Source organism: Paracoccus gahaiensis, from assembly GCF_005048225.1.
In the GTDB taxonomy this organism is placed as follows: Bacteria; Pseudomonadota; Alphaproteobacteria; order Rhodobacterales; family Rhodobacteraceae; genus Paracoccus; species Paracoccus gahaiensis.
Window position 1 is genome coordinate 57,672 of sequence record NZ_SUNI01000013.1, and the last position, 56,104, is coordinate 113,775.

Annotated in this window: 52 protein-coding genes (2 of these 52 only partly in view); 24 read left to right on the forward strand and 28 right to left on the reverse strand. The window is 68.7% G+C overall.

From position 1 onward, the window contains the following. The 5 genes in view from pglA to FA743_RS13330 are tightly spaced (at most 54 nt apart) and all read right to left on the reverse strand, a layout consistent with a single transcriptional unit that may run on beyond the window. A protein-coding gene (gene pglA / locus FA743_RS13310) for a polygalacturonase PglA (RefSeq protein WP_136886594.1) crosses the window boundary here: on the reverse strand, positions 1–233 show its start. The gene continues 1,237 nt to the left of window position 1, outside the view; 233 of the gene's 1,470 nt are visible here — the first part of the coding sequence; the start codon lies at positions 231–233; its stop codon lies beyond the left edge, outside the window. A gap of 54 nt (positions 234–287) precedes the next feature. Further along, complete coding sequence (locus FA743_RS13315) at positions 288–1,526, reverse strand: ABC transporter substrate-binding protein (RefSeq protein ID WP_136886595.1); 1,239 nt, start codon at positions 1,524–1,526, stop codon at positions 288–290. Positions 1,527–1,540: 14 nt separating this feature from the next. Next, positions 1,541–2,641, reverse strand: a complete 1,101-nt coding sequence (locus FA743_RS13320) for an ABC transporter ATP-binding protein (protein ID WP_136886596.1) — start codon at positions 2,639–2,641, stop codon at positions 1,541–1,543. A 4-nt stretch (positions 2,642–2,645) separates the two neighbouring features. Further along, complete coding sequence (locus FA743_RS13325; RefSeq protein ID WP_136886597.1) at positions 2,646–3,533, reverse strand: carbohydrate ABC transporter permease; 888 nt, start codon at positions 3,531–3,533, stop codon at positions 2,646–2,648. 1 nt (position 3,534) lies between these two features. Continuing rightward, positions 3,535–4,410, reverse strand: coding sequence for a carbohydrate ABC transporter permease (locus FA743_RS13330; RefSeq protein ID WP_136886598.1), 876 nt, complete (start codon positions 4,408–4,410; stop codon positions 3,535–3,537). Between the two features lie 159 nt (positions 4,411–4,569). Here FA743_RS13330 and FA743_RS13335 point away from each other — a divergent pair, with 159 nt between their 5' ends. Then, positions 4,570–5,508 carry an AraC family transcriptional regulator gene (locus FA743_RS13335; protein WP_136886599.1) on the forward strand — a complete coding sequence of 313 codons (939 nt, stop codon included), beginning with the start codon at positions 4,570–4,572 and terminating at the stop codon, positions 5,506–5,508. A 39-nt stretch (positions 5,509–5,547) separates the two neighbouring features. Here FA743_RS13335 and FA743_RS13340 read toward each other — a convergent pair whose 3' ends face one another. The 3 genes from FA743_RS13340 to FA743_RS13350 all read right to left on the reverse strand — a co-directional run bounded on the left by FA743_RS13340 (position 5,548) and on the right by FA743_RS13350 (position 10,745). After that, positions 5,548–7,347, reverse strand: a complete 1,800-nt coding sequence (locus tag FA743_RS13340; protein WP_136886600.1) for an NAD(P)/FAD-dependent oxidoreductase — start codon at positions 7,345–7,347, stop codon at positions 5,548–5,550. A 154-nt stretch (positions 7,348–7,501) separates the two neighbouring features. Then, the gene (locus FA743_RS13345; RefSeq protein ID WP_136886601.1) at positions 7,502–9,238 is read right to left on the reverse strand and encodes a sigma-54-dependent Fis family transcriptional regulator; all 1,737 of its coding nucleotides are present in this window, start codon (positions 9,236–9,238) and stop codon (positions 7,502–7,504) included. Between the two features lie 193 nt (positions 9,239–9,431). Then, a complete protein-coding gene (locus FA743_RS13350) occupies positions 9,432–10,745 on the reverse strand; it encodes an esterase-like activity of phytase family protein (RefSeq protein WP_136886602.1) in 1,314 nt (437 codons plus the stop codon). 244 nt (positions 10,746–10,989) lie between these two features. On the opposite strand from FA743_RS13350, the gene FA743_RS13355 reads away from it, so the two are divergent. From FA743_RS13355 to FA743_RS20800, 5 genes are all read left to right on the forward strand, one after another. Next, on the forward strand, positions 10,990–12,969 hold the full coding sequence (locus tag FA743_RS13355) for a PhoX family protein (RefSeq protein WP_136886603.1): 1,980 nt from the start codon (positions 10,990–10,992) through the stop codon (positions 12,967–12,969). A 254-nt stretch (positions 12,970–13,223) separates the two neighbouring features. Beyond that, entirely contained in the window at positions 13,224–14,054 is an 831-nt protein-coding gene (locus FA743_RS13360) for a GNAT family N-acetyltransferase (protein ID WP_136886604.1), read from the forward strand. A 334-nt stretch (positions 14,055–14,388) separates the two neighbouring features. After that, on the forward strand, positions 14,389–15,960 hold the full coding sequence (locus tag FA743_RS13365) for a hypothetical protein (protein ID WP_136886605.1): 1,572 nt from the start codon (positions 14,389–14,391) through the stop codon (positions 15,958–15,960). A 128-nt stretch (positions 15,961–16,088) separates the two neighbouring features. After that, positions 16,089–16,757 carry a hypothetical protein gene (locus FA743_RS13370; protein ID WP_136886606.1) on the forward strand — a complete coding sequence of 223 codons (669 nt, stop codon included), beginning with the start codon at positions 16,089–16,091 and terminating at the stop codon, positions 16,755–16,757. 3 nt (positions 16,758–16,760) lie between these two features. After that, positions 16,761–18,905, forward strand: coding sequence for a sulfatase-like hydrolase/transferase (locus FA743_RS20800; protein WP_136886607.1), 2,145 nt, complete (start codon positions 16,761–16,763; stop codon positions 18,903–18,905). Between the two features lie 172 nt (positions 18,906–19,077). On the opposite strand, the gene FA743_RS13380 is transcribed toward FA743_RS20800, so the two are convergent. Further along, complete coding sequence (locus FA743_RS13380) at positions 19,078–19,647, reverse strand: type 1 glutamine amidotransferase domain-containing protein (protein ID WP_136886608.1); 570 nt, start codon at positions 19,645–19,647, stop codon at positions 19,078–19,080. 566 nt (positions 19,648–20,213) lie between these two features. On the opposite strand from FA743_RS13380, the gene FA743_RS13385 reads away from it, so the two are divergent. Beyond that, positions 20,214–21,518 carry a CitMHS family transporter gene (locus FA743_RS13385; protein ID WP_136886609.1) on the forward strand — a complete coding sequence of 435 codons (1,305 nt, stop codon included), beginning with the start codon at positions 20,214–20,216 and terminating at the stop codon, positions 21,516–21,518. Position 21,519: 1 nt separating this feature from the next. Beyond that, complete coding sequence (gene tam / locus FA743_RS13390) at positions 21,520–22,299, forward strand: trans-aconitate 2-methyltransferase (RefSeq protein ID WP_136886610.1); 780 nt, start codon at positions 21,520–21,522, stop codon at positions 22,297–22,299. 192 nt (positions 22,300–22,491) lie between these two features. Here tam and FA743_RS13395 read toward each other — a convergent pair whose 3' ends face one another. The 4 genes from FA743_RS13395 to FA743_RS13410 all read right to left on the reverse strand — a co-directional run bounded on the left by FA743_RS13395 (position 22,492) and on the right by FA743_RS13410 (position 24,592). After that, positions 22,492–22,695: a hypothetical protein gene (locus FA743_RS13395; RefSeq protein WP_246054959.1), complete on the reverse strand. Its 204-nt coding sequence runs from the start codon at positions 22,693–22,695 to the stop codon at positions 22,492–22,494. Positions 22,696–22,705: 10 nt separating this feature from the next. Next, complete coding sequence (locus FA743_RS13400) at positions 22,706–23,563, reverse strand: SDR family oxidoreductase (RefSeq protein ID WP_136886611.1); 858 nt, start codon at positions 23,561–23,563, stop codon at positions 22,706–22,708. 206 nt (positions 23,564–23,769) lie between these two features. Further along, positions 23,770–24,270: a YciE/YciF ferroxidase family protein gene (locus FA743_RS13405; RefSeq protein WP_136886612.1), complete on the reverse strand. Its 501-nt coding sequence runs from the start codon at positions 24,268–24,270 to the stop codon at positions 23,770–23,772. Positions 24,271–24,343: 73 nt separating this feature from the next. Continuing rightward, the gene (locus tag FA743_RS13410) at positions 24,344–24,592 is read right to left on the reverse strand and encodes a hypothetical protein (RefSeq protein ID WP_136886613.1); all 249 of its coding nucleotides are present in this window, start codon (positions 24,590–24,592) and stop codon (positions 24,344–24,346) included. Positions 24,593–24,863: 271 nt separating this feature from the next. Here FA743_RS13410 and FA743_RS13415 point away from each other — a divergent pair, with 271 nt between their 5' ends. Both FA743_RS13415 and FA743_RS13420 read left to right on the forward strand, forming a co-directional pair. Further along, positions 24,864–25,175, forward strand: a complete 312-nt coding sequence (locus tag FA743_RS13415) for a DUF2934 domain-containing protein (protein WP_136886614.1) — start codon at positions 24,864–24,866, stop codon at positions 25,173–25,175. A 165-nt stretch (positions 25,176–25,340) separates the two neighbouring features. After that, positions 25,341–25,526 (forward strand): hypothetical protein, encoded by a 186-nt coding sequence (locus FA743_RS13420; protein WP_136886615.1) that lies wholly within the window; start codon positions 25,341–25,343, stop codon positions 25,524–25,526. Between the two features lie 198 nt (positions 25,527–25,724). On the opposite strand, the gene FA743_RS13425 is transcribed toward FA743_RS13420, so the two are convergent. Next, positions 25,725–27,095 (reverse strand): aminotransferase-like domain-containing protein, encoded by a 1,371-nt coding sequence (locus FA743_RS13425; protein WP_136886616.1) that lies wholly within the window; start codon positions 27,093–27,095, stop codon positions 25,725–25,727. Between the two features lie 243 nt (positions 27,096–27,338). On the opposite strand from FA743_RS13425, the gene FA743_RS13430 reads away from it, so the two are divergent. From FA743_RS13430 to gcvA, 9 genes are all read left to right on the forward strand, one after another. Next, entirely contained in the window at positions 27,339–27,821 is a 483-nt protein-coding gene (locus FA743_RS13430) for an MSMEG_0572/Sll0783 family nitrogen starvation response protein (protein WP_136886617.1), read from the forward strand. 34 nt (positions 27,822–27,855) lie between these two features. Next, the gene (locus FA743_RS13435) at positions 27,856–28,848 is read left to right on the forward strand and encodes a Nit6803 family nitrilase (protein WP_136886618.1); all 993 of its coding nucleotides are present in this window, start codon (positions 27,856–27,858) and stop codon (positions 28,846–28,848) included. Beyond that, complete coding sequence (locus FA743_RS13440) at positions 28,841–29,965, forward strand: MSMEG_0568 family radical SAM protein (RefSeq protein ID WP_136886619.1); 1,125 nt, start codon at positions 28,841–28,843, stop codon at positions 29,963–29,965. Before FA743_RS13435 ends, FA743_RS13440 begins: the two co-directional genes overlap by 8 nt. Next, complete coding sequence (locus FA743_RS13445; protein WP_136886620.1) at positions 29,962–30,501, forward strand: MSMEG_0567/Sll0786 family nitrogen starvation N-acetyltransferase; 540 nt, start codon at positions 29,962–29,964, stop codon at positions 30,499–30,501. The genes FA743_RS13440 and FA743_RS13445 overlap by 4 nt, the downstream gene beginning before the upstream one ends. Further along, positions 30,501–31,472: a sll0787 family AIR synthase-like protein gene (locus FA743_RS13450; protein WP_136886621.1), complete on the forward strand. Its 972-nt coding sequence runs from the start codon at positions 30,501–30,503 to the stop codon at positions 31,470–31,472. The genes FA743_RS13445 and FA743_RS13450 overlap by 1 nt, the downstream gene beginning before the upstream one ends. Next, the gene (locus tag FA743_RS13455; RefSeq protein ID WP_136886622.1) at positions 31,465–31,743 is read left to right on the forward strand and encodes an MSMEG_0570 family nitrogen starvation response protein; all 279 of its coding nucleotides are present in this window, start codon (positions 31,465–31,467) and stop codon (positions 31,741–31,743) included. The genes FA743_RS13450 and FA743_RS13455 overlap by 8 nt, the downstream gene beginning before the upstream one ends. Positions 31,744–31,754: 11 nt before the next feature. Continuing rightward, entirely contained in the window at positions 31,755–32,999 is a 1,245-nt protein-coding gene (locus tag FA743_RS13460) for an MSMEG_0569 family flavin-dependent oxidoreductase (protein ID WP_136886623.1), read from the forward strand. Continuing rightward, entirely contained in the window at positions 32,996–33,832 is an 837-nt protein-coding gene (locus tag FA743_RS13465; RefSeq protein WP_211242275.1) for a Pnap_2097 family protein, read from the forward strand. The genes FA743_RS13460 and FA743_RS13465 overlap by 4 nt, the downstream gene beginning before the upstream one ends. A gap of 102 nt (positions 33,833–33,934) precedes the next feature. Further along, entirely contained in the window at positions 33,935–34,828 is an 894-nt protein-coding gene (gcvA, locus tag FA743_RS13470; protein ID WP_136886624.1) for a transcriptional regulator GcvA, read from the forward strand. 4 nt (positions 34,829–34,832) lie between these two features. On the opposite strand, the gene FA743_RS13475 is transcribed toward gcvA, so the two are convergent. The 9 genes from FA743_RS13475 to FA743_RS13515 form a co-directional block, all read right to left on the reverse strand. Then, positions 34,833–36,896 carry an acetate--CoA ligase family protein gene (locus FA743_RS13475; RefSeq protein WP_136886625.1) on the reverse strand — a complete coding sequence of 688 codons (2,064 nt, stop codon included), beginning with the start codon at positions 36,894–36,896 and terminating at the stop codon, positions 34,833–34,835. Positions 36,897–36,904: 8 nt separating this feature from the next. Further along, entirely contained in the window at positions 36,905–37,705 is an 801-nt protein-coding gene (locus FA743_RS13480) for an enoyl-CoA hydratase/isomerase family protein (RefSeq protein ID WP_136886626.1), read from the reverse strand. Between the two features lie 126 nt (positions 37,706–37,831). Continuing rightward, entirely contained in the window at positions 37,832–39,196 is a 1,365-nt protein-coding gene (locus FA743_RS13485; RefSeq protein WP_136886627.1) for an MmgE/PrpD family protein, read from the reverse strand. A gap of 61 nt (positions 39,197–39,257) precedes the next feature. Next, positions 39,258–40,451 (reverse strand): CaiB/BaiF CoA transferase family protein, encoded by a 1,194-nt coding sequence (locus tag FA743_RS13490; protein ID WP_136886628.1) that lies wholly within the window; start codon positions 40,449–40,451, stop codon positions 39,258–39,260. A gap of 54 nt (positions 40,452–40,505) precedes the next feature. Beyond that, positions 40,506–41,495, reverse strand: coding sequence for a Bug family tripartite tricarboxylate transporter substrate binding protein (locus FA743_RS13495; RefSeq protein WP_136886629.1), 990 nt, complete (start codon positions 41,493–41,495; stop codon positions 40,506–40,508). Between the two features lie 178 nt (positions 41,496–41,673). Then, a complete protein-coding gene (locus tag FA743_RS13500; RefSeq protein WP_136886630.1) occupies positions 41,674–43,155 on the reverse strand; it encodes a tripartite tricarboxylate transporter permease in 1,482 nt (493 codons plus the stop codon). A gap of 9 nt (positions 43,156–43,164) precedes the next feature. Beyond that, positions 43,165–43,668 carry a tripartite tricarboxylate transporter TctB family protein gene (locus FA743_RS13505; protein ID WP_136886631.1) on the reverse strand — a complete coding sequence of 168 codons (504 nt, stop codon included), beginning with the start codon at positions 43,666–43,668 and terminating at the stop codon, positions 43,165–43,167. Positions 43,669–43,714: 46 nt separating this feature from the next. After that, positions 43,715–44,698 (reverse strand): Bug family tripartite tricarboxylate transporter substrate binding protein, encoded by a 984-nt coding sequence (locus FA743_RS13510; RefSeq protein WP_136886632.1) that lies wholly within the window; start codon positions 44,696–44,698, stop codon positions 43,715–43,717. Between the two features lie 132 nt (positions 44,699–44,830). Further along, complete coding sequence (locus FA743_RS13515; RefSeq protein ID WP_169308885.1) at positions 44,831–45,787, reverse strand: Bug family tripartite tricarboxylate transporter substrate binding protein; 957 nt, start codon at positions 45,785–45,787, stop codon at positions 44,831–44,833. A gap of 233 nt (positions 45,788–46,020) precedes the next feature. Between FA743_RS13515 and pcaF the strand changes: the two genes are divergently transcribed. Together pcaF and FA743_RS13525 are read left to right on the forward strand one after the other, a co-directional pair. Further along, complete coding sequence (pcaF, locus tag FA743_RS13520) at positions 46,021–47,214, forward strand: 3-oxoadipyl-CoA thiolase (protein WP_136886634.1); 1,194 nt, start codon at positions 46,021–46,023, stop codon at positions 47,212–47,214. An 86-nt stretch (positions 47,215–47,300) separates the two neighbouring features. Next, the gene (locus FA743_RS13525; protein ID WP_136886635.1) at positions 47,301–48,662 is read left to right on the forward strand and encodes an MmgE/PrpD family protein; all 1,362 of its coding nucleotides are present in this window, start codon (positions 47,301–47,303) and stop codon (positions 48,660–48,662) included. On the opposite strand, the gene FA743_RS13530 is transcribed toward FA743_RS13525, so the two are convergent. Then, positions 48,637–49,560, reverse strand: a complete 924-nt coding sequence (locus FA743_RS13530) for a LysR substrate-binding domain-containing protein (RefSeq protein ID WP_211242276.1) — start codon at positions 49,558–49,560, stop codon at positions 48,637–48,639. The two genes, FA743_RS13525 and FA743_RS13530, sit on opposite strands and share 26 nt — an antisense overlap. 93 nt (positions 49,561–49,653) lie before the next feature. On the opposite strand from FA743_RS13530, the gene FA743_RS13535 reads away from it, so the two are divergent. Further along, positions 49,654–50,811, forward strand: coding sequence for an acyl-CoA dehydrogenase family protein (locus FA743_RS13535; protein WP_136886636.1), 1,158 nt, complete (start codon positions 49,654–49,656; stop codon positions 50,809–50,811). 4 nt (positions 50,812–50,815) lie between these two features. Here FA743_RS13535 and FA743_RS13540 read toward each other — a convergent pair whose 3' ends face one another. Then, the gene (locus FA743_RS13540) at positions 50,816–52,732 is read right to left on the reverse strand and encodes a 3-hydroxyacyl-CoA dehydrogenase NAD-binding domain-containing protein (protein ID WP_136886637.1); all 1,917 of its coding nucleotides are present in this window, start codon (positions 52,730–52,732) and stop codon (positions 50,816–50,818) included. 155 nt (positions 52,733–52,887) lie between these two features. Between FA743_RS13540 and FA743_RS13545 the strand changes: the two genes are divergently transcribed. Continuing rightward, positions 52,888–53,685 carry an alpha/beta fold hydrolase gene (locus tag FA743_RS13545; RefSeq protein WP_136886638.1) on the forward strand — a complete coding sequence of 266 codons (798 nt, stop codon included), beginning with the start codon at positions 52,888–52,890 and terminating at the stop codon, positions 53,683–53,685. After that, positions 53,663–54,700 carry an AbrB family transcriptional regulator gene (locus FA743_RS13550; RefSeq protein ID WP_246054960.1) on the forward strand — a complete coding sequence of 346 codons (1,038 nt, stop codon included), beginning with the start codon at positions 53,663–53,665 and terminating at the stop codon, positions 54,698–54,700. Before FA743_RS13545 ends, FA743_RS13550 begins: the two co-directional genes overlap by 23 nt. A gap of 108 nt (positions 54,701–54,808) precedes the next feature. On the opposite strand, the gene FA743_RS20650 is transcribed toward FA743_RS13550, so the two are convergent. The 3 genes from FA743_RS20650 to FA743_RS13560 form a co-directional block, all read right to left on the reverse strand. Further along, complete coding sequence (locus FA743_RS20650) at positions 54,809–54,931, reverse strand: hypothetical protein (protein ID WP_246054961.1); 123 nt, start codon at positions 54,929–54,931, stop codon at positions 54,809–54,811. Continuing rightward, a complete protein-coding gene (locus FA743_RS13555; RefSeq protein ID WP_246054962.1) occupies positions 54,916–55,200 on the reverse strand; it encodes an IclR family transcriptional regulator domain-containing protein in 285 nt (94 codons plus the stop codon). The genes FA743_RS20650 and FA743_RS13555 overlap by 16 nt, the downstream gene beginning before the upstream one ends. 153 nt (positions 55,201–55,353) lie before the next feature. Further along, positions 55,354–56,104, reverse strand: the final stretch of a protein-coding gene (locus FA743_RS13560; RefSeq protein WP_136886640.1) for an ATP-binding protein. The gene runs 2,687 nt beyond the window's last position; 751 of the gene's 3,438 nt are visible here — the last part of the coding sequence; its start codon lies beyond the right edge, outside the window; the stop codon is at positions 55,354–55,356.

Here is a 56,104-nt window from a genome sequence, read left to right on the forward strand (position 1 = left end):
CAGGGCGGCGTGGTCAAGTCCAGAGGCGCAAAGCCCGCGACCTCGATCCTGAGGGCAGTTCCGGGTGGCAGGTCGTGCAGCGCGGTCACCACGCGGTCGGTGGTGCCGCGCCGGTCCAGCCCCGGTCCGGTCACGCGCCAGTCCAGCGGCGCGGGCAGATGATACAGACCACCCGGCACCGCCAGCCGCAGGGCGACCGCGCGCGGCGTCGCGGCCACGATGTCCATGTCCATGGAACGCTCCTCGAAAGGGTCCGGCGGCCTTGGGATCACGGCCGCAGGGGGGTGTCAGCGAAAGCTGCGGATCGCGCGGTTCATCTCGTCGATCATTTCCAGTGCCGCATCCTCGGGCTCGATCTGGCCATAGGCGGCAGCCTCCAGGTAATCGCCGAAGATCTCGCGCACCTTGGGATGCTCGTTCAGGGGCGAGGGCACGGGGCCGTTCCCCGCCAGCACCAGATCATGGGCGGCGGCGACGTTCGGATCGATCCCCCCCTCGGCGGCCAGACGCTCGGAGGCCGCGCGGCTGGCGGGCAGGCCGCGCGAATCCCCCAGGATGTCGACCGCCTCGGGGTCGTTCATCAGGCAGTCGATGATCTGCGCCGCCGCCTGCGGATTCTCGGACCGGGCCGAGATCGCCAGCAGCATCGAGGGCTTGCGATAGGTGCCGTCGTTCACCGCACTGTCCACCTGCAGGATCGGGACCGGGACCAGCTCCTGATCGCCGAGCGGGTCGGCATATTTGGCATAGGCCGAATCCCATTCATAGGTGCCGGCGATGCGGCCATCGGCCCAGGGGCGCATCTCGAACAGCTCGATATTGCCCTCTCCGGCGACCTGCTGCCAGCTGCGGATCGCGCCGTCCTCGACCAGCGACAGATAGAAGCGGATGCCTTCGGCCAGCTCCTCGGGGGTCCAGGCGACGGTCGTGGTCTGGGCGTCGATCAGGTCCTTGCCGGTCATCTGGGTGACGGTGGTCGAGACCAGGAAGATCGCGTTGAGGCCCTGCGCCTCGAAGGGCAGCACGCCCTCGCCCAGCTGCCCGGTGGCGGCGCGAACCTCGTCCCAATTGGTGGGAAGGGGCAGGCCCGCGGCGTCGAAGACGGTTTTGTTGAAGAAATAGACCCGGCCCGTCTCGGCCACGGGCAAGCCGTTCAGGACGCCGTTCATCTCGCCGCCGGCCAGCTGCTCCTCGGTCCACTGCGAGAGGTCGATGATGTCCGAGAACTCGCGCAGATCCGCGAACCCCGTGCCGTCGCGCGAGAACAGCGGCAGCCAGGGCCAGTTGATCTGCATGATGTCGGCCTCGGTCCGGCCGGCGATCTGGGTGGTGATGCGCTCCTGATGGCCCGCCCATCCGGTGAACTCGGCCGCGACCTGATGGCCGTGCTTGGTGCCGCACACCTGCAGCGCCTCCTGCGTCTGCGCATGGCGGGCATCGCCGCCCCACCAGGACATGCGCAGGTCTGCGGCCTGTGCGGTGGTGGCCATCAGGCCCGCCAGGATCGTGGTTGTCAGCAGTCTCATAAGGTTCCCCTCCCTCAGTTCAGCACGGGCAGCGAGACATTCTCGCCCGCCCCGTCAAAGACATGCGCAGTGCCCGGTTCGGGCGACAGCCGCACTTCGGCACCGCGATCCAGCGCGGCGTAATCGGCCGAAGGCAGCACCGCGACCATGCGCGCGCCCGCCACGTCCAGATGCAGCACGACCTCGTGGCCCATGAACTCGGCCCCCGTCACGCGGCCCGTCAGGCCCGACCCCGTGTTCAGCCGCAGATGCTGGGGGCGGATGCCGAGCGTGGCAGAGCCGGTCCAGCCGCGCAGGCGGGCCATCAGCTCGTCCGGCAGGGCCAGCACCTGGTCGCCCACGCGGAAGGTCGCGCCGTCCAGCCGCCCCTCGATCAAATTCATCTCGGGGCTGCCGATGAAGCCCGCGACGAAGGCGTTGGCGGGGCGGTCATACAGCGTCTTGGGATCGGCCACCTGCATGATGCGCCCGTCCTTCATCACGCAGATGCGGTCGCCCATCGTCATCGCCTCGGTCTGGTCATGGGTGACATAGATGACGGTCGAGGACATGCCCTCCTCCTTCAGCCGCCGGTGCAGGTCGGTGATCCTGACCCGCATCGAGGCGCGCAGCTTGGCGTCCAGGTTCGACAAGGGCTCGTCGAACAGGAAGACCTTGGGCTCCTTGATCAGCGCGCGGCCCAGGGCCACGCGTTGGGCCTGACCGCCCGACAGCTCCTTGGGCAGGCGGTCCAGCAGCGGCTCGATCTCGAGGATGCGGGCGACATCGGCGGTGCGGCGCTCGATCTCGGCCTTGGAGGCGCGCTGCAGGCGCAGGCCGAAGGACAGGTTCTTTCTGACCTTCATGTGCGGGTAGAGCGCATAGTTCTGGAACACCATCGCGATGCCGCGCTTGCCGGGTTGCAGGCGGTTCACGACCGTGTCGCCGATCACCACGTCGCCGCCCGAGATGCTTTCCAGCCCCGCGATCATGCGCAGCGTGGTCGATTTCGCGCAGCCCGAGGGGCCGACAAGCACCATGAACTCGCCATCCTCGACATCCAGGTTGATCCCGTGGACGGCCTTGAAGGCATTGGCATAGGTCTTTTCAAGATTGCGGATTTGCAGACGGGCCATCGGATTATCCTTTCACCCCACCGGCAGAGATGCCTTCGATGAAGTATTTCTGAGCCATGAAGAACACGATCAGCGCGGGCAGCAGCGCCAGGACCGACATCGCCAGGATGCGGTTCCAGTCGAAGGCCTCGGTCGTGTCGATCGACAGTTTCAGCGCCAGGCTGACCGGGAATTTCTCGACCGAGGACAGATAGATCAGCGGCCCGAGAAAGTCGTTCATCGTCCACATGAACTGGAACAGCATGACCGAGATCAGCGCCGGCAGCAGCATGGGCACGACGATGTGGATCAGCGTCTGGAAGCTGTTGGCGCCGTCGACGCGGGCGGCCTCCTCCATGTCGCGCGGGATGGCGCGCAGGAACTGGACCAGCATGAAGACGAAGAACGCATCCCCCGCGAAGGCCGAGGGCACCCAGAGCGGCAGGTAGCTGTCCAGCCAGCCCAGGTCCCGGAACAGGATGTATTGCGGGATGCGGGTGACCACGTTCGGCAGCAGCAGCGTGGCGATCAGGGTGGCGAAGAAGAACCGCTTGAACGGAAACTCGAAGCGCGCGAAGCCATAGGCCACCAGCGCGCAGGAGATCGCGGTGAAGATGGTCTTGGGCAGGATGATCAGGAAGGTGTTCCAGAAGAACCGCCCGAAGGTGTAGGGGGTCGAGGTCTCCCACCCCTTCACGTAACCCTCCAGCGTGGGTTCGCGGGGGATGAAGCCGATGGATCCGAAGATCTCGGAATTGGTCTTGAAGGACGCCCCGATCAGCCAGATCAGCGGATAGAGCATGATCAGCCCCACGACCGTCAGCAGCGTGTAGCGAACGAAGGCGGACAGGCGGGCGGCGCGGACCTCGTGGGCGGGCGCGGCGGCGGGGATGGCGGTTGCGATATCGGCCATGTCAGCTCCTCTTGTCGCCGGCGTAATAGACCCACTTTTTCGAGGACCAGAACGCGACCACGGTCAGCACCATGATGATCAGGAACAGCACCCAGGCTATGGCCGAGGCATAGCCCATGTTGAAGTTCTTGAAGGCCTCGTCATAGATGTAGAGCGGCAGCAGATAGGTCGATTTCAGCGGCCCGCCCCCGGTGATGATGTAGGGTCCGTTGAACTCCTGGAACGCCTGGACCATCTGCATGATCAGGTTGAAGAAGATGACCGGCGTGATCAGCGGCAGGGTGATGTGGACGAAGCTGTGCCACTTGTTCGCCCCGTCGATGGCCGCCGCCTCATAGAGCGACTTGTCCACCGCCTGCAGCGCCGCCAGGAAGATCACCATCGCCGATCCGAACTGCCAGGTGCGCAGCAGGCTGATGGTGAACAGCGCGTTGACCGGATCGCCGAACCAGTTCACGGGCTCCAGCCCCATGCCGGTCAGCACCATGTTCACCAGCCCCGCATCCGCGAAGATGTAGCGCCACAGCACCGCAATCGCGATGGACCCGCCCAGGATCGAGGGCACGTAATAGGCGGTGCGGAAGAACCCGATGGCGCGCAGGCGATAGTTCAGGATCACCGCGATGAACAGCGCGAAGGCCAGCTTCAGCGGCACCGTGATGAACACGTAAAGCAGCGTCACCCGCAGCGACCGCATGAAGGTGCGGTCGTTCATCAGCTCTCGGAAATTGTCCATCCCGGACCAGACCGGTGACTGGATCAGATTGTAATCGGTAAAGCTGAGATACAGCGAGCCCAGGAAGGGGATCGCGGTAAAGACCAGCAGTCCGATCAGATAGGGGGCCAGATAGGCCAGTCCGATGCGCGGGCTTTCCATCAGAACCCCCCGCAACCGGGCATGCGGACGCCATGTTCGGATCGCATCATCAAATCGCTCCTCCCTCGATTCGATCGGCAGGGACCGCGACAGGCACGGTCTGGTCTGCTAGTATCTCAGCTAAACGACAAAGATGAATTGACGTTAACGCAGAAAAAGATGGACGAAACCGAACAGCCCCTGATGCCCGCCGCCGTGCTGGCCGGCATCCCGCCCCGCGCGCTGGACCTGACGCTGACCCGCTCGGCGATCCGCATGCAGCATTCGCACAGCTGGTCCATCGACAAGGTGAACGCCGTCCACGACCTGGTGATCTGCCTCGAGGGCACCGGCGATTACATCCTGCAGGGCGAACGCATCCGCCTGACCCCGGGCATGGCGATGCTGATCCCCGCCAACACCCGGTTCCAAGGCAGCAATCCCGACCCCGCCCGCACCTATACGGGCCTCGCCCAGCATTTCCGGTTGGAGCTGTTCGGCCATCACGATCTGCTGGGCCGCATGCGCTTTCGCCGCGTGGTGCGCCTGTCGCGCTGGCCGATGCTGGAGCCCTTGGTCCGCCATTACCGCGCCAGCGCGCCCGCCGGCTCGACCACGCTGGCCATGCATCATGCCTTCATGGTCATGCTGACCGAGTTCATCGACGACGCCTTCATCGCCTGGACCACGCCCGGCGACACGGGGCTGGACGACAGCGTGGGCCTGTCGATGGCCATCACCGTCGCCGCCGCGCAGATCGCCGCCGACTGCCTGCAGCCGGGCCTGGCCGAGCGCGTGGTGGCCGCCGCCCCCTACAACCCCGACTACTTCCGCCGGGAATTCCGCCGCAGCCTGGGCAGCACCCCGGCCAAGTACCAGGAGTTCAAGCGGATGGAGACGGGCATGCAGTTCCTGGAAACCGGCTGCTCGGTGGCCGAGACGGCGCATCGCTTGGGCTTTGCCGATGCCTACTACTTCTCGCGTCTCTTCAAGCGCCATATCGGCATCAGCCCGCGCGGCTGGCAGGAGCAGGTGCGCCTGCGCCGTGACGGCCAATGGCCCCGCGGGCAGGAGGACGGCCAGGTCATCTATCCCCTGCGGCCGGGCAAGGGCGGCTGAGGCCAGGCCCGGCCCGGCTGCGCGCCGGGCCGAAGGGGATCATTTCAGGTGATGGACCTCCTGCAGCCCGTGCACGGGGGTGTCGATCCCCTCGGCCCGCGCCTTCAGCTGCAGCGCCAGATACAGCGAGTAATGCCGCGACTGGTGCAGGTTGCCGCCGTGGAACCACAGATGCGGCTGCTGCGTGGGCTTCCACATGTTGCGCTGCTCGCCTTCCCAGGGGCCGGGATCCTTGGTGGTGTCCGAGCCCAGCCCCCAGACCTTGCCCACCTTGTCGGCCACGTCCTGCCCGATCAGATCCGCCGCCCATCCGTTCATCGACCCGTAGCCGGTCGCATAGACGATCAGATCGGCGGGCAGCTCCTCGCCCGTGTCCAGAAGGACGCCGTTCTCGGTGATCTCGACCAGCTGGCCATGGGCCAGCTTGATCTTGCCATCGATGATCAGCTGGCTTGCGCCCACGTCGATGTAATAGCCCGACCCGCGGCGCAGGTATTTCATGAACAGCCCGCTGTCATCGTCGCCGAAGTCCAGCTTGAACCCGGCCTTCTCCAGCCCCGCATAGAAGTCGGCATCGCGCTCGCGGATCTGGTCATAGAGCGGCTTTTGCCATTGGTGCATGATCCGGTAGGGCAGCGAGGCAAAGATTAGGTCGGCCTTTTCGGTGGTCATGCCGCCCGCCACCGCCTCTTCGGAATAAAGCGCGCCCAGCCCGATCTCCATCAGGCTGTCGGACTTGACGATATGGGTCGAGGACCGCTGCAGCATGGTCACGTCGGCATCGTGTTCCCACAGCGCTGCCGCGATGTCATGGGCCGAGTTGTTCGACCCCACGATCACCACCTTCTTCCCCGCATAGGCATCCGGGCCGGGATGCTGAGAGGAATGGTGCTGTTCGCCCTTGAAGCGGTCCATGCCCGGAAAATCCGGGATGTTGGGCTTGCCCGACATGCCGGTCGCCAGCACCAGCTCCTTGGGGTGCAGGGTCACCTCGGCGCCGTCGCGGTCGACCACGACCGTCCAATGGCCCGCCGCCGCGTCATAGCTGGCGCTTTTGCAGGCGGTGCGGGTCCAGTAGGTCAGCTCCATGACCTTGGTGTACATCTCCAGCCAGTCGCCGATCTTGTCCTTGGGGGCGAAGACCGGCCAGGTGTCGGGAAACTTCATGTAGGGCAAGTGGTCGTACCAGACCGGATCGTGCAGGCACAGTGACTTGTAGCGCCGCCGCCAGCTGTCGCCGGGGCGGTCGTTCGTGTCGATGATGATCGCGGGCACGCCCAGATGGCGCAGCCGCGCGCCAAGCGCGATGCCCCCCTGCCCGCCGCCGACGATCAGCGTGTGCGGCTGGCGGGTGTATCCCAGCTCGGCCGTCTCGGCCTCGCGCTCCTCGCGCCAGCTGGGGCGGTTCTTGCCGGCGCCGTGCCTGGCCCCCATCGGCCGCGAGGCCCCCTTGGCCTCCTCGTGGCCCTTGAGTTCCTGCAGCGCAGTCAGCAGCGTCCAGATGCGCCCGTCCTTCAGCCGCATCAGCCCATAGCCGCGCCCGACCTTCGTCTCGAAGCGGAACCAGGCGGTCAGCACGCCCTCCTCCTCGGACGGGATCTCGGCCTCGTCCAGCTGCCAGCCCGAGGGGCGGACATGGGCCAGCTGCGCGCGCAGCATCTCGGCCACCTGATCCGGCCCCTCCATCGTGCGGATGTTCCAGGTCAGGCTGACCAGATCGCGCCAATGGCAATCGGTGGTGAACAGTGCCGTGGCGCGGTCGATCTCGCCGGCCTCCAGCGCGGCGCCCAGCTCGTCCAGAACGGCTTGCGCCCCCTGCGACAGGTTCGTGTCCAGCATGTCGATCCTCCCTCGTGATCCGTCTCCCACGGATGAGGATGTGGGCCGGATCGGCGCCAGACCAGAGAAAACGCCCGCCGCAGCGCGGCAATCGCATGCCGCAGCGCAACAATGTTGCGCCTGCAACGCCGCGCAACGGCCCCGCGCAACCGGCCTAGTCGGTCGGCGTCAGCCCCATCGCCCGCATCCGCCTGAGCACGGTCGAGCGGTTGACCCCCAGCCTGCGGGCCGCCAGCGCCATGTTGCCGCCGCAAGCCGCCAGCACGGCGCGCAGATCCTCGGAGGGTGGAGCCGCGGGCGCTGCGTCCAGCGGAGATGGCGGCAGGTCGTGGGTGTCGATCACCCGGCCCTCGGCCAGCAGCGCGGCGGTCTGCAGGGTGGCTGCCAGCTCGCGCAGGTTGCCGGGCCAGCGGCGGGCCTTCAGCTCGGCCCGCGCGCCCGCCGACAGGCGCATCCCGTCGACGGCGGCGCTGCGCATGAGCCGCTCCAGCAGCCAGTCCAGGTCCTGGCGCAGATGCAGCGGCGGCAGGTCCAGCACCGCCCCGGCGATGCGGAAGAACAGATCGGCGCGAAAGGCCCCCGCGCGCACTTGCCCGGCCAGATCGACCCGGGTCGTGGCGATGACCCGCAGGGTCGACCGGGCCAAGAGGCGCAGCAAGACCCCCTGTCCCGCCGCATCCAGATCCTCGACGCCCTTCAGGAACAGCGTCCCCGGCCCGGCCTCGTCCGCCGCCGCGATCCCGTCCGCCTCGCCCCCGGCGCAATCGACGATGCGGAAGGCCGCGGCATCGGGGCGGCACATGTGGATGGCGCGGGCCAGCCGGTCCTTGCCGGTGCCCGTCTCGCCCTGGATCAGCAGCGGGACGGGGCTGCCGGCCAGCCGCGCCGCCCGTCCCAGCAGCGCCTGCATGTCCGGATCGGGCCCGGCCAGGCTGGACAGGCCCCCCGGCAGCAGCGGCTGGCCGCGCGGCAGGCGGGCGGTCTGCGGCGCGATCGCATGGCCGAACAGCGCCCGGCCATCGGGCAGGCGGATCACCCGGTCCTCGGTCGGGCGGCCCCGCATCAGGTCGGGAAGATCGTCCACCGACAGATCCGCCACCTGATCCAGCCGCCGGCCCAGCAGCGGCGCGCCCGGCGACAGCGCCAGCTCTGCCGCATGGGTGATGCCGATGATCCGGCCCCCCGCGTCCAGCGCGATGGCGGCCTCGGGATCGACCTCCAGGAATTCGGGGCTGGAGGACAGGCGCAGCACCCACTCCCGCCGGGTCATCGCCATCAGGTTCGCCATCTCGACCCGCCGGGCCGAGGTCCGGACCAGCCCCATCGCCAGGTTCTGGCTGGCCTTGGGCTGAGGAGAGCGCAGCAGCGACAGATCCAGCACCGCCGCCAGCTGCCCCGACGTGTCGAAGATCGGCGCCGAGGTGCAGGACAAGGGCACGTGATGCAGGTCGAAATGGTCGCTCTGATGGATGGTCACGGCCTCGCCGGTGACGATGCAGGCGCCGACCCCGCAGGTGCCGGCGATATGTTCGGACCAGTCCGATCCCAGATACAGCCCCGCCGCCCGCAGGTCGTCCTCGAACCGCGTGTCGCCGAAGAAATCCACGGTGACGCCCTTGGCATCGGCCAGCAGCAGCACGTAGTTCTGCCCCGCCACCTGCCGGAACAGCGCCCCCAGCCCTGCGCGCGCGATGGCGATCAGGCGTTCGGACTGGGCGCGATGGTCGCGCAGCTCGGCCTCGGTGACGATATGCGCGGGCGAGGGGCGGGCCGGGTCCAGCCCGTGATGCTCCACGCAACGCCGCCAGCTGTCCGAGACGACATTGTCGCGCCCGGTGGCCTGTCCGCGCAGCACCCGGTCGATCTCGAACACATGATCCGCGTTGCGCATGGCCTCCCCCCTCCCCGAAGGCGTCCCGTCCGCATCTGGCCACGGGGGAGGCCCGCCTGTCCAGACCCACTCTGGTCGGAGGCAGGCCCCCGGCCCGGACCTGCGGTTTCGCAACGAAACCTTTGTACAAGGCACTGAAAAGGCATGTTTTTGGAGGTTCAGCCCCGGATTGTGGGCGGTTTGGTCCGCCCCCTCACTCCGCCATCAGGAAATCCCGCACGTCGAGCAGCATGATCTCGTTGTCATCGGCCTGCCCCTGCGCGCGCCCGACCGAAAAGGGATAGTTGTTGTCATTGGCCACGACGATCTGGCTGTCATCGACCCGGTCGACATTCTCGATGGTGACGAAGGGAAAGGTGAAGATGCCGTCGATGGTGCCGCGGGGGGCGATGCCGTCGGGGTCCTCGATCTGCATCAGGTCGAGATAGGCGATCTTCTCCAGCACGCCATTCTCGTCCAGCCGCTCGAGATCGACCAGATAGATGCGCTTGAAGGCGGCGGGAGTCTCGGCCCAGCCTTCGCGGGGATCGCCCTGGCCATTGTCGCGCTCGATGATCAGGCCCCGCGTGCCGCCGATCAGGTTGAAATCGCCGATCGCGTGATCGGGTGCCTCCAGCGGGTAATAGCGGACCCGGTCGCTGAAAGCCCCGGTCTGGGCATCGAGCTCGAACAGCCGCAGCACCGGGACGCCGTCCACGGTCTCGGGCGCGTCGGCAGCCGCGTCCCAGACCGGCTTTTCCAGCAGCGGATAGAGGGTCTGCCCATCTTCCGAGAGCGCCATGCCCTCGTACCCGCCCGAACGGAAGACGACGACCTCCTCGGGCAGGGCCGCGCCGGGATTGGGCGCGGCGACGAAGGCATTGTCGGGGGCGCGCAGCAGGGTGCCGCCCGGCTCGGTGGCCACGACCGTCTGCACCTCGCCCGCGCCGTTCACCCGGATCAGCCAGGGGCCGAACTCGTCGCCCAGCCAATAGCCGTCGCCCACCGGCTGGATGGATTCGAGGTCGAAATCGGCGCCGGTCAGGAAGCGGCCAGGGGTCGCCTCGTTCATGATCGGGAAGGGCACCTTCTGGTCCGGGTCCGACAGCCGGATCGTCCGCTCGATGGCGACGCGACCGCTGTCCCAGTCCGGCCGGACGATGTTGACCATCAGGATGACATCTGAGGAATTGGCCTTGGTGCCGAAGCCGTTGTCGGTCAGCACCAGAAAGCGCCCGTCGCCAAGCGACCGGATGCCGGAAAAGCCCTGCAGCGGCTGGCCCGGGAAGGGCAGCGCCAGCCCGTTCGCCGCCTGGACCTCGGAATACAGATCCGTGACGCGGCCCTCTGCCCCGGTGAACCGGCCCGAGACGTTGTAATGCGCCCCGGCGCCCTCGGGTGCGGGAACGAAGGTCGCGCCGGGCAATTGGGCATGGGCCGTCAGGCGGGCGGGGAAGGCCTGCTGAGCCTGGGCGCAGGTCGTCCCCAGGATCGCCAGAAGCGCGGCAGCGGTGAATGTGGTCGTCATCCCGGAATGTCCTTCTTGTCGTCGCGCGGGGATCTTGCCCCCGCATCAGGGGCCCGGTGTGGCCGTGGTCTGTAACCGGCCGGGGACAGGCGTCCGAAGGTTTCGTGACAGAGCCGGCAGGGTCTTCTGGGGGGCTGCGGGAACCCCTGCCCTGCAGGCATTTACGGATATCATACTGAACTGACGCGTTTCTGTTGCACGACTGGCGTACCACGCGGTCACCAAGCAAATGCCAGGACCCGACATGACCGATATGCGCCAGAGCCAGATCTTCCGCACCTCCAAGCTGGAAGAGGCCGATGGGCCGGGGCACAATCCCACGACCTCGCCCACGATGGGCGACATCATCGCCGCCCGCTTCTCGCGCCGCGGGTTCCTGCGGGGCTCGATGGCCTCGGCGGCCATCGCCGCCACCGTCTCGCCGGTCGCGCTGCTGGCGGCGGGCGAGGCGCGGGCCGCCACCGGCTCGGTCTTCAATTTCCCCGAGGTCGAGGCCGGCGTCGATGCCGATCACCACGTGGCGCAGGGCTATGATGCCGACGTGCTGATCCGGTGGGGCGACAAGGTCTTTGCCGATGCGCCCGATTTCGACCCGCTGGACCAGTCCGAGGCCGCGCAGGAACGCCAGTTCGGCTATAACAACGACTTCGTGGGCTTCATTCCGCTGGACGGCGCGACCGATCGCGGCCTGCTGGTGGTCAATCACGAATACACCAACGAGCACCTGATGTTCCCGGGCATCGTGACCATGCAGAACGGCGAGATGGTCGTGGCCGACGCCACCGAGGAACGCGCCAATATCGAGATGGCCGCCCATGGCGGTACCGTGATCGAGATCCGGCGCGAGACCGGCAAGTGGCAGCCTGTCACCGACAGCCCGCTGAACCGCCGCATCACCGCCAAGACCCAGATGGAGATGACCGGCCCCGCCGCCGGCCATGACCGCATGAAGACCTCCGAGGACAGCTCGGGCCGCACGGTCTTCGGCACGATCAACAACTGCGCCGGGGGCGTGACCCCCTGGGGCACCTACATCATGGCCGAGGAGAACATCCACGGCTATTTCCTGGGCGAACTGCCCGAGGGTCACGCCGAGGCCGCGAATTACGAGCGTCTCGGCCTGCCGGGTGCGTCCTATCAATGGGGCAATTTCCACAAGCGCTTCGATGTGGGGCAGGAGCCGAACGAGCCCAACCGCTTTGGCTGGATCATCGAGGTCGATGTGATGGACCCCAACTCGGTCCCCAAGAAGCGCACCGCGATGGGCCGCTTCAAGCACGAGGGCGCCGAAAGCGTGGTGGCCGCGGATGGCCGCGTGGTCTTCTATCTGGGCGATGACGAGCGTTTCGACTATGTCTACAAGTTCGTGACGGCGGGCACCTACAACCCCGACGACCGCGCCGCCAACATGGACTTGCTGAACGAGGGCACGCTTTATGTCGCGCGCTTCGACGAGGACGGCGCGATGGTCTGGCTGCCGCTGGTGCATGGCGAGGGCCCGCTGACCGCCGAAAACGGCTTTGCCAGCCAGGCGGACGTGATGATCGAGACGCGCCGCGCCGCCGATCTTCTGGAAGCGACGCCGATGGACCGCCCCGAGGATATCGAGCCGAACCCGGCCAGCGGGCGCGTCTATGTCATGCTGACCAACAACACCCGCCGCGAAGAGGCGAATGCCGCCAACCCGCGCGTCGAGAACGCCTTCGGCCATATCATCGAGATCCTGGAAACCGATGGTGATTTCACCGCGACCGAAGGCACCTGGGAGATCCTGGTGAAATGCGGCGATCCGTCGGTGGCCGAGGTCGGCGCAACCTTCTCGACCGAGACGACGAAGAACGGCTGGTTCGGCATGCCCGACAATGCCGCGATCGACGCCGATGGCCGGCTGTGGGTCTCGACCGACGGAAACTCGATGGCCGATACGGGTCGCACGGACGGGCTGTGGGCGGTCGATACCGAGGGCGATGCGCGGGGCACCTCGCGGCTCTTCTACCGGGTGCCGGTGGGCGCCGAGCTGTGCGGCCCCTGCCCGACCGAGGACATGACGACCTTCTTCGTCGCCGTCCAGCATCCCGGCGATGGCGGCGATGACTGGGAGGGGCATGGCCGTCCGTCCTTCTACGAGGATCTGTCCACCCGCTGGCCGGATTTCGACGACGCGATGCCGGTCCGCCCGGCGGTGGTCGCCATCACCCGCCAGGATGGCGGCCGGATCGGCTGACCTGCGGCGATTGACGGATTGCGGGGGCGGCGGGCATGGTCCGCCGCCCTTTTCCGTCTCACGGGGCCGGGATCTTGGTCGCCTGTGGGGGGCGGACCACCTCGGCGGCGCGGTGCCGAAGCGGCGCCCGATGACCCGGCTGCGGCGGCAGGTTCTGCGTCAGGCTGCGTGGCGGACGGCGCAAGACTGTGTCACAGCGCGCTGAACGGGCGCGGACGCCGCCCCCTTCGCCCCCTGGGCAGCCAGGAAGCCCCATGTCCGAGACGACCCTGACCTTCGCCCCTTTCGGGCCCTCCCACCTGCCCGGCGCGCTGGCCCTGTCGCAGGCCGAGCACTGGCCGCACCGGGCCGAGGACTGGGCGATGGTCCTGTCGCTCGGCCGGGGCGTGGTCGCGCTGGATCAGGGCCGGGTGGCGGGCACGGCGCTGGTGACGCGCTTCGGCGAGGTGGGACTGGTGAACATGATCATCGTCGGCGCCGCGCTGCGCGGGCGGGGTCTGGGACGCCGGCTGGTCGAGGCCGCGATGGCCCGTGCCGATGTGACCGAGTTCCGCCTGATCGCCACCCCGGCGGGGCTGCCCCTCTACCGCAACATGGGCTTTCACGAGACCGGAGAGATCGTTCAGCATCAGGGTTTTGCCGCGCCCGTGCCGTTCGAGGCCCCCGATGTCAGCGGGGCCGCCCTGCCCGATCTGGCCGCCCTCGCCGCGCTGGATCTGCGGGCCACGGGCATGGACCGGGCGCGGCTGATCGACCACATCCTGCGGCAGGGGCGCATCGCGGTGCGGCGGCAGGACAGCCGGATCACCGCATGGGCCGGCCTGCGCCCGTTCGGGCGCGGTCTGGTCGCCGGGCCGGTCATCGCCCCGGATGCGGACAGCGCCCGGACCCTGCTGTGCCGCGTCATGGCCGACCACCCCGGCGCCTTCCTGAGGGTGGACACGCAGGCCGACAGCGGCCTGCCGCCCTGGCTCGAGACCCTGAACCTGACCCGCGTGGGCGGCGGTATCGCCATGTCCACCGCCCCCCGCCCCAGGACCGATCCGCTGCGCAGCTTTGCTCTCGCCGCACAGGCGTTCGGCTGAAAGAAGGACCAGCGGCTTGCCAGGTGTCTGGTCGAGCCGGACCGGGTCCGCGGCAAGTCGGATCTGCGCCGCCCGCGGATCGCGCGCCCCGCCTGAAAGCCCGGCGCCGGATTTGACCGGTGCGACCGCGCGCGTGTTGTTCAGCGCCAGATCGCGCCCGCCGCTGCGGGTCTGCGGCCCTGCCGACACCCGGGGCACCCCTGCGCTGCGCCTCCGGACAAAAATCCAGACCGCTTCCCGCATTGCCCTGTGGACCTGATGAAAAGACACGGATATCGTGACGGCAATCGCGGACGTCATCTCTGCGACGTGCCGAAGCGAGTTGCGAACAGCCATGACCCACGACTCCGACAGCGACCCTGCCCAGGACGCAGGATTGGCCGCCCTGCGCCTCATTCTGGACAACCTGCTCTCGCGCCTCGGCGGTCAGGATGCAGAGGGCGGGGTCACGGCGCGCAGGCTCGACGGCCCCGGCGCCTCGATGGCCGTGTCGGTCGATGACGATGGGGGGAATGTCTTCTTCCGTCTCGAGATGCATGATGGCCCGATGTCCCCGCTGGTGCGCCTGAACGCGCCGACCGCACCGGGGGATCATATCATCCCGATCATCGAGAATGCCGATGGCACGACCGCCTTCGGCATCGACATGCGGGATGGCAGCCTTTATCCGCAGCCCCCGGACAGGCGCGACGGCGCGACGATCGACTTCGTGGACCCGGACAATCTGGGCGATGCGTGGAACGCCATCCAGAGCAGGGACGAATTCGGCCCGGTGATCCGCTACCTGTCGCGCCAATGGCGCGAGACATGGGGCTTTGAAAAACGCGGCGCGATCACCCTGGCGCAGACCTATGATCCGGCTCTGGGGGTCGTGGCCTTCGGCGGCGGCAGCGCGGGTGTCGTCCGCCCGATCGCCGAGGATTTCCGCTATCATCTGATCGACGAGACGCTGCGCTCGCCGGAAGACGGCGAGGCGGCCTCGGCGCTGGCCGTCGCGTTTCTCGAGGGGGAATATGCCGCGCGCCGGGCCTTGCCGACGGTGGTGGCCCTGACGCGGGTCGTCGCCTCGACCGTCGAGGCCGACGCGCTGCCCGGCTCGGCGCCGCGTCTGGCGCTTCGGGCCCGTGTCGCTGCAGCGCGCCAGGCGCTCGTGCCCTGGGGGAAGGAGCTGTTCGTGGACCGGATCAGCCTGTCGCTGCTGGAAGGCGCCCCGCAGACCCTGCGGGCCACGGCCGATCTGCATTATGCCGCCGTGGCCAACAGCCTGCGTCAGGAGATCGCCGAGGCCGCCGGGCAGGCGCCCCTGCCGGTGGTCGTCGTCAGCCAATCCGCCGGCACGCGCGGCGATGGCACCTCCGAGGTGATCCTGGCGGAAGGCGAGCTGGACTGGGCGCATTGGTCGCTTGGGCTGATCGTGGCCACGCCCCGCTATCCCTTTCCGCTGCAACCGGGGACTGCGGCGGCCCTGACCCCCGAGGCGGCGATGCAGGTCAGCGAGCTGGAGGCCCTGGCGGCCAACGAGCGTCTGGCGGGCCGCGACTGGTACGGGCCCAGCCTGGGTGCCAAGGCCACGCGTGCGGGGCCTATCATCACGGTGCCCTTCACCGCCATGTCGGCGCTTGTCCTGCGGGACCCGGAGCGGCACGGCTTCTGCGTCGACGGGGTCACGAACGGGGCCGTCATCGCCTCGGTCGAGGTCAGGGGCACCGATGCCCTTCTGACGATGACCGACGATCCGACCGGCGCGCTGACCGTCCGCTATGCCTTCGGAGAGACCGGCGATCGCGGCGACGGCTTTCCCTGCAACCGGGGCTCGCTGACGGACGGCTGGTCCAAACCCAGCCTCACCGGGGCCGGAACCACCTTGTATCGTTATGCGCGCGCGGGCCGCGTCCCTGTTTTCTGAGGAAGATCATTTTGGCACTTGCCGTTCTGGACCTGACGGTCCCTCGCCCGACCGCGGACCGGCGTTTATGGACCGATCAGTTCAGGGCATTTCCGGCCCTTCGGACCTGGTGGACCACGGTGCGGCGCATGTCCCGCCCGGACCCCGTGACGGGGCTGCCCTGCATCCGTCCCCGCATCGGAGATCTGGAGCTGACGACCACTCCGGTCGATCCGCCGCGGCCCTTCGCCTGGCAGGACGAGGGCGAGCATGAGGCCGCCGCCTTCGATGCCGCGTTGGGCAAGGATCAGACGGATCTTGTCTTTCGGCATCCGGCGCTGACCGGCCTCTGGTCGTTCGTCCATATCCGCCGCGTCGGCAAGGGGCGGGCCTGGAGCATCCAGACCAATCCCGATGCCACGGGCAGCCTGACGATCCAGGACAACCCGCTGCGGTCGGCCACCGAGGGCTGCATGAACCTGAACGTCCTGGGCACGAGCGTGGATCAGCGGGCGACCTATACCCGGGGCCCGGTGACCGGCGCCCGCAGCACGACCTTTCAGACCATCGATTTCACCGCCGGATCGCTCACGGGGGCGGTGAACGACGATGCCCCCCTGACTGCGGCCTGGCCGGCATGGGCCGCGCAGGCCCCGCGGATCGGCCCGATCTGGAAGCTCCGCATCGGCGAGGGGCGCGCGAACGCTCCCTTCACCGGGACCTATCTCGACTTCGCCCTGATCGAGGGCGACATCTTCGCGATGCCCCGGCTTCGCGCGCTGTTCCTGAACTATGCCGAAAGCACCTATCAAGGATAACCCATGCCCAATATCCTGTTCATCGCGGCGGACGATCTGGTGCATGTGGACCGTCTTCTGTCCCTGCTGATCCCGGGGTTCGATCTGCCGAACCTGCGCCGGCTGGCCGACACGGGAACCGATTTCAACCGCGCCTATTGCGCCGTGCCCGTCTGCGAGCCGGCCAGAACGGCTGTCATGACGGGCCTGTCCCCCGCCGATACCAAGTCCTTCGATCTGTCGCAGGGGTGGGAAAACCTCGTTCATCCGCGAAACACCTGGCTCTATCGGCTGCGCAAGGCCGGATTCTATACCGGCACCACCGGGAAGGTCTTTCACGGCTATCGCCCGCAGCCTGCGACCGTCTACCGCGAACTCTACGACTCGCCCCCCTTTGCGACCGGGCCGTTCAACCCTGCCACGCCGATCGAGAACCGGGGCGGGATGTGCGGCCAGGTCTATGCCGAGGACGCGCCTTGGTACGATGCAAGCCGGGCGGACGACACGATCCATGCCCTCGCCCATGTCCTGCCGACGGATCGGCCCTGGTACTGGGAATGCGGGTTTCACCACCCGCATACTCCCTGGACGACCCCCGCGCGGATCCATGATCGGGTCGCCCTCGACGATGTGATCATGCCGTCGGACTGGAAGGGCGGGTTCGACACCATGCCCTTCGTCAACCAGTTCATCACCTCGGGCACCCTGAACTACGCGTCATCCGATCCCGCCGAGTGGACCGACGAACAGGTTCTGTATGTGCGCAGGACGATCCGCAACTATGCGGCCGGCTGCCTGTGGATGGATGAACAGCTGGGGCGCGTTCTGGATGCGTTGGGGGCCTCTCCCCACGCGGACAAGACCGTCGTGACCTTCTACAGCGATCACGGCTATCACCTGTCCGACCACGGGAGATGGCACAAGTTCACGCTGTACGAGCAATGCGCGCTGGCGCCGATGCTGATCAGGGTGCCCGGGCAGACGCCCCGGAAGGTCACGCAGCCGGTCAGCCATGTCGATCTGGGGGCCACCATCCTGGACCTTTGCGGCCTGCCGGTGCCCGACAGCTTCATGGGGCAGAGCCTGCGGCCCTGGATCGAGGGCGCGACGCCCGCGCCGCGCGCCATTCCGACCTTCTGGTACGGGTCGGTCAGCATCGCCAAGCACGACAAGCGGGTCACCGTCTATCAGGACGGCACGGGCGAGATGTTCGATCTGGAGGCCGACCCCTGGTCCGTCAGGAACATCGCCGCGACGGATCCCGACCATGCGGCCCTGCGCGAGGAATGCATCCTGACCGCCCACGCATGGGGCATGCTGATCGTGGAGGAGGCGATCGACACCTCGCGGCCCAGCAACATCCAGTCCTTCCTGGGGACCAAGGTCACGGATCAGCGCTTTGCCACCAGCTTCGTGGCCTTGGGGGACCTGCACAGCAAGGGGCGCTCGCCGAACCATCAGCGGATGTATTCGAACTCGCAGGTCGGGCAGACCGAGGTGCGCATTCCGCCCCATATCGAGGATTTCCAGTTGCTCGGCCTGCACAGCGCGGCGATCAAGATCGTCGGCAATGCCTTGGACAACAAGATCGTCATGTCGGACGTCTACTACAAAAGGATCGAGCTGGATCTGGGCGACGGCGATGACGAGAACGTCTCTCCGGGGCGGACGCAGATCGTGGCCTATGGGGGCCGCGGGAACGACATCCTGCGGGCCGGCTCCTGGGGCAAGAACCGGCTTTACGGCGAACAGGGCAACGACACCCTCATCGGCGGCCGCGGCGACGACCTGCTCGATGGCGGGGCGGGGAATGACAGCCTCATCGGCGGCGCGGGCAACGATACGCTGATCTCGGGCTCGGGCTTCGACACGCTGATCGGCGGAGAGGGCGACGATCTGCTGATCAACGATGCCGGCGGCTCGGACATGCATGGCGGCCCTGGTGCCGACATTTTCCGTCTCTATCGGACCGGCGTGATCAGCTTTGTCCGCGACCTGACCGAGATCGACACGCTCGACCTGTCGGATTGGGGCGTACTGGGAACAGCGCTTGTCCGCCAGGTCGGCGACGACGTCGAGGTGACCGCGGGGGTTGAGAAGGTCATCTGCACCGACACCACCGTCGCGAATGTGCGGGCCCGGACGATCGGGATTCCGACGGCCGAGTGATAGCGATGCCGGCGGCGCCTTGTCACATGTCAGCCACGGCGCGACTGAGGGGCGCGGAGGGGGTCGGGAAAGCCCTAAGATGCCCGCGCCGTGCGGCTCTGAGACCCGTGAGAAAGGCCCCGCCGCGCTTTGCACGACGGGGCCTTGTTGCGGATCGGAAAGCTTCGCTTCCTCAGGCGCTGCGGGTCTGGGCCTCGTGGCGGCCTTCGGCGAATTCCTCGATCAGCTTGGCGCAGAAGGCGGGAAGATCGTCGGGGGTGCGGCTGGTCACCAGACCGCTGTCGGTCATGACCTCCTTATCCACCCAGGTGGCGCCCGCATTGGTCAGGTCGGTCCTGAGGCTGGGATAGGAGGTGACTGTGCGGCCTTGCAGGACGCCCGCCTCGATCAGCACCCAGGGGGCATGGCAGATCGCGCCGACTGGCTTGCCCTGCTCGAAGAAAGCGCGCACGAAGGCGACGGTCGCCGCGTCGGCGCGCAGCGTGTCGGCACCGACCGTGCCGCCGGGAATGACCAGCCCGTGGAAATCGTCGGCGGACAGCGACCCGACCGCGCTGTCGATGCTGTGATCAGAGCCCGGATCCAGATCCCCGTTCACGGTCGAGGCGGTGCCCGTCTGCGTGCTGACGACGGTGACGGTGGCACCCGCCTCGCGCAGGGCGGCGAGAGGCTGCGAGAACTCGGGCTCCTCGGTTCCCCGGGGCGAGATCAGAAGGGCGATGTTCTTGCCATCCAATTTCATGGGACAGTCCTTTCAACAGTGGTCATGCAGGCGCGCGGAGGGGCGACCCTGCTTCGGGCGACGAAACGCTGTGGATGGGGGGGCCGGTTCCATGCACCGCCCTTCGAGCGATGTCGGCCGTCTCTTTCTTCGCCGATCCTCGCCGCCCCCACGGCCGAGCGGGACCAGTTGTGGACCCTGTCCGCGGACATGCTGACCCGCGCCGATGACACCGGCATGATGCTGGCAATGAGCCCGGCGTCAGGCCGCTTGTGGCCGACCCTGTCGATCCTTCTGGCGACGGGCTAAGCGGACCTGCCGGCGGAGGGCGACCTGAAGCTGCCCCGATTGTCGAAACGCTATCTGCAGCACCATCGGCAGGCCAAGATCGACACGCTGGTGCCACGCCCTCGGGGGCGTCCAGCTGACCTCGCGGCGCGTCCGATGGGCGCGGTATGTGCCGCGATGCGGGATCCGCAGCCGCACGGCACCGGGCCGGGGGCCCGGCCGCTGCTGAACCGGATGACTTGGAACTCCCTGCCGTCGCCGGTATGCAGCCCGCCACGGAAGCAGGGAAGGAAAGACTGATGCTGGCATTCATCGGACTCGTCACGATCGTTCTGGTCGTGGGGTTTCTGCTTCTGGGCAAGATGTCCCCCATCGTGGCGCTGACGCTGGTCCCCATTGCCGGGGCGCTTCTGGCCGGCTTCGGCCCCGAGGCGCTGACCGAGTTCTTCAATGACGGGCTGGCGCGGGTCATGCAGATCGCGACGATGTTCGTCTTCGCGATCACCTTCTTCGGCGTGCTGCAGGATACCGGCCTGTTCCGCCCGATCATCAACGGGCTGATCCGGCTGACGCGCGGCCATGTCGTCGCGGTCACCGCCGGCACGGCGCTGGTCGGCGTTCTGGCGCATCTGGATGGCGCCGGGGCGACGACCTTCCTGCTGACCGTGCCCGCGCTGCTGCCCCTCTATCTGCGCCTCGGGATGAGCCGCTATCTGATGCTGATGATGCTGGCCATCGGCGCGGGCATCGCCAACATGCTGCCTTGGGCCGGGCCTCTGGGTCGGGCGGCGGCGGTCACCGGCCTCGATGTCACCGAATTGTGGCAGCCGCTGATCCAGGTGCAGCTGCTGGGCATCGTGCTGCTGTTGGGGCTGGCGGTGGGCCTGGGCCTGCGCGAGCAGCGCCGCATCCGCGCGGCGGGCGGCCCCGCCCCGGTCGGGGGCCATGAGGTGGGCGGCGTCGCGGCCACCGCCGACGAGGCCGCGCTAGAGCGCCGCGCCTTGCTGCCGGTGAACGGCGCGCTGTTCCTGGCGGTCATCGCGGCGCTGGTCACCGGCATCCTGCCGCCCGCGCTGATCTTCATGATCGGGCTGTCGGTTGTCCTGCTGATCAACTACCCGCAGGTCGAGATGCAGATGGACCGCATCCGCGCGCACGCCCCCTCGGCCCTGCTGATGGGCGCGATCATCCTGGCGGCGGGGACGTTCCTGGGCATCATGGACGGCACCGGGATGCTGCGCGCGATGGCGGTGGCGATGGTCTCGGTCCTGCCGGAATCCGCAGTCGGCAACCTGCACATCATCGTCGGCCTGATCGGCATGCCGCTGGAGCTGGTCCTGTCCACCGACGCCTTCTACTTCGGGATGCTGCCCATCGTGCTGGAGGTCGTGCAGCCCGCCGGCGTGCCCGCCGACCAGATCGTGCATGCGATGGTCATCGGCAATATCATCGGCACCTTCGCCAGCCCCTTCTCGCCCGCCCTGTGGCTGGCGCTTGGGCTGGCACGGGCCGATATCGGCACGCATCTGCGCTATTCCTTCTTCTGGATGTGGGGCTTCTCGCTGGTCGTCTTCGGCGCGGCGATGGCCCTGGGGCTGTTCTGAGATGGCCGGGCCGGGATGGGCGCCGGACCTGTACCTGAGCTTTGGCGAGGATCGGGCCCGCCCGGCCCGCGATCTGCTGGCGGCGCTGCCGCCGGGACCGCGCGGGCAAATCGTTGATCTGGGCTGCGGTCCGGGCAATTCCACCGCACAGCTGGCCGCGCGCTTTCCCGAGGCCGATCTGCTGGGCGTCGATCCCGATGCCGCCATGCTGACGGCGGCGCGCAAGGCCCTGCCGCAGGCCCGCTTCGTCGCCGGGCGGGCCGAGGACTGGCAGCCCGACACCCCGCCCGACCTGATCTTTGCCAATGCCTCGCTGCAATGGGCCGAGGACCTGCCCCGCCTGCTGCCGCGCCTGCTGGGTCTTCTGGCGCCGGGCGGCGCGCTGGCCGTGCAGATGCCCGACAATCTGGACGAGCCCTCGCACCGCGTCATGCGCCAGATCGCCGAGCGACCCGAATGGCGGGCGCGTCTGGCCGGCGCCGCAGGCCAGCGCCAGCCCTTGCCGGATGCCGCCGCGCTGCATCGCAGCCTGCGCCCGGGCAGTGCGGCGCTGCAGATCTGGCGGACCGTCTATCAGGTCGAGCTGCCGGGCTTCGAGGCCATCGCCGACTGGTTCGCCGGATCGGCGCTGCGCCCCTATCTGGCACCGCTGGACCCTGCCGAGCGAAAACGGTTCCTGGATCTCTATACCGCCGCGCTGGCGCCGCATTATCCGCCTCTGGCGGGCGGGCAGGTGCTGCTCGGGTTTCCGCGCCTGTTCTTCGTCGCCCTGCGGGCCTAGGGGCATCGGTTCCGCAAGGAGAGACCTTTCCGGGACGCGGCGGCGCGGGACCGGATGACCGGCGCTGGCCTGTCTTCCCCGGGGCGACGCGCGCAACCCTTTGGAACCAGAGACCGCCTCTACCGCTCCCGACCGCCGGTGACCAATCCAAAGGCCGCCGCATCCCGATCCTCGGGCTGAGCGGCCCTCGGATCAATACCTGCCCGGCGGATCGCTGGCCGGAAAGGATTCGTCGGAGCGCTCATCCGTCCCGGTCCAGTCGAGGGGCGGATCGCGCATCTCGACCGGACCCGCTGCGCGCACCCGGCCCACCGGCGCATCAGGGCGCGGGCGGCTACGTGCGCCCAGCAGGACCCCCGCAGCCGCCCCCAGGATCAGAAGGGTCAGCAGTCTCATCGCGCGCTCCTCAGATGATCGGCTTGCCGCCGGTGACGGCAATGGTCGCCCCCGAGATATAGCTCGATGCCGCCTCGGCCAGCATCACATAGGCCGAGGCCAGCTCGGCAGGCTGCGCGGGGCGGCCCAAGGGATAGGCCTCGCCGAAAGAGCTGACCTTGTCGGCGGGAAAGCTGGCGGGGATCAGCGGCGTCCAGACCGGGCCGGGGGCCACGACATTGGCGCGGATGCCGCGTTCGGCCAGCATCTGCGCCAGCCCGGCGGTGAAGTTCTGGATCGCGCCCTTGGTGGTGGCATAGGCCAGCAGTTCGGGGTTGGGCATGTCGGAATTCACCGAGGCCGTGTTGATGATCGCGCTGCCCGCCGGCATATGCGGCACGGCGGCCTTGGTCAGATAGAACATCGCGTCGATATTGGTGGCGAAGGTATAGCGCCATTCCTCGTCGCTGATATCCTCGATCTTGGCGAAGCTGCGCTGATGCGCGGCGTTGTTGACGAGGATGTCGATACGACCAAAGCGGTCGACGGTCTTGTCGATGACCTCGCGGCAGATCTCGGCCTGCGACAGATCGAGCGCCATGACCAGACATTGCCGACCCTCGGCCTCGACCAGACGGGCGGTGTCGGCCATGTCCTCGGTCTCGTCCAGGCAGACCAGCGCCAGATCGGCCCCCTCGCGGGCATAGGCGATGGCGACGGCGCGCCCGATCCCGCTGTCGCCTCCGGTGATCAGCGCCACCCGGCCCGCCAGCCGTCCCGAGCCCTTCCAGCTGTCCTCGCCGTGATCGGGCACCGGGTCCATCTGGCGGAAGCTGCCGGGCAGCGTCTGCTCCTGCGGCGGGAAGGGGGGATGCGGGTAATCGGCCATGAGAAATCTCCTGTTATCTGCGACGCAAGGCGTGGATGCGCCACGGCCCCGCAACCTGCGAGGGGCCGTGTTGTTCCGGAAAACGGCGTGGTGTTGCGACCGGCCGCTGGCTCAGAGGATGCCAAACGGGCCTCGGCGTAGGCAAAGCAAGGCGGCTCGGATGGCGCCGGATAGCAGGCAGGTGAGGCCCGCCGCCGCTGGATCGTTCAGGCGGCCCGACCCTCGGCCGCCGCATTCACCACCGTCACGGCCAGTTTGGTGAGGATCTCGTCGGTGGCGACCTCTTCCTGCAGGGTCTGGTCCAGCAGGGCCTCGGCCTCCGACAGGCCGAGCTGCGCGGCCCAGGACTTCAGCGTGCCATAGCGGGCGATCTCGTAATGCTCGACCGCCTGTGCCGCAGCCAGCAGACCCGCATCCAGCGCCGGGCTGCCCTTGAACTCGTCCATGATCTCTTGCGCTTCCGAGATGATGCCCTCGATCGCATCGCAGGTCTTGCCGCGGGGCTTCTTGCCGATCGCGTCGAAGACCTCGGACAGGCGCTCGTACTGGCCCTGGGTCTCCTGCTCATGCGTCTCGAAGGCGGCCTTCAGGTCGGGATCCTGCGCCGCGCGCGCCATCTTGCGCAGGGCCGAGGCGATCTTGCGCTCGGCGTAATAGATGTCCTTCAGCGTCTCGTGGAACAGCGTGTCGAGTGTCTGGTCAGCCATGATGCCTCTCCGTGGCGATGGGGCGCGCTGAACCGGGCAGGGCGGGAATTGTTCCCGCACCGGGCGAGCGGCGTCAGAAGGCGATAAGCACCACGATCACCAGCAGAAGGATGATCGCCAAAGGCAGCCCGATCGTGCCCAGCATCATCATCGCCCCGGTCTTGGGCTGGATGCGCGTGAAGCTCATGTCCGAGGTAGCACCACCCTCGCCGGCCGATGCGTCGGTGCGGGTGTCCCCTGCCGCGGAGGCGGCGTCGGACTGGCCCGGCAGGGGCGTCGATCCGGCGGGATCGCGCGGCTCGGAGGGGGTGGGGCGGGTCATGGGGGTCTCCTCGTGGGGCCGGATATCGGCGGCTGGCAACCGGGACCGGCGCGCAATGTTCCCGGCGCGATCCGATGCGGGGCCGTCGCCGCGACGGGGGGCTGCGATGCCGCCCTTCGGCGCGGATGAAAAAGCCGATCCGCCCGGGAACAACAGCGGCAGGATGCGGTTCAGCGCCCGGGACAGAGAGGGCCCCCATGACCAGGTGCCCCCGCCCAGACATCCGCAGTGTGGCCCCCCGGAGCCCATCCCACCCCTTGGAGACGATGACATGGACAAGACCGACCTGATCCGCCAGCGCGCCCATCAGATCTGGGAGGCCAGCGGCCATCCCGAAGGCATGGAGGCGGAGCATTGGCAGCAGGCCGAGGCCCAGCTTCGACAGGAAGGACAGCTGGACGCGGCCGGGATGCCGGACGAGCTGCCCGATCCGACATCCCCCGCAGACGGTGGTGCATCCGATGCCAGCCAGGCGGACGGGCACATCATCGACGCGGACGACGGCGGGATGACCGACATGCCCGACGAGGCACAGCAGGCCATGGACGATCCCGCGTCGCGCAGCAGGAACCAGCCTGGCTAGTCGCCACCCCCTGGGGGCCGCAGACCTGCGGGATTGGGTCGCAGGAACATTCGCCCAAAGCGCGGGTTGGTGGGACGGACCCGACAGAGAAGGGGCCGATCGCAGGACCGGCCCGTTCCCGGCCCGATAGGGGCCCCGGCAAGAACATTTCAGAAGGTAATCTCGATGTCCCAAGCTCCCAAGCCCAAGCGCGGCAAATCCCGGGCCATTCTCTACGCCCTGATCCCCGGCGGATTCCTTCTTCTGGTCATCTTCCTGGTGTTTTCGGGGTGGGCCGTCGAGGATGAGCCTGCGGACATGACCGAGGCGCGCGAGCAGGCCGAGGACATCTCGGACGCCGAAGCGGAGTGAACCGGCTCGGATGCCGGGATGGAGGCGCTGATCCTGCCCGCATTCACTCGGTTCAAGGTTCGGGACAGGTCGCCCGGTTTTCTCCCGATCCGGCACACAGGAATGTCCCGGGCGGGAACGCCGCCCGATAAGGGTGTGCCAACGCCCATGACGATCACGCTCTCTCGCGGCTCTCCCCGCCAGAAATCCTGACCCCGGCTAGCCCATCCAGCCCCCGCCCGACAGCGTGTTCTGGAGGAAGCTGAGCCCCGTGCGCAGCTCGTCGCGGCCGATCGCGCCGCCCAGGCAGATGCGCAGATGTTCCCCGGGATCGCCATCGACGGTGAAGGCGTCCGAGGGCATCAGGCCGATATGGCGCCCGGCCATCCGCCCCATCAGCTCGGCCCGGCCCGCGCCGGCGGGCAGCTTCAGCCAGATGTTGAAGGCGTTCGCCTCGGCCCTGAACTCCAGCCCGCTCAGCGCGCGGGCGGCGATCTGCTGGCGCGTGGCGATCTCGCCCCGGATGAAATGGCGGATGCGGTCGGCGGTGCCGTCCTCGATCCAGCGGGTCATCAGCGCGGTGGTCAGCGGCGAGGGCATGACCGAGATCGCCCGCAGCGCCTGCGCCAGCGCGAAGGCTGCCCGCGCATCCGGCGCCACCGTATAGGCCAGCCGCAGCCCCGCGCCGATGCATTTCGCCAGACCCCCAATATGCCAGGTCTGCCCCGGCGCCAGAACCGCGAAGGGCGGCGGCGCCGAGGGCGGAATGAAGCCATAGGCGTCATCCTCGATCAGCGGCAGGCGGTGGCGGGTGACGATGTCCGCCAGCAGGATGCGGCGGTCCTCGGGGATCGTCAGCGTCGTCGGGTTGTGCAGCGTGGGGTTCAGGTAGAGGGCCTTGGGGGCGTGGCGGGCAATTGCGGCCTCCAGCGCCTCGGGGGTGACGCCTTGGGCATCCATCTCCAGCCCGATCAGGCGCAGGTTCAGCCGCGCGGCGATCGCGCGCAGGCCGGGATAGGTGATGCGCTCGCACAGGATCGTGTCGCCGCATTGCGCGATGATCGACAGGATCGCGGTCATCGTCGGATGCGCCCCCGGCGTGACCGCGATGCGGTCGAGGCTGGGCACCATGCCGCGCTTGGACAGCCAGCTGGACGCCGCCATGCGGTCCTGATCCCCGCCGATGGTCGACTGATAGCGCAGCAGCGAGACGAGGTTGGCCGAGACGACCTCCAGCCCTTCGCGCATGAAGGTCAGCAATTCGGGGTCGGTGACCTCGGGCGGCATGTTCATCGACAGGTCCTCGTCGCGCAGACGGCGGGGGTCGACCGTCTCGGCCGGGCGGGCCGTTTTGCGCACGAAGGTGCCGCGCCCGACATGGCTGTCGGTCAGCAGGCGGGCGGCGGCTTCGGTATAGGCGCGGCTGACGGTGGTGAAGTCGATGCCCAAGCGCGCGGCCAGCCGGCGCTGCGGAGGCAGCCTGTCGCCGGGCTTCAGCACGCCGCTGCGGATGCCGGCCTCGATCTGATCGGCGATCTGCAGATAGCGCGGCGGGCCGTCGTCGAGAAGGTCGGGGGTCCAGGCGATCATGAGGGGTCCGTCAAGGAGGATGGTCCCTGGATTGTATGGATATTGTTGCTGGCGTCAAGAGGGAGCGACGGCAGCCCCTGCCGATTCGTTCTCGGATTGCTCATAAAGTGCACGAGGCGCCTTGGATTCCGGCAGTAGGCACCCCGATCAGCGGGATAATTGTATGCAAATTGAACTGCAGATTGATCGGATGCCCCGCCTCGGGTCCCGATGGTCTCAGCAAAGCGCAAACAGGAGACGCCCATGCCCGAAGTCACCCACCCCCCGCACAAGGATGGCGACTACTTCGTCGATTACGAATCCAAGGTCTTCGAGGACGTGAAGGCCGACGAGGGCGAGAAGGCCCTGATCACCTTCCACACCGTGGCCTTCGAAGGCTCGATCGGGCTGGTCAACATCCTCAACGCCATCCGCATGCAGCGCAAGGGATACGAGACCTCGATCCTGCTCTATGGACCCGGCGTGACGCTTGGCCTGCAGCGCGGCTTTCCGACGCTTGGCGACGAGGCGTTTCCCGGGCACCTGAACTTCAACAAGAACCTGGAACGCTTCATGAAGGAAGGCGGCAAGGTCTATGCCTGCCGCTTCGCCCTGCAGGCGCTGTACGGCCACGGCGAGCCCTCGCTGATCCCCGGCATCATCCCGATCCAGCCGCAGGACGTGCTGGACTGCATCCTGCTGCACAAGAAGGCGAACGCCGTCATCCTGGACACCTGGACGGTCTGAGCCCGCAACGCCCCCTTGTCGAAAGGTTTCCCCGATGAGCAAACCCGCCGCCCGGTCCACCGTCCGCGCCGCCGCCGTCCAGATCGCGCCCGATCTGACCTCGCGCGCGGGCACCGTCGAACGCGTGCTGAACGCCATTTCCGAGGCCTGCGACAAGGGGGCCGAGCTGATCGTCTTTCCCGAGACCTTCGTGCCCTATTACCCCTATTTCAGCTTCGTGCTGCCCCCCGTTCAGCAGGGGGCCGAGCATCTGCGCCTGTACGAGGAGGCCGTCATCGTACCCTCGCCCGAGACGCGCGCCGTGGCGGATGCGGCGCGCAAGCGTGGCGCGGTGATCGTGCTGGGGGTGACCGAGCGCGACCACGGCTCGCTCTACAACACGCAGCTGATCTTCGACGCGGATGGCAGCCTTGCGCTGAAGCGCCGCAAGATCACGCCGACCTATCACGAGCGGATGATCTGGGGCCAGGGCGACGGCGCGGGGCTCAAGGTGGTGGACACCGCCGTGGGCCGCATGGGCGCCCTGGCCTGCTGGGAGCATTACAACCCGCTGGCCCGCTACGCCCTGATGGCCCAGCACGAGGAGATCCATGTCAGCCATTTCCCCGGCAGTCTGGTCGGTCCGATCTTCGGCGAGCAGATCGAGGTCACCATGCGCCACCATGCGCTGGAATCGGGATGCTTCGTCGTGAATGCCACCGGCTGGCTGACCGAGGATCAGATCGCCTCCATCCATCCCGACCCTGCCCTGCAGCGCGGCCTGCGCGACGGCTGCATGACCTGCATCATCACGCCCGAGGGGCGCCATGTGGTCCCGCCGCTGACGGAGGGCGAGGGCATCCTGATCGCCGATCTGGACATGCGCCTGATCACCAAGCGCAAGCGGATGATGGACAGCGTCGGCCATTACGCCCGCCCGGAACTGCTGCGGCTGATCCATGACGACCGCCCCGCCTCTCCCCGCCAGACCCTCCACCCCGAGGCGCCCGCCGAGGCGCTGCAACCCGACGAGGTGCAAGATGCGTGATCTGCGAGATCTGTCCGATGCCGAACCCGACCTGATCAACGAATTGCAGACCCGTGGCATGCGACTGGTCGATCCGCGCGCCGGCCATGAAAGCCGCCGGGGCGGGGCCGGCCCGTCCGACCACAAGGCGGTCAGCTTCGGCGATCAGACCGTGATGATCCCGGTCCATACCGCGCCCAGCTTCGACAGCCCCTATCTGGTCGAGGCACCCGACACCGCAGGCCGCTCGCGCATCACCCGCGAGGGGGTGGAGATGGCGCGCATCCGTTTCCCGAACCGCCCGCGCTTCTATGACCTCAAGACCGCCGACGGCATCCCCTACAACCAGATCGCGGTGCTGCATTCCCGCGACGTGCTGGCCACGACCGTCCTGCAGACCTGCATCCGCTACGAGAGCCGCAAGAAGACCTGCCAGTTCTGCGCCATCGGCCAAAGCCTTGCCGCGGGCCGCACCATCGCCCGAAAGACTCCTGCCCAACTGGCCGAGGTCGCCCGGGCGGCGGTCGATCTGGATGGCGTGAAACACATGGTCATGACCACCGGCACGCCCGCGGGCAGCGATCGCGGGGCCTCGATCCTGGCCGACAGCGCGAGGGCCATCAAGGCGGCGGTCGACCTGCCCATTCAGGCGCAATGCGAGCCGCCCGAGGATGACCTCTGGCACCAGCGCATGAAGGAGGCGGGCGTCGACGCGCTTGGCATGCACCTCGAGGCCGTGACCCCCGAGGTCCGCACCCGGATCATGCCCGGCAAGGCCTCGGTGCCCTTGGCAAAATATTTCAGCAGTTTCGAGGCGGCGGTGCAGGTCTTCGGGCGCGGTCAGGTCTCGACCTATATCCTCGCGGGGCTGGGCGACACGGCCGAAGCCATTCTGGACATGTCGCAAAGGCTGGTCGATCTGGGCGTCTATCCCTTTGTCGTGCCCTTCGTGCCCATCTCGGGGACGCCGTTGGAAAGCCACCCGGCACCCTCGTCCGAATTCATGGCCTCGGTGCTGCGGCCCTTGTCGGGCATCGTGCTGAAGGGCGGTCTGCGGGCCACCGACATCAAGGCGGGCTGCGGAAAATGCGGCGCCTGCTCGGCGCTGTCCACCTACGAGAAGCTGGGGGCCGCATGAGCAACCTGAGCCCCCGCGCCTTCATCAGCCCCGAATTCCTGATCCGCGAGGCCCGCGAGATCTGGGAGATGACCGGCGCCGCCCGCCTGCGCCAGCAGGTCTTCGTGATCGAACAGGGCCTGTTCACCGGCCATGACCGCGACGGGGTGGATCAGATCGCCACGCCGCTGGTCGCGCTGTCCACGCTGGCGGGCGAACCCGCCGAGGTGGTGGGCTGCGTGCGCATCCACCAGTCCGAACCCGGCATCTGGTGGGGCACGCGGCTGGCCGTGGCATCCGACTATCGCCGCGTGGGCCGGCTTGGGGCCGAGCTGATCCGGCTGGCCGTCAGCACGGCCAACGGGCGCGGCTGCACGGAATTCCACGCCCATGTGCAGGTCCAGAACGTGCCCCTGTTCCGCCGCCTGCATTGGACCGTCCAAGATGAGGTCACGCTGCATGGCGCCCCCCATGCGCATATGACGGCCTCGCTGCCGCACTACCCGGCGATCCCCGATCCCGGCACGGGCTTCACCTCGCGCGCCCGGAGGGTGTGATGGATCTGACCGCCCTTGCCGCGCGTCTGGCCGCGCATCCTTCGATCCGGGGCAAGCTGCAGATCGCGGATGCCACGCGGGCCCTGGGTCTGGACGCCGCCTCGCCCGGCGCGCCCGGCGACGATGCGGCCGCCCTGCCGCGCCCGGACGGAGGCTGGGATCTGCTGGCGGGCGAGGGCTTCATGCCGCAATTCGTGGCCGACGATCCGTGGTTCGCGGGCTGGTGCGGGGTGATGGTGAACCTCTCCGACATCGCCGCGATGGGGGGCCGGGCCAGCGCGCTGCTGAATGCGGTCTGGGCGCCGGATGCCGCCAGCGCCGCACCGCTGCTGGCGGGTCTGCGCGATGCGGCACAGGCCTATGGCGTGCCCATCGTCGGCGGGCACACGAACCTCGGCGCGCCGGCGCTGAACCTGGCCGTTTCGGTCACCGGGCAGGCGCAGCGGCTGATCTCCAGCTTCGCGGCGCGGCCCGGCGATGCGCTGATCGCCGCCATCGACCACCGGGGCGGCTATCGCCCCAGCTTCGACAACTGGTGCGCGGCGTTGGACGCGCCCCATGACCAGTTGCGGGGTGATCTGAACCTGCTGCCCGAACTGGCCCGCGCCGGGCTGGTCGAGGCCGGCAAGGATATCAGCCAGGGCGGCATCGTCGGCACCGCGCTGATGCTGGCCGAATGCTCGCGCTGCGGCTTTCGCATCGACGTGGACGCCCTCCCCCTGCCCCCCGGCACGGATCTTGAGCGCTGGCTGCGCAGCTTCCCCAGCTTCGGTTTCCTGCTGTCGGTGCGCCCCGACCATGCCGCCGAGGTCTGCGGACGCTTCAACAACCGCGACATCACCGCCGTCGTCATCGGCACCGCCACCGCCACCCCCCGGATCGAGCTGTCTCGCGCCACGCAGACGGCCACGTTCTGGGATCACCGCGACCGGCCCTATCTGGGCCTGACCAGGGACCACGCCCATGCCTGAGGTTCATTTCACCCTCCGCTGGCCCGATGGGACCGAGGAGAACTGCTATTCCCCCTCGACCGCAATCCACCAGCATCTGTCCGCCGGCACCGCCTATCCGATGCCCGATTTCCTGACCCGCGCCCGCGCCGGGCTGAACGCCGCCTCGGACCGGGTGGCCGCGAAATACGGCTATGCCTGTTCCTCCGCGCTGGATCAGCTTGCCCGGATCGAGGCGCGCGCCGCCACCCAACCGGCAGACGGGCAGGTCACCTGCCTGCAGCTCATCTGAAAGGGCCCGCCATGACCATTCCGCATCTTCCCGTCATCATCATCGGCGGCGGCCAGGCCGGCCTGTCGGTCAGCTGGTATCTGTGCGCCGAAGGGATCGAGCATCTGGTGCTGGAACGCCACCGCCGCTTTGAAAGCTGGCGCAACAACCGGTGGGACAGCTTCTGCCTGGTCACGCCGAACTGGCAATGCCGCCTGCCCGGCTGGCCCTATCGCGGGCCGGACCCGGACGGCTTCATGCTGAAGGACCAGATCGTGGACTATGTGGACGGCTTCGCCGACAGCTTCGATCCGCCGCTGCGCGAGGGCGTCGATGTCACACGGGTCTGGCAGCAGGGCGGGGTCTATCACTTGACCACCAGCCTCGGCGTCTTCACCGCCGATCAGGTCGTGGTGGCGACGGGCGGCTATGACAGCCCCATCGTCCCGCCCTATGCGGCGAAGATCGACCCGGCCATCACCCAGATGCATTCGCGCGATTACCGCAGGCCGTCGCAACTGCCCCAAGGTGGCACGCTGATCGTGGGCACCGGCCAGTCCGGCGTGCAGCTGATGGAGGATCTGCACCGCGACGGGCGCCCGGTCCATCTGGCCGTGGGCCCCGCGCCGCGCAGCCCGCGCAGATATCGCGGGCGCGACGCGACCGACTGGCTGCATGATGCGGGCCATTACCAGATCACCATCGACCGCCATCCCGACCCGGCCAAGGCCCTGTCACAGACCAACCATTACATGTCGGGCCGCGACGGCGGCAAGGAGATCGACCTGCGCAGGTTCGCGCTGGAGGGCGTGCGGCTCTACGGCTCCCTGGCGGGGGCGTCGGGAACCGGCGTGCAGTTCCTGCCCGATCTGGAGAAGAACCTCGACGATGCCGACCGCAGCTATGAGGGCATCCGCACCCAGATCGACGCCTGGATCGCCGCGCAGGGCATCGATGCGCCCGTCGAGCCGCCCTTCGTCAAGGTCTGGCGCCCCGATCGGGAGATCACGCAGATCGACCTCGCGGACCAAGGCATCACCTCGATCCTCTGGGCCATCGGCTTCCGGCCCGATTATTCCTGGCTGGAGCTGGATTGCTTCGACAGCCATGGGCGCCCCGAATACACGCGCGGCGTGACGCAGGTGCCCGGCGCCTATTTCATCGGGCTGGGCTGGCTGAACACCTGGGGCTCGGGGCGGTTTCTGGGCATCGACGAGGACAGCCGCCATCTGGCCGGGCAGATCGTCGCCCGCGACCGACGCCTGCGCGCCGCATGACCCTTGCCCGCGCACGGCCCGACGCCCATCCCCGCCTGCACGAGGACCATGTCCTCGGCATGGCCGAGATGGGCTATGCGGGCCTGTCGGAACAATGGCTGATGCGCCGGGCGGGCGATCTGCACTGGCGGCTGATCGCGCAGGCGATGGGTCAAAACCGCGCGGTCTTCACCTGCCCGCAAGGCCAGCCGCTCTACGCCGCCTTCTGCGCGACCAGCCTGCGGCTGACGGCGGCCCCCGAGCTGGGCGATGCGCTGCGCCTGTCGGGCAGGCTTGGCCAGCTGGGGCATGGCCGCCTGGCCTCGGTCCAGAAGATCGAGGCCGGGGGGCGTCTGATCGGGCGCATGATCCTGATCTCGGCCTTCGTGGGGCGCACCGACCCGGGGTCGAACCACGGGATCGTGCGGCGGGCGCCGCGCATCCTGGCTCTGCCCCCGCCCGCCCCGCGCGTGGCGCAGGTGCTGGCGCATCACGCCGCCCGCATCGCCCGCGCGCGGCCCATGCCGGATGGCCAGCAGACCCGCCTGCTGCCCTGCCCCGTGCTGGAGTTCAACGCGGCCGGGCTGCTCTACTTCCCCAGCTATGCCGCGCTGGCCGAGCGCGCCGATTGCGCGCTTGGCGGGCGCATGGATCGCCGGATCCTGGCCCGCGACGTGGTCTATCTGGGCAATGTCGCGCCGGGCGAGGAAGTCGATGCCATCCTGTGCCGCCAACCCGCCCGGACGCTGTGCCGGCTTGCGACGCCCGAGGGGCGGGTTCTGGCCCTGATGCGCAGCCGCTTTCGGGCAGCCGAACCCGGCCTGTCCTCAAACACAGGCGACAGGACAGCCTGACGTCTTGAGCTTTTCGCGCCAGTGCGACAGAGTCATGACGCAACGTCGCAGTCCCGGTTGCCTGATGCGCGGGCAGGTGCGACATAAGTGGACAGGCGCGCGATGACCCAACAGCTTCCCCCCTTGAACCCGCTCAAGGCCTTCGAGGCGGCGGCGCGACTGAACAGCCTCACCCTGGCCGCCGAGGAGCTGAACGTCAGCCAGGTAGCCGTCAGCCGTCAGGTCAAGGTGCTGGAGGAATATCTGGGCGTCGCGCTCTTCCGCCGCCTGCATCGCGGGATCGAGGTCACGCGCGAGGGCCAGCGCCTGTTCGAGGGCGTCACGCAGGCTTTCTTCGACATTTCGGCGGCGGCGCGGCTGGTGTCGCGGCGGGGCCGTCGGGACATCCTGTCGATCCAGTCCTACACCACCTTCTCGCAGCGCTGGCTGATCCCGCGGCTGGCCCGGTTCCACGACGCCAATCCGCGGATCGAGGTGCGGCTGTCCTCGTCCACCGCGCCGGTGGATTTCGAGACGCAGAACCTGGATGCCGCGATCCGGTCGGGGCGGGGCGACTGGCCAACGCTCAATTCCGAAAAGCTGGCGCAGATCGATCTGGTGCCGGTCTGCTCGCCCACCCTGCTGGCCACGGGCAAGCTGAAGGTGCCCGCCGATCTCGCCAAGGTGCGGCTGCTGCATTCGATGGCGCGACCGAATGACTGGGCGGCCTGGATCGCGGATGCGGGCGCGGGGATCGACCCCACGCCCGGCATCCGCTTCGAGAACTCGGCCCTGGCCTACGAGGCCGCGCTGCTGGACATCGGCGTGGCCATCGCCGTGCGGCCCTTCGTGACGCGCCAGCTGCAATCGGGGGCGCTGGTCATGCCCTTCGAGCATATCTGCCCGACGACCGAGGGCTATCACATCACCTGGCCCACCAATGTGACCCCCTCGGCGCCGCTGGTGAAGTTCCTCGACTGGATCAAGGAGCAGATGGCGACCGACGCCGCCATCTGAAGGGTCAGGACAGGACGACCAGACCGTCCGCCGCGCGGGCGCCCTGCCCCTGGGGCAGCACGAAGAGCGGGTTGATCTCGGCCTCGGAGAGACGGTCGTCCAGCGCGCAGGCCATGTCCGAGAAGGCCAGGACCGCATCGGTCAGTGCCTCGATATCCGCCGCGGGCTTGCCCCGGAACCCGGTCAGCAGGGCCGAGCATTTCAGGCTGTGGATCATCTGCACCGCCCCCGCGCGGTCCAAGGGCAGCAGCCGCAAGGCCACGTCCTGATACAGCTCGGTCGTCACGCCCCCCGCGCCCAGCAGGATATAGGCCCCCAGCTGCGGATCGCGGTTGTAGCCCAGGATCATCTCGACCCCGCCGGTAATCAGCTCCTGCACCAGGAACCCGTCCACCGCGGCATCGGTGTGGCTCTTGACCCGCTCCAGCATCTCGGCACAGGCCTGCGCCACGTCGGCGGGCTGGATGCCCACGGCGACGCCGCCGACCTCGGTCTTGTGCAGGATCTCGGAGGAGAGGATCTTGATGACCACCGGCCCGTCGAAGGCCGCCGCCGCCTCGCCCGCCGCCTCGGGCGTGGCCGCCGTCACCTCGCGGGTGACCGGCACGCCGAAGCGGGCATAGAGGTCCTTGGCATCCGCCTCGTTCAGCGCGCCCGATGTCAGGTGGCTGCTGTCGAAGACCGCGACGGGCCGCGCATCCGCCGTCACCACCTCGCGCGGCAGCAGCGCCGACAGGGCCGAGGCGCAGCTTTCCGGCGCGCCATAGGCGGCGATGCCGTTGCGGTTCAGGTGGCGCACGATGTTCGGGGCCTCGGGGCTGACATAGACCATCAGCGGCTTGTCGGTGATCGACATCGCCTCCTGCACCGCGTCCGAGACCAGCTCGGGCTGCGCGATCGAGGACGATCCCGCCACCACGATGATCGCGTCATAGGACGCGCTTTCCGCCAGGATCTTCAGGATCGCGCGGAACAGGTCGGGGCGGATGCCCGCCAGCGTCACGTCGATCGGGTTGCGGTCCAGCACGGCTTCCTTCAGGTCCAGCGCCAGCAGCTTGGCCGCCGTGTCGGCATCGGGGGCGGGCATCTCCAGCCCCGACAGGCCGACATTGTCGGCCACGACCGTCGCCGCGCCGCCGGTCGAGGTGACGATGGCCACGCGGTTGCCCTTCAGCCGGCGTCCCGCCGCCAGGGCCGCCGGGATGTCCAGCAGGTCCGCGAAGGTCTGCGCGCGGATGATCCCCAGCTGGCGGAACAGCGCGTCATAGACCTCGTCGGCACCTGCCAGCGCGCCGGTATGCGACACGGCGGACCGCGCCCCGGATTCGGACCGCCCGACCTTGTAGACGACGATCTGCTTGCCCGCCGCCCGGACCTTTTCGGCCGCCGCGCGGAAGGCGGTCACGTTGCGGATGGTCTCCAGATACATGGCGATGACGGTCGTGGACGGATCATCGGCCAGGGTGGCCAGGAAATCCGCGACCTCCAGATCGCATTCGTTGCCGGTCGCGACCAGCTTGGAGAACCCGATCCCCCGCCCGATGGCCCGCGACAGAAGCGAGCCCAGGATGCCGCCCGACTGCGACAGAAGCGCGATGGGGCCGGTGGTGAAATCCTCCATCTCCATCGCGCCCGAGGCGGTCAGGGCGATGCGGTCGGTCAGGTTGACCAGACCGATGGTGTTCGGGCCCAGGATGCGCATGTCACCCGCCGCCTCGCGCAGCGCGTCCTGACGTGCGCGGCCTTCCTCGCCCGCCTCGCCAAAGCCGGAGGCCAGCACCACGCAGGCGCGCGTCCCGGCCTCGGCCAGCTGGCGCACCGCGTCGATCACGCGGTTCGCGCCGACCAGCACCAGCCCCAGATCGGGCGCCTCGGGCAGATCACGCGGATCGGCATAGGCCTTCAGCCCCGCGACCGTGTCGGATTTCGGGTTGATCGGATAGATCGTGCCCTTGTAGCCGTTGGCCTGCAGATAGGCGATCGGCCGCCCGGTCAGCTTGGCCGGATCGTTCGAGGCGCCGACCACGGCCACGCTTTTCGGGTTCAGGATGGCGTCGATGACGGACATGTCGGACCTCATTTGCCGGTCTTTGCAAGGAATTCCTCGACCGAGGCGCGATGCTCGGCGGTGGTATAGCAGATCGCCTGCGCCTCGCGGCCCAAGGCAAAGACCTGCTCGTCGGTGGATTCGAAGGTCTTGTCGAGGATCGCCTTGGTCAGCGCGATGGCGGCGGGTGATCCGATGGTCAGCTCCTCGGCCCAGGCCTGCGCCTGCTCCAGCAGGTCCTCGCGCGACGCGATGCGGTCGATCATGCCGATGGCCAGGGCCTCGTCGGGCTCGACCACGCGGGCGGTCAGGATCAGTTCCTTGGCCTTGGACAGCCCGACGCGGCGGGGCAGGAAATACATGCCGCCGCCGTCGGACACGAGGCCGCGCTTGACGAAGCTCATCGACATCTTGGCGCCTTCGGCCGCGATGATGAAATCGCAGGCCAGCGCCATGTCGAGGCCCAGCCCGAAGGCCGCGCCGTTCACCGCCGCGATCACCGGCTTGGAGATGCCGTGGATGGCGGCCACGCCCTTGTGCGTGCTCTGCTGACGCTTCCAGCCGTTGAAGGCCACCTCGCCCGCCGGCGCATCCAGCCGCGCCCGCATGCCGCCGATGTCGCCGCCCGAGCAGAACCCCTTGCCCGCGCCGGTCAGGATGATGCCGCGCACGGCCTTGTCGGCGCCCGCCTCCTCAAAGGCGGCGATCAGTTCGGCGCGCATCTGGTCGTTGATCGCATTGCGCAGATCGGGGCGGTTCAAGGTGATGGTGGCGATGGCGTTCTTGTGGGTGACGGCCACGAATTCGGCCTGCCGCGTGATGGCGTTCATGATGGGCTCCTCTGGGTGATGGCGGGGCTGCGGGCTCCTCTCCCGTGCGCCGTCCTTGAAGACAGGAATGCAAAAGCGCGGGATATCTCGCAACCGACCATAGGGCGGGTCTTGGCCAAGGAATTGTCAGGCTTGGATCAGGGTCAGCGCGCCGGGCAGGTCGCGGCCGGTCAGGATGGTCTGGCGCAGCGCGTCCGCATCGCGCGCGGACAGCGCCGTCGCGGCCAGTTCGTCGAATTTCGCGGCACGCTCGGCGGCGCTCAGCGGGTCTTCGGGGTCGCCCTTGCGGGTCTTCTGCAGATGGTCCAGCACCCGGCCATCGCTCAACCGCACGCGCAGCCGCGCCATGCGCTTGCGGGGATAGAGCGCCGCCAGATCCTCGTCCCACGCGACCGAGATGCGGGGCACAAGCGCCCGGATGCGCGGATCGGCCAAGGCCGCGGGCGTGAAGGCGGACAAGCGCACGGCGCCCAGGATCAGATCGGCGGCCAGACAATATTGCAGGCTGAACCGCGCCGCCTGCGCCGTGGTCGGATCGGGGTTGTCGCACATCGACTTGGTGGCGCCATAGCCCTGCACCTCGATGGCCGTGATGTCCCCCGCACTGGCGCCCGCCTTGGCGCGCATCACGCGCAGCCCGTCGATGGCAGGGAAGATATGGCCGCAGCAGCCGTGGTTCTTGACGGTCATGCGGGTGATCGGCGTCCAGTCGCCCAGACCCTCCAGCGCCGCCTCCCAGGTGCCGGCGCTTTCGCTGGTGGCGGCGGCAAAGCCCATCGGCCCGTCCAGGGCGTTGGCGGCGGCGGTGGCGCCCCCGGCGGCGGCGGTGGCGGCCAGCAGCCCGGCCTCGGCGGCATGGCCGGGATGGATCGCCTTGGCCATCCCCGCGCCCTGCAGGTTCTGCTGATGCCCGCCCGCGAAGCTGGAGGCCAGCGCGACCGCATGGCCCATCTGCGCGGCGTCGCAACCCAAGAGCAACGCGCCTGCCGCCGCCGCCCCCATCGTGCCGATGGTCGCGGTGGTGTGCCAGAACCGGTAATGGCTGGGCTGGACAGCCAGCGACAGCCGGCAGCCCATCTCGTAGCCCGCGACGATGGCCCGGTGCAGATCCTCCAGCGAGGCGCCCCGGTGCTGCGCCAGGGCCAGCGCCGCCGCGATGGTCGGGCTGCCGGGGTGATAGCCGCCGTCGCGGAAGATGTCGTCAAATTCGACGATGTGGCTGGCGGTGCCGTTGATCAGCGCCGCCAGACGCGGGGCCATGCGGCGACCGTCCACATAGCAGACCGCCTCGCCGGGGCCCGCCTCATGCGCCAGCGCCTGTGCCAGGATCGTCGCGGGCGGCTGGTGGCAGCCCGGCAGCGTGGTCGCGAACCAGTCCAGCAGGGCCGAGCGCGCGGCCTCCTCGACCGCCGGTGTCAGCGGGCGGTCGCGCCAGCCGGCGACATGGGCGGCCAGCCGGGCCGGCGGGGAAAGCGTCGGGTTGCTGGTCATCCTGGTCCGTCCTTCTTGCACCATGCCCCGAGGTCCCGAAAGACCGCGCCCGGGCGCCCGGTCAGTTGATCGCGCCCGCCGCGCGCATGGCGGCGATGGCGGCATCGTCATAGCCCAGATCCTTCAGGATCGCGTCGGTCTGCGCACCCACCGGCTGCGGCAGGCGGGTGACCGAGGGCGGGCTGTCCGACATGTCGAACCCCGCCACCGGCACGCGCAGCCCGTCCAGCGGATCACCCTCGGCCCCGATCCGCTGCACGACGCGGCGCGCGGCCATCTGCGGATCGGCCAGCGCCTCCTCCATCCGGCGGATGCGGGCGGCGGGGATGCGGCGGCGGGCCAGGAAATCCTCCCAATAGGCGGCGGGCATCGTGGCGATGATCTCGCACAGGACGGCGGTCTCGTCGCCATGGGCATCGAGGCGCTGGTTGTTGTCGGTCTTGATCATGTCCTCGCGCCCCAGGGCAGTCCACAGCCGCCGCTGCTGGCGCAGGTTCGAGGCGGCGATCATGATCGGGGCATCCTGCGCGTGATAGAGCCCGATCGTGGCGAAGGGAAAGGTGTTCGCCTTCTGCTTGGGGTGGCTGCCGTTCCAGGTGAAGGCCGTCACATGCGACGAGGCCAGGATCAGCGCCACGTCCAGCATCGACACGTCGACATGCTGGCCGCGCCCGCCATTCTGCTGGCGCTGGAACAGAGCGGCGGTGATCGCGAAGGCGGCCGTGGTGCCGGTCGCGTAATCCACGACCGGCGCGCCCGATTTCAGCGGCTTGCCGTCACCGAAGCCGGTCATCGCCATCATCCCGGAATAGGCCTGCAGCACGTTGTCATAGCCGGTGACCTCGCGCTTGGGCCCGGTCGCGCCGAAGGCCGAGATCGAGCAATAGATCAGCCCCGGATTGATCGCCGCCAGATCCTTGTAGCCGAGGCCGAGCGCCTCGAAGGCGCCAGGGCGGTAATTTTCGACGAAGACATCCGCCGTGGCGACCAGACGGCGCATGGCCTCGACGCCTTGGGGTGTCTTCAGGTCCAGCGCCAGGGCCTGCTTGTTGGCCGCTTGCGACAGGAAGGCGGTGCCCATGTTGCGGTCGTTCAGCGTCCGGTCCGAGCCCTGGGCCCGGGCCTGGTCGGGGTCGGTCGGGTGTTCGACCTTGATGACCTCGGCCCCCAGAACGGCCATCTGATAGCTGGCGAAGGGGCCGGCCAGAACATGCGTCGTGTCGATGACACGCAGCCCGGTGAATGCTTGGGTCATGGGGGTCTCCGTCCCGGAAGCGTCCGGCCCGCCCCTGCGGCAGGCCCGGCCAGATCAGTTCAGCAGGTTCTGTTCGCGCAGGTTTTCCTCGGCGACGGTCATCAGCTGCTGGACGAAGGCGGAGTAGTCCTCGGGGCCCATGTCCGGGGTCTCGACGCCCGACTTGGCGGCATAGTCCTGATAGCTTTCGGCCTGCATGGCCAGCTGGAAGGCATCCGCGATCTGGGTCTGCAGGGCGGGGTCCATGTCGGCGGGACCGAAGAGGCCGCGCACCTGCACCCAATCGGTGTTCACGGGATATCCGGCCTCGTTCACGGTGGGGGTGTCGGGCAGGCTCTCCAGGCGGTCGGGGCCCAGGATCGCCAGGGCCTCCAGACGGTCGGATTCGAAGAAGGGCAGCGTCGGCCCCAGGTTCGACACGCCCACATCGACATGCCCGCCCAGAAGCGCGGTCAGGATGTCCGGCGTCGCCTCGAAGGCCACCCAGTTCAGCTTGATGCCGGCCGATTTCTCGAACATCGAGATGCCGATATGCTGCATCGAGCCCACGGGTCCGAAGCCGCCGATATTGACCACGCCGTCGCCGCGCTCCTTGGCCAGCGCGACCAGATCCTCGATCGTGTCGATGTCCGACTCGGTCGAGGAGAACAGCAGGATCGGGTCGATCTGCGCGGCGGCAATCCACGAGAAGTTGTCGGGCGCGAAAACGCCCTTCAGGTTGGTCAGCATGCCGGTGAAATGGCTGACCGTGTTGATGCCAAGCGTCAGCCCGTCGGGCTCGGCGCGGCGGATCTGGTTCATCTGGTTGGCCCCGCCCGCGCCGGGCAGGTTCTCGACCACCAGCGGCTGGCCGATGGCGGGTTCCAGCGTGGCGGCCAGCGTGCGGATGAAGATGTCGGCGGTGCCGCCGGGCTTGGTGTGCATCAGGATGCGGACCGGGCCTTCGGGCTGCCAGGTGTCCTGCGCCATGGCGGGGATGCCCGTCAGGGCGACGGTGGCGGCCAGCGCAAGGCCGAGGCTGCGGCGCGAGATGGTGAATGTCATGGGGTTCCCTCCCTGAGAACGCGTGACCCGGCTCCTCCGCCGGATGGGGGGATGATGGGCTGCGGCGCGGCCTGCGTAACCTGAGATTTGGTCAGGCCAAGGTGCCGCGAAGGTTTGCCAGGCGCATGAGAAAGGGGCCGGGAGTGATGCCCGGCCCCCCGTTCGCGATCCCGTGGCTTCAGGCGCGGCGCCGGGCGCGCAGGTCGTTGACCAGCGGCACCACGAAGGCCAGCACCGCGACGACCAGCAGCACCAGCGTCAGCGGATGCGTGTAGAAGATGTCGTAGCTGCCCCGCGAGATGACCATGGCCCGGCGGAAGTTCGTCTCCATCATGTCGCCCAGGACCAGCGCCAGGATGATCGGCGCCAGCGGGATCTTGGCCTTGCGCAGGACATAGCCGATGATGCCGAAGGCCGTCATGATGAAGACCGGAAAGATCGAGTTCGACGAGGCATAGGCCCCGATCAGGCAGATCGTCGCCACGATGGCGGCGATCGCCGGGCGAGGGATGTTGGCCACCTGCGCCCAGAGCCGCGCCCCCGCCAGACCGATCACGATCATCACCGGCACGCCGATGAACAGCGAGGCGAAGATCGAATAGGGGATCTCGGGGTTGCGGGTGAACAGCAAGGGCCCCGGCTGGATGCCCTGGATCATCAGCGCCCCGATCAGCACGGCGGTGGTGGCCGATCCCGGGATGCCAAGCGCCAGCAGCGGCGCCATCGCCCCCGAGACGGCGGCATTGTTCGCGGTTTCCGACGCGACCAGCCCCTCATAGCTGCCCTTGCCGAACTTCTCGGGCTCCTTCGAGGTCTTCTTGGCGATGATATAGGACATGAAGGACGCGATCGAGGCGCCCGCGCCGGGGATGACCCCGATGACGTAACCCAGCAGCGAGCTGCGGACCAGGTGCCCGCGCAGTTTCCAGTAGACGCTGAACGGCACGGCCAGGATGCCGGTGATTGGCTGGCTCTTGATCTTCTGCGTGGGTCCGTCCTCCAGCATGAACAGGACCTCGGACAGGGCGTAGAGGCCCAGCAGCACCGGGACCAGCGGGAAGCCCTCGAAGAATTCCGGGTTGTAGGCAAAGCGTGGGATGCCGGTCTGCGTGTCCAGGCCGACGGTGGCCAGCGCCAGCCCCAGGCCCATCGCGATGGCGCCCTTGAGCACCGATCCCTCGGACAGGCCCGACACCAGGCTGAGACCCACGACCGCCAGGGCGAAATATTCGCCGGGGCCGAAGTTCAGCGCCAGTTCCGACAGCGGGATGGCCGTCACGACCAGCAGCATCGATGAGACCAGGATGCCGATGCCCGATCCGATGATCGACAGGTTCAGCGCGATCCCGGCCTTGCCCTGACGCGTCAGGGGATAGCCGTCCCATGCGGTGGCCACCGCCGCCGCGGTGCCCGGCGTGTTGATCAGCACGGCGGTGATCGCGCCGCCATATTCGGCGGCGGCATAGAGCGCCACCAGCATGACGATGGCCACGACCGGGTCCATGCCATAGGTGAAGGGGATCAGCAGCGCGACGCCCAGGCTGGGGCCCAGACCGGGGATCGCCCCGATCAGGTAACCGGCCAGGGCACCGACCAGAAGGCCGAGCCATACATAGGGATCGCCGAAGGCCGCAAAGCCCAGAGCCAGGTTCTCGAACATGGGATTTCCTCAGGGAAGCTGAATGCCAAGGGCATAGGTGAAGATGGAATAGATGGAGGCGGTCAGCACCAGCGGCGTCAGGATCAGATGCGCCGGGCGACGCTCGCCGCAGGCTAGCATGATCAGCACGGCCGATCCGAACAGGACGGGGATCGCGCCCACCATCTCGAAGACCACCGCCTGCAGGATCAGCAGGGCCATCCCGGCCAGAACCCAGGCCGGACGGCCGAAGACGGCAAGGCGGTCCTCGCGGCCGCCCGACCACACGCGGCAGGCCTGCGCCACCATCAGAAGCAGCGCGATGGCGGTCGCCACGCCCGTGATCATCGGGAAGCGTCCGGCGCCCACATCGGACGGGTTCATCGATTCCGGCAGCGCCCAGGCATCGCGCAGGTAGATCCCCACCACGACCAGCAAGGCCAGCCCGACCACGATTTCCAGCCGGAACAGCGGCAGCGTCTTCTTTCCGAAGTCGTCATGATCCTCGGGTCGTTCAGTCTTGGCGGTGTCCATTGTCGTCCTCCCTGGCGTCACGGCATCTGGGCCCGACGCCTCTCCATTATTCGATCAGGCCGACCTCGCGCATCGTGGTGGATGCCACGTCGTTGATCTGGCTGACATAGTCGCGATAGGCGGCAGGCCCCATATCGGACCCGACCACGCCGCTTTGTGCCTCGAAGGCACGGAATTCCTCGTCCTGCTGGGCGGTATGAAACGCCTCGGCGATGGCCTCCTGCAGATCCTCGGGCATGTCGGCGGGCCCGAACAGCCCGCGCAGCTGCTGCCAGTCGGGGTTGGTCTGCAGCCCCTGTTCGGCGAAGGTCGCCACCTCGGGCAGAGCCTCCAGCCGGTCATGGCCCAGGATCCCCAGGCCGGTCACGCGCCCCGAGTCCAGAAACGGCAGCGCCGGGCCGGGATTCGAGATCGCCGCGTCCACATGCCCGCCCATCAGCGCGGTCAGCACTTCGGGCGTGCTGTCGAAGCCCACCCAGTTGATGGCAAAGCCCGCCTCCTGGGCCAGCATGGACACGGCCAGATGCTGGACCGATCCCGCCGCGCCATAGCCGCCGATGGTCAGCTGCCCGTCGGGCGCGGCCTTGGCGGCGGCGATCAGGTCCTCCATCGAGGTCAGGCCGCTGTCCGGCCCGGCCATGACCACATGCGGATCGAACTGGAAGACCGCGATCCAGGTGAAGTCCTCGGGCGAGAAGGTGCCGTTCAGGTTGCCCAGCATCGCGGTGAAATGGCTCATCGTGTTGACGCCAAGCGTCAGCCCGTCGGGATCGGCGCGCATGACCTGTGCCATCTGCACGGCCCCCGCCCCGCCCTGGGCGTTCTGCATGACCAGCGGCTGGCCGATGATCGGCTCGAGCGAGCGGGCCAGCGTGCGCGCGAAGATGTCGGATGCACCCCCCGGTCCGGTGTGCAGGATCAGGTTGACCGGCCCCTCGGGTTGCCAGGCCGCGGTATCCTGGGCTGCGGCAGGGCCGCCCCACAGGGCCGCCGACAAGATCAGACCAAGGCGCAAAGATGCGACGTTCATGAAAATCCTCCCTGAATGTGACGTGTCAGCGGCTCCCTCCGCAGCGTTCGTTATGGGTGCGTCAGGGAGCGAATTGAACTGACTTTATATTGGGTCCAGGGCAGGCAAGCCTTGGCCTGCCCCGGGGTCTGCTCAGTTCCCGATGCCGACCGAGGCCAGGCCCTCGCGGGCCAGATCCATCATCGCCTCGACCCGCTCGGCATACTCGGCGGGACCATAGGCCAGACCCTCGATGGCGGTCTCGTCCTGATAGCGCTGGAACTCTTCGGTCTGCGTGGCCGCGATCAGCCCGTCGGCCAGGATCTGGCGGATGTCGTCGGGGATGCCCGCAGGCCCATAGATGCCCCGGATCTGCTGCCATTCGGCGTTGGACTCGAACCCCTGCTCGGCAAAGGTCGGCACGTCGGGGAAGGCGGGCGAGCGTTCCTCGGACAGCACGCCCAGGATGCGGACCCGGCCGGCGCGGGCGAAATCCAGCACCGGGCCGGGATTGGCCACGGCCATCTGGACATGCCCGCCCAGCAATCCGGTGATCGCCTCGGTCGAGCTGTCATAGCCCACCCAATCGACCGACAGTTCCGCCGAATCCGTCACCAGCCGCGTGGCGATGTTGGCGATCGACCCCACGGCGCCGTATCCGCCGACGGCGAGGGGCGTGTCCGCCTGACCCTCGACCAGAGCGCCGAAGTCCTGATAGGGGCTGTCCTCGCGCACGAACAGCACATGGGCATCCTGCTGGACCTGCGCGATCCAGCTGAAATCCTCGGGCGCGAAGACGCCCTGCAGGTTGGTCAGCATGGCGGTGAAATGGCTCAGCGTGTTGACGCCGATCGTATAGCCGTCCGGCGCGGCTGCCTTGACGGCGGCCATCTGCGCGGCCCCGCCGCCGCCGGCGCGGTTGACCACGATGACGGGCTGGCCGAAGACCTCTTCGGCGGACCGGGCCAGGGTGCGGGCAAAGATGTCCGAGGCCCCGCCCGGCGCGTTCTGCACGACGATCTCGATGGTCTTCGTCGGAAAGTCCTGCGCCAATGCGGGCGCGCTGAAGGTCAGGACCGCACCCAGTCCGGCGGCGATGATCTGTCTCATGGTGTCTCCTCCCATTTGTCGGCCGACCCCGGAGGGCGGCGTGGCGCGCAGGATGGGGCATGGGACGGGCGTTGTGATCTGACAAGACCTTGGGCATGCCAAAACCAGAGGCAGGGCTGGAGCCCCCGTGCCACAGGAAACCTGCCCGGCAGGGCAACAAATCGTCAGGCTGAAAATCGGGGCCCTTGCGATATCCCGCTGCCTCAAGAGGATGGCCCCGAGGAGGATCTGACATGACGGACGTTTTCATCTGCGACTATATCCGCACCCCCATCGGACGCTATGGCGGCGCGCTGGCGACGGTCCGGCCCGACGATCTGGGGGCGGTGCCGCTGCGGGCGCTGATGGACCGCAATGCCGGCGTCGATTGGGGGCTGGTCGATGACGTGATCTTCGGCTGCGCCAACCAGGCGGGCGAGGACAACCGCAATGTCGCGCGCATGTCGCTGCTGCTGGCGGGCCTGCCGGTCGAGGTCTCGGGCACGACCATCAACCGGCTCTGCGGCTCGGGGATGGATGCGGTGATCCAGGCCGCCCGCGCGATCCGGTCGGGCGAGGCCGAGCTGATGATCGCGGGCGGGGTGGAATCCATGTCCCGCGCGCCCTTCGTGATGCCCAAGGCCGAGACCGCCTTCTCGCGCGCGGCCGAGATCCACGACACCACCATCGGCTGGCGCTTCGTGAACCCGGCGATGGACCGCGCCCATGGCACCGACTCGATGCCGCAGACCGGCCAGAACGTCGCCGACGACTACGGCATCTCGCGCGAGGCGCAGGACGCGATGGCGCTGGCCTCGCAGAGCAAGGCGGCGGGGGCCACCGAGCGGCTCGCGGCCGAGATCACCCCGGTCACCGTCCCGCAGCGCAAGGGCGACCCGCGCATCGTCGACACCGACGAGCATCCCCGCGCCACCACGGCCGAGGCGCTGGCCAAGCTGCGGCCGCTGTTCGCGGGCGGCTCGGTCACGGCGGGCAATGCCTCGGGCGTGAATGACGGCGCGGCGGCGCTGATCCTGGCCTCCGAGGCCGGGGCGCGCCGCCACGGCCTGACCCCCATCGCCCGCGTGCTGGGAGGCGCCGCCGCCGGCGTGCCGCCGCGCATCATGGGCATGGGGCCGGCGCCCGCCGCGCAGAAGCTGATGGACCGGCTTGGCCTGACGCACGGCGATTTCGACGTGATCGAGCTGAACGAGGCCTTCGCCGCTCAGGGCCTCGCCTCGCTGCGCCAGCTGGGCATCGCCGATGACGACCCGCGCGTGAACCCGAACGGAGGCGCCATCGCGCTTGGCCATCCATTGGGGATGTCCGGCGCCCGCATCACCGGCACGGCGGCCTTGCAGCTGTCCCTGACCGGAGGCCGCCGCGCCTTGGCCACCATGTGCATCGGCGTGGGACAGGGCATCGCCATCGCGGTCGAAAGGGTCTGACCTTTCCTTTGCCCGCCCTGCGCAGCCGTCACTGGTTTGCGCCGGGCGGATCGGGTGGACTGCATGTAAAGCCACCGAGGGACACCATGACCCAGACCCAAGATCCCGCCACCGAGGCGCTGCTGGACATGGGGGACGCGCTGCGCGACGCGCCCCTGCCCGACACCGTCACCCATGCCGCCACCCGCCATCTGCTGGACACGACCGGCGCCATCCTGGCCGGAATGGACCAGCAGGTCAGCCGCGCGCTGGCGCAGGTTCTGGCCCCCTCGGCCACGACCGGCGGCATGGCCGTGCCGGGCGCCGGCCTGCGCCTGCCGCCCGACGCCTTCGCCTATCTGACCGGCACGGCGGGCCACGGGATCGAGCTGGATGACGGCTATCGTCAGGGCACCGTCCATCCCGGCGTCGCGGTCGTGCCCGCTTTGCTGGCGGCGACCCATCTGCGCCCGGTCAGCGGCGCGGCACTGCTGCGCGCGCTCGTCATCGGATACGAGACCGTCTGCGCGCTGGCCGAGGCGATGCATCCCGGCACCCGGCAGCAGGGATTCCACCCGACCTCGGTCGCAGGGCCGATGGGGGCCGCGATGGCGGTGGGGCAGATCCTGGGACTGGACCGGGGGCAGATGGGCCACGCGCTCGGGCTGGCGGCCTCGGGCGCGGGCGGGCTGTTCGCGTTCCTCTCGGGCGGGGGTGACGTCAAGCGGCTGCATGGCGGGCAGGCCGCGCGGGCCGGGCTGCTGGCCGCACAGCTGGCGCAGGCGGGCGTCACCGCGCCTGCGGGCATCATCGGCGCGCCGAGCGGCTTTGCGCAGGCCTTTGCCGGGGTGCCGCCGGGCCGCGATCTGGCGCTGCGCCTGCCGCCCGAGGCGCCGTTCCGCATCCTGGACTGCTACATCAAGCCCCATGCCTGCTGCCGCCATCTGCAACCGGCCTTCGAGGCAGCGGTCCATCTGTGCCGCACTCACAAACTGCAACCGTCCGACATCCGTTCGGTGCAGGTCGAGACCTATTCCATCGCCGCGCATCACGCCCGGGTCGGATGGGGCGACTTCGCCTCGGCGCAGCTCAGCTTTCCCTATGTCATGGCGCTGGCAATCCTGCAGGGCCGTGCGGATCTGGCGCTGTTCGGGGACGCCGCCCGCGCCGATCCCCGGGTCGCGGATCTGGCGGGGCGGATCACGGTCACCGCCTCGCCCGACATGGATGCCCGCTATCCCCGCCAGCGTCCCGCCTGCGTGACCCTGCTGACCGCGACGGGCGAGGTCCGCGAGGACCGGTCCGAGGCCTCGGGCTGCCGCGAGATGCCGCTGCCCGACGACCGCCTGCGCGCCAAGTTCCGCGATCTGGCCGGGCCCGGCCGGGCGGCAGGGTGGGATGCGGCGCTGTGGTCCATCGCGGATGCGCCGGATGCGGCGGGGCTTATCCGCCGGCTGTGCGACGCCTGAAGAATTCGGGCGTCTCGCCCGCCTGATCCAGCAGCCAGTCGATGAAATGCCGGGTCTTGGCGGCGACCGACAGGGTGGTGGGCCAGATGACGTGAAAATCGGCGCCCGTGGGCACCGGCGCCCGGAAGGGCTGGACCAGCGCGCCCCGCGCCAGTTCGCCCGCCAGGATCGGCACCTGCCCCATCGCCAGCCCCAGCCCCTGCTGCGCCGCGCTGTAGGTTAGCAGCGAGCTGTCGAACTCGACCCCCTCGCGGAAGGGCAGATCAAGGGCCATGCGCTCGGCCCAGTCCTGCCAGGCGCGCCGGCGATAGCGCGAATGCAGCAGCTCGACCCCGGCCACATCGGCGGGATCGCGCAGGGGATGGCGGCGCAGATAGTCGGGGCTGCAGACCACATCGACGGTCTCGGCAAACAGCGGGCGGGACCGCGCCTCGCGCCAGCCGCCCTGCCCCAGCTGGATCGCGGCGTCCAGCTGCGTGCCGCGAAAATCCAGGGGCGCCACGGTCGTGTCCAGCCGCAGCCGCAGGTCGGGGTGGCGGGTTTGGAAATCGGGCAGGCGCGGCATCAGCCAGTAATGCGCCACGCTTGGATAGACGCGCAGCTGGATGGTGCGATCGGTCTCGTGATCGACCAGCCGCTGCGTCACGCGTTCCAGCTCGTCGAAGATCGCGGCGACATCGGCCCCGAAGGCGCGGCCCACCTCGGTCAGGCGGACCGAACGCGACCCCCGCTCGAACAGCTGCACGCCCAGATGGTTCTCCAGGATCGAGATCTGGCGGCTGATCGCCACCTGGCTGACCCCCATCTCGACCGCGGCCGAGGTGAAGGTCTTGTGCCCCACCGCCACGGCAAAGGCCCGCAGCGGGTTCAGGGGCAGCGCGGGACGCGTCTTTGCCATAACCGTCAATCAGCCTTGTCCAAGATCCACCATGTTTCGCGCGTCCGACATTAGCCTAGATTGGGCAGCGACCCAAGATGCAGGATGACAGCGATGGATTTTTCCCTGACCGACGAACAGCGGATGTTTCAGGACAGCGTGACCCGGTTCGCCCGGACCGAGCTGGCGCCCGGCGCCGCCGACCGGGCCCGCGCCGAGGCCTATCCCTGGGACGTGGCGCGCCGGATGGCCGAGATGGGCCTGATGGGCATCGCCCTGCCCGAGGAAGACGGCGGCATGGGCGGCACGCTGGTCGATGCGATCATCGCCATCCAGGCGGTGGCCGAGGCCTGCCCGCGCAGTGCCGACGTGATCCAGGCGGGCAATTTCGGCCCGGTGCGAACCTTCGCGGAATTCGCCACGCCCGACCAGAAGGCCCGCCATCTGGGCCCGATCCTGCGCGGCGAGGCGGTGATCTCGCTTGGCATGACCGAGCCCGAGGCGGGATCCGCCGTGACCGAACTGCAGACCTCGGCCACGAAGGATGGCGAGGATTATCTGGTCAACGGCACCAAGATCTTCGGCACCCACAGCGCCGAGGCCAACGTGTTTCTGGTCTATCTGCGTTTTGGTCCCGGCCTGGACGGCATCGGGTCGGTGCTGATCGAGAAGGGGGCGCCGGGCTTCACCATCGGCCAGCCCTCGGCCTTCATGAACGGCGAGGACTGGGCGCAGCTCTATTTCGACAATGTCCGCGTGCCGGCCGCCAATGTGCTGCTGGGCGCGGGGGGGTTTCGCAAGCAGATCGCCGGCTTCAATGTCGAACGGCTTGGCAATGCGGCCCGCGCCGTGGCGGTCGGGCGGCACGCCTTCAACCTGGCGCGCGACCATGCGGCAGAGCGGCGCCAGTTCGGGCGCCCGCTGGCCGAGTTCCAGGGCATCCAGTGGAAATTCGCCGACATGGCACTGCGACTGGACTCGGCGCAGCTGATGCTGATGCGGGCGGCGGTGAACGCGGGCGACGGGTTGCCCTCGGCGCAGGACACCGCGCTGGCGAAGCTCGCCTGCAACGAGGCGGGGTATTTCGCCGCCAACGAGGCGTTGCAGATCATGGGCGGGATGGGCTTCAGCGAGGACAGCACCGTGCAATACGCCCTGCGCCGCACGCGCGGCTGGATGATCGCGGGCGGGTCCATCGAGATCCTCAAGAACCGCATCGCCGAGGGCATCTTTGGCCGCAGCTTCTCGCAGCGGCCGCCGAAGGCGGGCTGACCGCTCAGCCCGCCAGGAACATCGGTCCGCCCTTGTGGCGCGGAAAGCCGTAGCCGGTGACCATCACCACGTCGATATCCTCCGCGCTGTCCGCCACGCCCTCGGCCAGGATGGTGCGGCCCTCGGCCTGCATCACCGACAGGATGCGGTCCATGATCTGGGCGTCCGAGAACTCGCGGCGCGTGCGGCCCGCGCGGGCGCTTTCCTCGGCGATGATCTGCGCCACCTGTGGATCGGGCTGCGCCGTGCCGGTGGCGTAGTCGTACCAGCCGCGCCCGGCCTTGCGGCCAAGCCGGCCCGCCTCGCACAGCCGGTCGGCGATATGAGCGTAACGTTCATCCGCCGGACGGGTCGCGGCGCGGGCCTTGCGGGCGGCCCATGCGATGTCCAGACCGCTCATGTCCTGCACGGCATAGATGCCCATGGCAAAGCCGAAGCCTTCCATCGCGCGGTCGATCTGCTCGGGCAGCGCGCCTTCCTCCAGCATGAACTCGCAATCGGTGCGATAGGCGTTCATGATGCGGTTGCCGATGAAGCCGTCGCAGACCCCCGCCACCACGGCGGTCTTGCGCAGATGCCGCGCCAGCGCGCCCGCCGTGGCCAGCGCGCGCGGGCCGGTATGGGCGCCGCGCACGACCTCCAGCAGCTTCATGACATGGGCGGGCGAGAAGAAATGCAGCCCCAGCACGCGCGACGGATCGCGGGTGGTCAGCGCAAGGGTATCAACATCCAGATAGGAGGTGTTGGTGGCCAGCACCGCATCGGCGGGCATCACGGCGTCCAGCCGGGTGAAGACCTGACGCTTGACCTCCATGTCCTCGAACACCGCCTCGATCACCAGCGGGCAATCGGCCAGCGCGGCGTAATCGGAGCCGGTGGTGAGCCGCTCCAGCGCCGAGAGATCGCGCAGCAACCCGCGCTTGTGACTGGCGGCCAGCAGGTCGGCCACGCGGGTCTGCGCCATGTCCGCCGCCTGCGCGTCACGCTCGATCAGGCGCACCGACGAGCCCGCGATCAGCAGCGCCGCCGCGATGCCCGCGCCCATGGTGCCGCCGCCGATGACCCCCACCCGGGCCAGATCGGCGGGGGCGGCCTCGATGTCGCGCAGGCTGCGGCCCGCATCGCGTTCGGCGAAGAAGACATGGCGCAGGGCCCTGGATTGGTCCGAGACCGACAGGCGCAGAAACCGCTCGCGTTCGCGCGCCATCGCGTCCCGCGCAGGCAATTCGGCGGAATCGCGCAGGGCGGCCAAAGCCTCAAGCGGCGCTTCGGCACCGCGCGACTTGCGGCGCAGGGTCTGTTCCTGGGCGTGCCAGTCGATCGCCCCGGCCTCGCGCACCGGGCGGTCCAGCAGGGGCGCGGCGGGCGCGGGCATGTCCTGCGCCTCGGCCTGCAGGTCGCCCGAGGCAATGCGATCGATCAGGCCCATGGCCAGCGCGGCCTCGGCACTGACGGGCTTTCCGCCGGTCACCATCGCGATCGCGTCCGACATCGGCACCAGCCGGGGCAGCCGCACCGTGCCGCCCGATCCGGGGATGATGCCAAGGCTCACCTCGGGCAGGCCCAGCCTGGTGCCCGGCGCGGCGATCCGCGCGTGGCAGGCCATCGCCAGCTCCAGCCCGCCGCCCAGAACCGTGCCATGCAGCGCGGCGATCCACGGCACGGATGATCCGGCGATCAGGTCCAGCACATCGGGCAGGTAGGGTTCCAGCGGCGCGCCCAGTTCGCGGATGTCGGCACCCGCCACGAAGGTGCGGCCCGCGCAGGACAAGACGACCTTCTGCACATCCGGCATGCCGGCGATCCGCAGGGCCGCGTCGCGCAGACCGGCGCGCAGGGGCTGGTTCAGGGCGTTGACGGGCGGGTTGTCGATCCGCAGATGGGCGATGCCCTCGGATATCGTCAGGCTGACCGGCTGCATATGTCCTCCATCGCGGACGGCGCGTCCGCCTTTCATCCGGGCTTAGCGGCGGCGGGCAGAAATGACACATAACCATTGGTCAGGCATGGACCCGCCTTCTTGCAGTTGATGCAAGGCGCGCGGAGGACGATGCTGCGCATCAAGGGAGAAGACGCATGATCGATCTGCATGTCCAGGCGGACCCGGAGGGGCGTCCGCCGCTGCTGCTGCTGCACGGGTTCCTGTCCAGCCGGAACCACTGGCAGCCCAATGCCGCCCTGTCGCGCCAGTTCCGCTGCATCCGGGTCGAGCTGCCGGGCCACGGCCTCAGCCCCGCCCCGGACGAGGCCGCCGCCTATCATCCCGATGCGCTGGTCGCCTCGCTCGAGGCGGTGCGCCGGGACCTGGGGATCGACCGGTGGTTCATGTGCGGGGCCAGCTTCGGCGCCGGGCTGACGCTGCGCTATGCGCTGACCCATCCTACGCGGGTGATCGCGCAGGCCTTCACCAATGCCAATGCGGCCCTGCGCCCGGACTGGACGGGCGAGATGCTGACCGCCCATGAGCAGCGCATCGACGATGTGGCACGCCACGGACGCGCGGCTCTGCGGCGCTTTCCCTATCACCCCGCCCATGCGCGGCGCTTTCCGCCCGAGCTGCGCGCCACCTTGGCCGCCGATGCGGATGCCTGCGCCGTGACCGGGATCCTGCATCTGATGCGCCAGGCCATGACGCGGCTGTCGGTCATGGACCGCTTCGCGCAGATGCCGGTCCCGACCCTGCTGGTCAACGGGCTGCGCGAACGCAGCTTTCAGCCCACCCGCGCCCGCGCCGCCACAGCCCTGCCCGCCCTGCAGGTCGCGGATCTGGAGGGCGGCCATTCCATCAATATCGAGGCGCCGGCGGCCTTCGATGCGGCGCTGATCCGCTTCTTCACCTCGGTCGATGCCCATGCGCCCCAGACAGCTGGTTGAGCCGGCGGCGATCTATCTCTGGGCCATCGCGGGCGGGGCGCTGTTCAACGCGATCGGCGCGCCGCTTCCCTGGATGATCGGGCCGCTGATCTTCACCGCGATCCTGTATCTGGCGGGCGTCACCCGCTTCGTCGTGCCGGTGAAGACCCGGCCCGTGGGCCAGATCATCGTCGCGGCCCAGGTCGGGCTGTCCTTTTCCCCCGCCGCCCTGGCGGTGCTGTTCGATCTGGCGCCGCTGCTGATCGGCATGGCGGTCGCGACGGCGGCCTGCGCGGCTTTGGCCTCGCTGGTGCTGGCGCGCCTGTCGGGGATGGGGGGCGTGCCCGCGCTGCTGTCCACGATCCCGACCAGCCCGGTCGAGGCGGCGGTGATCGCCGAGCGCCTGTCCCTGCCCACCGGGCCGATCATCTTCGCGCAGACCCTGCGCATCGCCTCGATCGTGGTGATCGTGCCGCTGGCGATCTATGCGGTCGAGGGCTGGCCCGATCGCGGCATGGCCATCGGTGGCCCGCCGGACATGGCGGGCTCGGCCATGCTGTTCGGCGTCGCGGTCGCGGTGGCGCTGCTGTTCCGGGCGCTTGGCATCTCGAACCCGTTCTTTCTGGGGGCGCTGGCGGGGTCGGCCGGGCTGACGGCGGCGGGCATCGCGCCCGCGCCCTTCGCGCCGGTGATCCTGGCGGCGGCGCAGGTGCTGCTGGGAACCTGGCTGGGATCGTCCTTCCGGCGCAGCCTGTTTGCCTCGGCGGGCCGGATGATCGGGGCCATCGTCGTCTCGACGCTGCTCTTCGTGGCGCTGACCAGCCTCGTGGCGGTCGGGCTGGCCGTGGGGCTGGGGATGAACTGGGAGAACCTGGTGCTGGGCGCCGCGCCGGGCGGGGTGACCGAGATGGCGCTGACCGCCAAGTATCTGGGCCTCGACGTGGCGCTGATCACCGCCTTCCATCTGGTGCGGATCTTCCTGATCGTGCCCTTCATCCCCGCCATCGCCCGCGCCCTGCACCGCCGTGGCGGCTGAGCCAACCACCCTGACCGGATGCCCATGCGGCGCTGGTCTTCGCCTCGAATGCTGCGCGCGTCGTGACCGGCCCCGAGATCGCCGTGGATGGCGGAATGGCCCGGCGCGTCAGCCCGGCAGGACCCCGCGCAGTTCCGAGGCCAAGTCCTGCAGATGCTCCAGCACCTCGCCGCGCAAGCGGGCCAGCGCTTCGGGGCCCGCCGCCATCCCGCAGTTCAGCGCCGCGACCACCTGCCCCCGCGCCGAACGCAGCGGCACCGCGACCGAGCAGAGCCCAGTTCGACCTCCTGATCAATCACGGCATGGCCCCGGCTGCGGGCCTCGGCGATGCGGGCCAGCAGCTCGGCCAGGTCGGTCACGGTCCGCGGGGTGCGGGCTTTCGGCGGATGGCGCTTGAGCAGCGCGCGGGACTGTTCCTCGGGCAGTTCCGCCAGCAGCACCCGCCCCATCGAGGTGCAATGCGCCGGCAGCCGCGAGCCCGGCATCAGCGCGATCGCCATCTGCCGGAGCGTTTCTGACCCGATCGGGTCGGCTTTCCCGCGGCGTTCGGGCGTCCGCGAAGGGCCGTCGCGGCGGGCTCATGCTTCGCGTGTTTCCCTCGCACGCAGATCCGGGGTGGTTCGACGAGGTCCGGCACGCCGGTGGCCTGCCCCTCAAAGCTCGTGAAGAACGGGTCGGACCCTGCAGACCCTCATGGCGATGTCGACCACATGGCGGTGATGGGTCAGGTAGATCGCCTGCCCGCGCCCTCCGATCGCCTCCATGACGCGGCAGGCGGCGCTGGTGCGGTCTTCGTCGAAGGTCTCGAAGATGTCGTCGCAGAAGAACGGCAGCGTCGTGCCCTGCGCGACCAGCTGTTCATGGGCCGCGGCGCGCAGCGCCAAATAAAGCTGGAAGCGCGTGCCCTTGGACATCTCGGCGGCGCGCTTGCTGGCGCCGGTCCGGTCGACGGCCAGCAGGATCTCGGCATCCTTCTCGATCTGCGTCGTCAGGGAGGGATAGGCGCCCTGCGTGAGGGTGGCAAAGCACTGCTCGGTCGCGGTCATCATCCCGCTGCGGTGGCTGTCGCGATAGCGCCGGATCGCGTCGGAGGCCAGCGAATGGCCCAGGGACAGCTCCAGATGCTGCAGGGCGGCCTCCTCGAGCTGCAATTCCAGCGTCGCCCGGCGCTCGACCAGGGCGGCGATCTCTCCGTCGCCCTTCACTTGCGACAGCGCATGTTCGGCCGTGGTCCGGTCCCGGATCGCCCCCGTCAGCCGGTCCTCGGCATGGTCGAGGTCAGACCGGTTGCCTTCCAGAGCCGCCTCCACATCCGCGACGGACCGCTCGGCAAGGTGTTCGCGGGCGGTGGCGATGTCGGGGGCGCCAAGCTCCAGCAGAAGGCTGCGCTGGCGAAGGGCCAGC

Excerpts from the sequence above, each read along its gene's own strand:
- FA743_RS13370 (WP_136886606.1), top strand. The coding sequence starts at position 16,089 with ATGTCCCGCCCGGACCCCGTGACGGGGCTGCCCTGCATCCGTCCCCGC.
- FA743_RS13355 (WP_136886603.1), top strand. The coding sequence starts at position 10,990 with ATGACCGATATGCGCCAGAGCCAGATCTTCCGCACCTCCAAGCTGGAA.
- FA743_RS13385 (WP_136886609.1), top strand. The coding sequence starts at position 20,214 with ATGCTGGCATTCATCGGACTCGTCACGATCGTTCTGGTCGTGGGGTTT.
- FA743_RS13530 (WP_211242276.1), bottom strand. The coding sequence starts at position 49,560 with ATGGCAAAGACGCGTCCCGCGCTGCCCCTGAACCCGCTGCGGGCCTTT.
- FA743_RS13380 (WP_136886608.1), bottom strand. The coding sequence starts at position 19,647 with ATGAAATTGGATGGCAAGAACATCGCCCTTCTGATCTCGCCCCGGGGA.
- gcvA (WP_136886624.1), top strand. The coding sequence starts at position 33,935 with ATGACCCAACAGCTTCCCCCCTTGAACCCGCTCAAGGCCTTCGAGGCG.
- FA743_RS13330 (WP_136886598.1), bottom strand. The coding sequence starts at position 4,410 with ATGGAAAGCCCGCGCATCGGACTGGCCTATCTGGCCCCCTATCTGATC.
- FA743_RS13475 (WP_136886625.1), bottom strand. The coding sequence starts at position 36,896 with ATGTCCGTCATCGACGCCATCCTGAACCCGAAAAGCGTGGCCGTGGTC.
- FA743_RS13455 (WP_136886622.1), top strand. The coding sequence starts at position 31,465 with ATGCCTGAGGTTCATTTCACCCTCCGCTGGCCCGATGGGACCGAGGAG.
- FA743_RS13480 (WP_136886626.1), bottom strand. The coding sequence starts at position 37,705 with ATGAACGCCATCACGCGGCAGGCCGAATTCGTGGCCGTCACCCACAAG.
- FA743_RS13400 (WP_136886611.1), bottom strand. The coding sequence starts at position 23,563 with ATGGCCGATTACCCGCATCCCCCCTTCCCGCCGCAGGAGCAGACGCTG.
- FA743_RS13485 (WP_136886627.1), bottom strand. The coding sequence starts at position 39,196 with ATGACCAGCAACCCGACGCTTTCCCCGCCGGCCCGGCTGGCCGCCCAT.
- FA743_RS13365 (WP_136886605.1), top strand. The coding sequence starts at position 14,389 with ATGACCCACGACTCCGACAGCGACCCTGCCCAGGACGCAGGATTGGCC.
- FA743_RS13420 (WP_136886615.1), top strand. The coding sequence starts at position 25,341 with ATGTCCCAAGCTCCCAAGCCCAAGCGCGGCAAATCCCGGGCCATTCTC.
- FA743_RS13545 (WP_136886638.1), top strand. The coding sequence starts at position 52,888 with ATGATCGATCTGCATGTCCAGGCGGACCCGGAGGGGCGTCCGCCGCTG.
- FA743_RS13460 (WP_136886623.1), top strand. The coding sequence starts at position 31,755 with ATGACCATTCCGCATCTTCCCGTCATCATCATCGGCGGCGGCCAGGCC.
- FA743_RS13325 (WP_136886597.1), bottom strand. The coding sequence starts at position 3,533 with ATGGCCGATATCGCAACCGCCATCCCCGCCGCCGCGCCCGCCCACGAG.
- FA743_RS13495 (WP_136886629.1), bottom strand. The coding sequence starts at position 41,495 with ATGACATTCACCATCTCGCGCCGCAGCCTCGGCCTTGCGCTGGCCGCC.
- FA743_RS20800 (WP_136886607.1), top strand. The coding sequence starts at position 16,761 with ATGCCCAATATCCTGTTCATCGCGGCGGACGATCTGGTGCATGTGGAC.
- FA743_RS13405 (WP_136886612.1), bottom strand. The coding sequence starts at position 24,270 with ATGGCTGACCAGACACTCGACACGCTGTTCCACGAGACGCTGAAGGAC.
- FA743_RS13505 (WP_136886631.1), bottom strand. The coding sequence starts at position 43,668 with ATGGACACCGCCAAGACTGAACGACCCGAGGATCATGACGACTTCGGA.
- FA743_RS13440 (WP_136886619.1), top strand. The coding sequence starts at position 28,841 with ATGCGTGATCTGCGAGATCTGTCCGATGCCGAACCCGACCTGATCAAC.
- FA743_RS13395 (WP_246054959.1), bottom strand. The coding sequence starts at position 22,695 with ATGAGACTGCTGACCCTTCTGATCCTGGGGGCGGCTGCGGGGGTCCTG.
- FA743_RS13500 (WP_136886630.1), bottom strand. The coding sequence starts at position 43,155 with ATGTTCGAGAACCTGGCTCTGGGCTTTGCGGCCTTCGGCGATCCCTAT.
- FA743_RS13350 (WP_136886602.1), bottom strand. The coding sequence starts at position 10,745 with ATGACGACCACATTCACCGCTGCCGCGCTTCTGGCGATCCTGGGGACG.
- FA743_RS13515 (WP_169308885.1), bottom strand. The coding sequence starts at position 45,787 with ATGAGACAGATCATCGCCGCCGGACTGGGTGCGGTCCTGACCTTCAGC.
- FA743_RS13340 (WP_136886600.1), bottom strand. The coding sequence starts at position 7,347 with ATGCTGGACACGAACCTGTCGCAGGGGGCGCAAGCCGTTCTGGACGAG.
- FA743_RS13555 (WP_246054962.1), bottom strand. The coding sequence starts at position 55,200 with ATGGCGATCGCGCTGATGCCGGGCTCGCGGCTGCCGGCGCATTGCACC.
- FA743_RS13550 (WP_246054960.1), top strand. The coding sequence starts at position 53,663 with ATGCGCCCCAGACAGCTGGTTGAGCCGGCGGCGATCTATCTCTGGGCC.
- FA743_RS13445 (WP_136886620.1), top strand. The coding sequence starts at position 29,962 with ATGAGCAACCTGAGCCCCCGCGCCTTCATCAGCCCCGAATTCCTGATC.
- FA743_RS13525 (WP_136886635.1), top strand. The coding sequence starts at position 47,301 with ATGACCCAGACCCAAGATCCCGCCACCGAGGCGCTGCTGGACATGGGG.
- FA743_RS13450 (WP_136886621.1), top strand. The coding sequence starts at position 30,501 with ATGGATCTGACCGCCCTTGCCGCGCGTCTGGCCGCGCATCCTTCGATC.
- FA743_RS13465 (WP_211242275.1), top strand. The coding sequence starts at position 32,996 with ATGACCCTTGCCCGCGCACGGCCCGACGCCCATCCCCGCCTGCACGAG.
- FA743_RS13315 (WP_136886595.1), bottom strand. The coding sequence starts at position 1,526 with ATGAGACTGCTGACAACCACGATCCTGGCGGGCCTGATGGCCACCACC.
- FA743_RS13510 (WP_136886632.1), bottom strand. The coding sequence starts at position 44,698 with ATGAACGTCGCATCTTTGCGCCTTGGTCTGATCTTGTCGGCGGCCCTG.
- pcaF (WP_136886634.1), top strand. The coding sequence starts at position 46,021 with ATGACGGACGTTTTCATCTGCGACTATATCCGCACCCCCATCGGACGC.
- FA743_RS13435 (WP_136886618.1), top strand. The coding sequence starts at position 27,856 with ATGAGCAAACCCGCCGCCCGGTCCACCGTCCGCGCCGCCGCCGTCCAG.
- FA743_RS13320 (WP_136886596.1), bottom strand. The coding sequence starts at position 2,641 with ATGGCCCGTCTGCAAATCCGCAATCTTGAAAAGACCTATGCCAATGCC.
- FA743_RS13360 (WP_136886604.1), top strand. The coding sequence starts at position 13,224 with ATGTCCGAGACGACCCTGACCTTCGCCCCTTTCGGGCCCTCCCACCTG.
- FA743_RS13415 (WP_136886614.1), top strand. The coding sequence starts at position 24,864 with ATGGACAAGACCGACCTGATCCGCCAGCGCGCCCATCAGATCTGGGAG.
- FA743_RS13345 (WP_136886601.1), bottom strand. The coding sequence starts at position 9,238 with ATGCGCAACGCGGATCATGTGTTCGAGATCGACCGGGTGCTGCGCGGA.
- FA743_RS13535 (WP_136886636.1), top strand. The coding sequence starts at position 49,654 with ATGGATTTTTCCCTGACCGACGAACAGCGGATGTTTCAGGACAGCGTG.
- FA743_RS13425 (WP_136886616.1), bottom strand. The coding sequence starts at position 27,095 with ATGATCGCCTGGACCCCCGACCTTCTCGACGACGGCCCGCCGCGCTAT.
- FA743_RS13490 (WP_136886628.1), bottom strand. The coding sequence starts at position 40,451 with ATGACCCAAGCATTCACCGGGCTGCGTGTCATCGACACGACGCATGTT.
- FA743_RS13410 (WP_136886613.1), bottom strand. The coding sequence starts at position 24,592 with ATGACCCGCCCCACCCCCTCCGAGCCGCGCGATCCCGCCGGATCGACG.
- FA743_RS13335 (WP_136886599.1), top strand. The coding sequence starts at position 4,570 with ATGGACGAAACCGAACAGCCCCTGATGCCCGCCGCCGTGCTGGCCGGC.
- FA743_RS13540 (WP_136886637.1), bottom strand. The coding sequence starts at position 52,732 with ATGCAGCCGGTCAGCCTGACGATATCCGAGGGCATCGCCCATCTGCGG.
- FA743_RS13430 (WP_136886617.1), top strand. The coding sequence starts at position 27,339 with ATGCCCGAAGTCACCCACCCCCCGCACAAGGATGGCGACTACTTCGTC.
- tam (WP_136886610.1), top strand. The coding sequence starts at position 21,520 with ATGGCCGGGCCGGGATGGGCGCCGGACCTGTACCTGAGCTTTGGCGAG.